Raw genomic sequence first — 57,671 nt, 5'->3', positions numbered from 1 at the left:
AAGGGCGCTGGCGGACGGTCCGTGACCGCGTCCAGGAGACCGCGGTGGCCATGCAGCGGCACATGCGCAGCCGGCTCGACGAGTCGAAGGCCGTGTGCGGCAAGCTCTTGCAGGGCACCAACAACCCGGACGTGGTGAACGCGCTCAAGGTGCTGAAGGACCGCGACCTGCTGGTGAAGACGACCCTGGAGCGAGTCGCCCGGGACTACGAGGAATGGAAGAAGGAACGCCGGGGCCTGAAGCCGGGAGGGAGGTTCCGCCAGGAGAGCGCGGAGAAGCTCCTCCAGGCCTTCTGTGACCAGGACGAATACCAGCTCGCAGACCGCGTGCAGCGCGTCGCCGACGAGGTGGCGTCCGTAATGGGCAACCTGCAACGCCAGTACCTCGACCGGCTCAAGCGGTTGATTGACGACGTGAAGGCCGTCGAGTCCACCCGGAACCCGACGCTCAAGGCGGAGGTGAACCGCCAGAAGCGGAACATGACCGCGACCTACAAGCGCCTTGAGGATGCGGGGAACCTGGGCATCCTGCGTGGCAGGAACAACCCGCTGGTGAACATGTATCTGGAGAACGGGAACAAGAAGCACCTCGCGCTCCAGACCGGCTGCACGGCGATGGAGTATGAGATTCCAGGGGGGCGGATCGACTGCGTGAATGTCTCGGATGGCTCCTGTGAGGTCATCGAGATCAAGCCCAACAGCTCTTCGGGACGCTCCGCGGGTGAGGCGCAGATCGCCAGCCGGAAGTCTGTTCTCGAAGATCTGCACCGGAACAACAGACTCGGGGGACTGATGCAGCGCTGCGTGAAGGATGGCAGCCTGAACATCCGGTACCTGGTGAGGTACTACGAGTACTGCCCCGTGGGGATCGCCAACATCGACGTGCAGAGCGAGGAACTCGACGAGTAACGCGCTGTCCGTCTCCGACCCTGACAGGAGCGAACCTGCGCGAGCCTTCATGCGCTCGCGCAGGGGACCTGCTCCAGACCCTCGTCTCCGCCGCGTCCGGGGACGGTCAGGGCCGGCCGAAGTCCTGCACCCAGTAGGAGTACGTGCTGCCCGGGACGACGTAGTAACCCACGCCCACGTGGGTATACGCGGGGTTCATGATGTTGTTGCAGTCGCGGGGGGTGGCCAGCCATGCGTCCACCACCGTGGCCGCGGTGCTGTTGTAGCCCGTGGCGATGTTCTCCTCCGCGTACGAAAGCGGCGTGTAGCCCAGCTGGGTGATCCGCCGCAAAGGCGTCCAGCCGTTCAGTCCGATGTAGCCGAAGTAGCCCTGCGTGCCCATGTCCCGGGCGTGGCCGCGCGCGGAGCAGCTCAGGCGCGACTCCACGGTGAGGGGCGGAACCGGCGGCTTCGCCACGCCGCCACAGACGGTCCCCGTCGCACGCCGCTGGTTGATGAGTGAAACCACGGTCTGTTCCACCGCGGCGGAGTCCGCAGGCACGCCAATCGCGCAGCTTGCGGGCGTTGCGTTCGACTGGCTCTCGACCGTTCCCAGGTCGTCGGTGGGGAAGACGGTGTTCTCGTTGCTGGGGGTGGTCGTGGGCGCTGCATCACAGCCACCCAGCAGGGCGGTGCCAAGGAGCAGCAGGGAGACAGAACGGAAGGTGGAGCTCATGCGAGGAACCCTTTCAGTGGACATTGAAGTCCAGTTGTTCCGAGATTACATCTTTTGCATACTTGGCTGAAGGTTCTCCGAAAACAGGGGCTGGGATGCTCCCGTACGGACGGGGGCATCCGCGCCCCCCGCCCGCACGTCTGCCTCAACCTACGGCACGGTTACGGTGACGGGATTGCTGCGCCGCACATTGCCCGCGCGGTCCGTGGCGACGGCGACAATCACATGCGTGCCGGACTGGCCCGTGGTGTCCCAGGTCTTCGTGAACGGCGCGGTGGTCGCGTAGGGCGTGAGGTTCACGCCGTCCACTTCGAAGATGACGTAGGCCAGGGCCTGGCTGTCGCTCGCGGACGCCGCCAGCGTGACGACACCACTGACCACCGCGCCGTTGGTGGGCGAGGTGATGTTCGACACGGACGGCTTCACGTTGTCCACGATGAGCGACCGGGTGTTGAGGACGGACGCGTTGCCCGCGGCGTCGGTCGCCTGGAAGCCGATGTTGTAGGCGCGGTTGCCCAGCACCAGCGTGTTCCACGAGATGGAGTAGACGGTGCCGGAGACGTTGGGACTCGACGTCAGCACGGCCCCGTCCTGGTAGACGCGCGCCAGGGACACGGGGGCGCCCCCCTGCAGGGCCACCGTCCACGACACGGTGACGGTGCCGCGCACGTAGTTCTGGGTGGTGGGCGTGTACTGGGGCGCGCCCGTGAGGACCAGCGGGGGATTGTTGTCCACGGTGACGTTCACCGCGCTGGAGGTGCCGCTGTTGCCGGCGGCATCGAAGGCCTGCGCCGTCAGCGAATGCACCCCCGACAACGACGTCGTGCTCCAGGACGCGCTGAACGGCGCCGTGAACGAAGAGCCGATGAGCGAGGCGCCATCGAAGAAGTCCACGCGGGCGACGCCTACGTCGTCGGCGGCGTTCGCCGTGACGGTCACGGTGGAGCGCACGAAGCTGCCGTCGGCCGGCGCGGTGAGCGTCGCGGTGGGCGCCTGGGTGTCGTCGTCCAGCAGGGTGCGCAGGTCGGTGGCGCGCCGAGCGAGCTCCTTCGGCTCGGTCGGCTCGGTGGTGCCGAGGATGGCCCGGCCCGCCCCGGGCGGGAAGCGCTCGGTGATGGCCTGGAGGGCGGAGTTGAACGCCTCGGTGCCAGGCGTCAGGCGGGCCAGCGCATGCCAGCGGCGGGCATGCTCGAGCACGTCTGCGTGCGTCCGCGCGGGCAGCTCATACGCGAGGGTGACGGTGAGGCCTGACGGCTGGCCGCTCGCGTCGAGCACGTCGAAGACGAAGTGACCTTCACCGGCGCTGCCTCGCGACACGTCGCGCAGGTCCAGGCGGTTGGCGATGGACCGCAGGCGCAGGGGCGCCTTCGTCAGGTCCAGCTTTCCATCGGCGCGCGTCGGCCAGTCCCGCGCGACGCCGGCCCCCCACCGCGTGAGCAGGTCCCGCACGAAGTCCTCGGGGGCCACGGGGCCGCTCATCCCCGTCACCAGACGACCGAAGCTCCACGCTCCCTCCGCGGCATTCCCATCCGTGGACTGCGCACCGGACCACGTGGTGCGAACCGCGTCGTTCACCACGCCCGGGTCCTGGATGACCAGCTCCCGCTCCGGGACGATGGCGGAGGTGTGTTCCAGAGAGGACTTCGCTTCATGGGCCTGGGACGGGCTGCTCTCCGGCGTGCCCTGCACCTCACCACAACTGGCGGCGAGTGCGCTCACGCCGATGAGTGCGATGGCGATGCCACGGGTGCCACTCGAAACGATGCTCATTGGGATTTCCCTTGGGGAAGCAGGCGCCCGCGTAGGGGTGGAGCGCCCGTGGCGAAAGACATATCAAGAGTGTCTTTCGAGGGGATCCCTGAACTTCAACTGGAAGTGTTTGCAACTCCAACTTCTCGGGCCCGTCGTGCTTTCAAGGAAAAATGCAGGGCAAGTGAGGGTTCAGGACGCGCGCTGAAGGAGCACGGCCCTGCTGTCCACATTGAGCACCTGCGCTCCTCCCGGGAGGGATGCGAGCGGCGTCTCCCAATGCGCATGACCGCACACCACCAGGGGCCCCTCGCGTTCTGGCAGTGCCAGACGGATGGCCGTGCTTCCTCGCAGCCGCGTGCCGGGTATGTCCGGTCCCTGGTGCAGCACGAGCATGTCCGGGGCCTGGCTCAGCGTGTCCCCCAGCAGTCGCAGGTGCTCAGGCTCTTCGCGTCGCCCCGGCTTGTCCCCACGACCCATGATGCAGCCCACGCCCCCCACGCGCAGGCCCTCCAGGTCGGCGGTTTCGCCATCGAGCAGATGCAGTCCGGGCTGCTGCTGGAAGCGGGCCTGTTCGCGGGGCCCCCCGAACGTGTCGTGGTTTCCCGCCACGCCCACCACCCACCGGAAGTGCTCCCCGAAGGCCCGCCACACGCTGCGCACGTCCCCGGAGGCCCCTCGCACGTTGGCGCTCGCCGCTGAGTACAGGTCGCCCGCGAGGACCACGCCGATGTGCGCGGAAGGTGGCAGGGAGCCCTCCTCGCACAGCAAGGCCAGGGCGTCCGCGAGCACCTCGCCCAGGAGGGCCACGGCCCCGTTCTTGCGGGCGTGCGGCGCGACGCCTTGAAGGTCCGAGGTCACCAGCAGCGCTTCCAGTCCTTCCGGGAGCGCGTCCACCGTCCCGCGCAGCAAGGGCAGGAGTTGTGTCTCCGTCCCGCCGCGCGGTGCTGCATTGAGATAGGGCCACGCGCGCAGGGGCACCGTGTCCAGGGTCAGGATTCGCATGGCGCCGACGGTCGGTGGATGCCCCGGGTTCCTGACAGTCCCTGTGCACGACGACCCCACCCAGGGGCGGTCCGTCGCCTACTTCGCCTTCGCCGGAGCGAAGTCGAACGGCTTGTCCTGGGCAATCAACATCACGCACTCGGACTCCGGCGCGCACTGGTTGCGGTGCACCAACTTGCCGGGCTGGTCCCAGGTGCTGCCGGCTTCGACGGCGCCGACCGGGGCCGCGCCGTCGCTGGTGTTCGTCATCCGGCCCTTCACCAGCACGCCATGGTAGTCGGCGGAGTGGGTGTGCGGCCCCGAGTCGAACCCCGCGGGAAACTTCATCAGGAGCGCGTACGGGCCCTTCTTCATGTCGCCCCAGAGGACGTGCACCGACGGGCCTCCGGGCATCATCTCCGTCCAGGTGAGCTTGTCGTAGGCGGTCTGCTGGAACGCCGCCGCGTCCGTCTTGCTCTTCGCGGTGGCGAGACCGAAGGCGGAGACGACGACGAGCGCGGCGGCGAACTTGGAAAGGGTCTTCACGGTGGGAACTCCTCGGTGGAAGCGACGCCGGGAAGAATGACGACAGGGGGTCTCTGCGAAAATGCCCGTTTCCGCAGGGCTCCTCTGCAAGAATGCAGGGCATGCCCCAGTGGAGCGACCTGCAGCACTTCCTGGCCATCGCGAGGGGCGGGAACCTCTCCGCGGCGGCTCGCCAGTTGAAGGTGGACCCAACCACCGTGGGCCGGCGCCTAGCGGTGCTGGAGCGGGAGCTGGGGGCCCGGCTCTTCGACCGGACGCCCTCGGGGCTCCGCCCGACGGCCGTGGCCCTGCGCATCCTACCGGCCGCGGAGGCGGTGGAGGCGGAGGCGCTGCGGGTGGAGCGGCTCGCCAGCGGAGAGGACCTGCGCCCCTCCGGGCCCGTGACGGTCACCGCGACGGACTCCTTCCTGGTCCACAACGTGCTGCCGTGGCTGGCCGGCTTCCGGGAGCGGCATCCCGAAATCGAGCTGCACCTGCTCTCCGGCTACGAAACGCTGTCGCTCGTCCGGCGCGAAGCCGACGTGGCCATCCGACTGGTGCGTCCCCAGGAGCCCTCCCTGCGGGCCCGGAAGGTGGCGGCCATCAGCATCGTGCCCTTCGCGTCCCAGGCGTACCTTGAGCGCAGGGGACCCGTGCGCTTCGACGCAGGGCTCCAGGGACACGCCGTGGTCGGGTACGCGCAGGACTCCAGGCGCTGGCCTGAATCGAAGTGGCTGGACGTGCACGCGGCCCGGGCCACCGTCGCGGTGCGGCTGACCTCCATCCTGGGCCTGCTCCAGGCCGCGCGAGAGGGATTGGGCGTGACGTTGCTGCCGGCCATCTTCGGCCACCTGTATCCGGAGCTCGTTCCGCTGCGCGACGTCCTGCCGGAGCTGGAGCGGACCGTGTGGCTGGTGTTCCATGAGGACCTGGCCAACAACGCCCGGGTGCGCGCGGTGGTGGACTTCCTGGCGGAGACCATTGGCGCTCAGGCGGGGGCGTTGGCGAAGGCGCCCGCGCGTCCGCGGCGGAAGCGTGCTTCCGGTGCTGCGGCCCGCCGTGTCGGCAAGGCGCGGGAGAGCAGATAGATTGGCGGGATGACCTCTCGCATCCTGCTGCTATTGGCCGTCTGCGTCCCACTGTTTGCCTCGGCCAAGGAGCCGAAGCCGCGCACCTACGACATCATCATCGTCGGCGGTGGAAAGACCGAAGAGGAGGCTCAGGCCGCGTTGGACCGGCTGAAAGCCAAGGTGCTCTGGGTTCGCTTCGCGACTCCGAGCGGGGACTTGCTGACCGTGAGGAAGTCCGACGACTACCCCGGGCTCAACAAGGGGCTGTACATCGCCGTGCTCGGGATGTGTGCCCGGGACGCTGAAGTGGTCCAGGACATGAAGCGCTTCATGAAGGCGCTCAAGGTGCATGCGCCGGGGGCGTATTCCAAGAGCATCAAGGGCCAGTAAGGCGACCCATGTCCTCCGTCAGGTGCCTTCACGCCGCCAGATGACGAGGAGAAGCCGTTCCTGGAGCGCATCGCGAAGGAGCCGAAGTCCGCGGATGCGTACTACGCCTACGCGCTGTTCCTCAAGAATGAGGCCAGTCTGGACGAGGCCAACGCCATCGTCGATCATGCGCTGGAGCTTGACCCCCAACACGAGGAGGCCAAGGCCCTGGGCCATCTGCTGATGGTGCTGCTGACCGATTGAGCTACGGGGTGCCCAGGCGCTTGCCCTGGACGAACTGGAGGCCCAAGAGGTTCCCGCGTTGGTGCATCGGATCCAGCGTGACCTTCTGGATGCGCCACCCCTCCTTGTCCGTCTTCACCACCTCGTGGGTGTAGCGTCCCACCAGCGTCCACTCCTGCGGCACGCCGTCGAGCTTGAAGAAGTGGGACACCTCCGCGTAGGCGTGCACCGTGGCCTGCGTGTCGCTCTTGAACTCGGTGCGCACCGTGTTGGCCGTGGCGTGCTGCGTGCGCGTGAAGCATTCCAGCGACACGTCGCCGAACTTCGCCAGCACCGCGCGCGGCTGTGTGACGGGCGGCACGCCCATGAAGCGCGAGTAGTCCGACGTCACCTCCGGCGTGAAGACCCGCTCCCAGCGCGTCCAGTCGCCTGTGTCCTTGCCGTGGTCGATGGCCTGCCCGTACTCAGCCACCAGCTCCTGGATGGCAATCCAATCCAGCGTGTACTCCAGGTTCTTTTCGCGCATCGGCGTCTGCCTTTCTGACGAAGGGCTGAGAACATACAGGTTTTCACCTATGCTCGGGGGCATGTCCCTGAACCTCATCGGATGGATTGTCCTCGCGCTCATCGCCGGGGGCGTCCTGGCGCTCGCGCAACGTCGCCTTCGCGAGTCCTCCTCCCGCGAACAGCCGCCCCTGGACCCGCCGCCCGTGCCCGCGCCGGCCCGGCTGGCTCCAGAAGTGTTCCAGGCCCGCATCAAGGAGTTGATTGACGCGGGGCAGACCATCAACGCCATCAAGCTGTACCGCGAGCAACACGGTGTTGGCCTGAAGGAGGCCAAGGACTCCGTGGAGGCGCTCATCGCGGGGCGGCATCCCTTTGGACGCGAGCCCTCGGGGCCCGTGGATGCGGATGCGGACATCGAACAGGCGTTGCGCGAGGACAACCTCATCGAGGCCATCAAGCTCTACAGGGATCGCTACGGCGTGAGCCTGAAGGAAGCGAAGGACGCCTGCGACGCGATGCGAAAGCGTCTGCGCGGATGAGCCACCGCGGTTGCCCGGGGCAGGGCGGTGGCGTCCGGTAGCGTTCGAGGCGAAGAAGGCGGAACTCCTCGCACGTTCGTAGGGCACTTCAGGCATTGCACGCGGCGTGGGTGGCTGCCGGTGGCAGGAATTGGATAGCCTTTCAGGCGTCCGAGAGGGGGCCATGCAAGAGTGGATGAAGTCGCCGGGCCGGACGTGGGCGGTGCTTTGCGTCGTGGGGGGCCTGCTTCTGGGAGGCTGTGGCTCTTCAAGACGGCGCCCTGTTTGCCCCCTCCGTGCTGGCCCTGGGCGATGGGAACTTCCTGGTGATGGCGGTGGAGGACCGCGGCTTCGAAGTGGACGTGCTCATCCACCTGCGGCGCTACGACCGAGACCTGTCGCCCGTGGGGGTGGAGCGCACCTTGTCCGTGGGGTCTTCGCCCATGCCCGTGCTCCTTCAGGAGAACGCCACGGCCGAGGGCACCCCGGGTGAACCCATCCTGCTCCTGCGGGATGTCTCGGGAGGGAACAGGAAGTTGTTGCGCGTGCGAGCCCTCTTCGACGGCGGTGCTCCGGAGACCCTGGTGGAGCGGATGACGACGGCCGCGGGCGAGAGCCCGTGGCTCAGCGCCACGATGACCTCGCGCGGACTCAAGGCGACCTGGTTCTCCGCGAAGTACGACTCCAACCTCCCGGGGGACTCCTACCTGTTCGGTCAGGGGCGGCTCTGGGGGCGGAGCCCGACGGGCGTCGTGACGGACTGGACCCCTGGAGCGGGTTTGATGCCCCTGCATCGACAGCAGGAATGGGTGCTGATGCACGAGCTGTCAGGCCAGTGGATGGGCGCCTTCCTGATCACCGCCACCGCCACCCCGCCCACGTACACCCTCAAGTCGCTCCGCTACTGCGCGCCCTGAGTCCCTCCGGGCCTGCTTTGACGCGGAAGCCCACCGCGCCGGAGCAGGCCCTGGAGTCACCCGGCTTGACCCAGACATATCCGTAAGTGATAACGGAGTTGTGGATGACGTGGCGAAACAGGGGACGGGGGCCTTCGGTTCGCGGCTGCGCCGACTGGTGGAGCGGCTGGACCGGGACGTCCACGCCATCTACCGCGCCGCGGGCGAGCGCTTCGAGCCGCGCTGGTACGCGGTCTTCACCGCGCTGCGCGAGCACGGGCCCCTGACGGTGGGGGAGCTGGCGCAGCGGCTGGGCGTCACGCACGCGGCCGTCAGCCAGGTGCGCACCGCCTTGGAGCGCGAAAAGCTGATCGCCGGTGCGCCCGACCCGCAGGACGGCCGACGCCAGCGATTGAAGCTCACCGCGCGCGGAAGGCAGACGGCCCAGCGGTTGGAGCCGTTGTGGGCCGCCATCGCGGCGGCGGCCACCCAGCTCCTGGCGGAAGGCGCGCCGGGCTTGCTGGCGGAGTTGGACGGGCTGGACGCGGCGCTCGACCGGCGCGGTCTGCGGGCCCGGGTAGGCGAAACCCTGCATCTGGATGGACTGGACGGAGAACCCGATGACGCTGAATAGACACGTGACCGTCGCGGTGGTGTCGCTGTTCCTCACGGGAGCGCTGCCCGCCCAGGCACAGCCCTCCGGTTCCAATACACACGCCGAGGCACCGGCCCGGCTCACGCCCGCTGAACGCGACACCGCCCTGGCCGCCATCACGGAGGCGGTCCAGAAGTCCTACGTCTTCCCGGAGAAGCGCGCGGCGGTGCTCGAACGGTTGAGCCAGTCCCGGAAGGAGGGCCGCTACGACGTGGACTCACCGTCGCTGCTGGCCGCGCGCATCACCGACGACCTGAAAAGCTCCAGCGGGGACCTGCACCTGTACCTTCAGCACGCCCCCGCGCGGTACGCCGCCGCGAAGGCCCCGAAGGGGCAGGGCGCGGACGCCGACGCGTACGGGCGCAATCAGGCCCTGCGGGAACACCACGGCCTCACCGAGACGCGGGTGCTGGCGGGCAACGTCCGCTACCTGAAGATCTCCAGCTTCCGCTGGACCCGGGACGAAACCGGCGTGGCCTATGACGACGCCATGCGGTTCCTGAAGGACGGGGACGCGCTCATCCTCGACCTGCGTGGCAACGGCGGCGGTTCACACGCGGCGGTGCAATACCTGGTCAGCCACTTCCTGGAGGAGGGCACATTGCTCATGACCTTCCACCGGGGCTCGGAGCCGCCGGTGCAGTCCCGCGCGCTGGAGCACGTCCCGGCGGGACGGATGAAAGGCAAGCCGCTGTATGTCTTGATTGACGGGGGCGTGGGTTCGGCGGGCGAGGACTTCGTCTACGACGTGCAACAGTTCAAGCTGGGCGAGCTGATTGGCGCCCGGACCTCGGGCGCCGCCAACAACAACTGGTTCACGCCCATCCCCCCGGCCTTCATGCTCAGCGTGCCGGAGGGCCGCCCCGTCCACGCGGTCAGCCAGACCAATTGGGACGGTGTTGGCATTGCTCCCGACGTGGACGTTCCGCCCGTCCAGGCCCTGGAGGTCGCGCACTCGCGGGCCCTGAAGGGATTGATGGCAGCGCCCACTCCCACGCCCGCGCAGCGCGCCGAATACACCTGGGCCCAGGTGGGCATCGAAGCCCGGCTCCACCCGGTGTCCATCGCACCAGCCCGGTTGAAGTCCCTGGCCGGTCGCTTCGGGGAGATGCAGGCCACGTTCCGCGACGGCGCGCTCTGGCTCGTGCGCGACCGGCGTCCGGACGCCCGCCTGACGCCCCTGACGCAAGACGGGCTGTTCGCGGTGGAGGGCAGCGAGCGCCTGCGCGTGCGGCTCACCGGAAAGGCCCTGGAGCTGTCGCGGCTGGGGGAGCCCGCGCCGGTCGTGCTCGCGCGAAGCTGAATCCGTCCACCGGCGGCGCTACCGGTAGTGGACGGCGATCCACTTCCCGTCGAGCTGGTGGATGGCGATGTCCAGGTCGTAGATGCCGCGCAGGACCTCGGTGCGCATCAACTCTTCCGCGTTGCCCTGGAAGGCGACCTTGCCCTCGCGCATCGCGATGATGTGGTCGGAGTAGCAGGAGGCGAAGTTGAGGTCGTGCAGGACCAGGATGACGCTCTTGCCCAGCGCATCCGCCGCGCGTCGCAATTCCTGCATCATGGACACCGCGTGCTTCATGTCCAGGCTGTTGAGCGGCTCATCCAGCAGCACGTAGTGCGTGTCCTGGCACAGCACCATGGCCACGAAGGCGCGCTGGCGCTGGCCGCCGGACAGCTCGTCCAGGAAGCGGTGGGCGATGGGCTCCAGGCCCAGGTGGTGGATGGCTCCTTCCACGAAGGCGCGGTCCTCCACCGTCGGGCGGCCCCGTGAATGCGGATAGCGGCCGAACGTCACCAGGTCGCGCACCGTCAGCCGCGCGGTGAGGTGGTTGTCCTGGCGCAGGATGGCCAGCCTCCGGGCGAGCGCATCCCCGGGCGTCTTCGTCACGTCCAGGTCGTCCACCAGGACCACGCCCGAGGACAGCGGCAGCAGCCGGCTGATCATCGACAGCAGGGTGGACTTGCCGGCGCCGTTGGGCCCGATGATGGACGTGACGCCGCGCTCGGGAATCCGCAGGGAGACGTCATCCACCACCAGGGTGTCTCCGTAGCGGCGGGAGACGTTCCGGGCCTCGATCATCGCAGGGCGCCTCGCATGAGCAGGGCGATGAACATCAGCCCGCCCAGGAACTCGATGATGACACGCAGGTTGGCGCCAAAGGAGAACACCTGCTCCAGCACCAGCTGGCCGCCCAAGAGGCCAATCACCGCGAGGAACACGGCGGCCGGCAGGATGTGGACGTGCCGGTGCGAGCCCACCAGCCCGTACGCCAGGTTGGCCACCAGCAGGCCGAAGAAGGTCACCGGCCCCACGAGCGCCGTGGACACCGACACCAGCACCGCCACCACGACCAGCAGCAGCGACACCGTGCGGCGGTGGTCCAGGCCCAGGTTGATGGCCAGGTCCCGGCCCAGCCCCAGGACATCACAAGCGCGCAGCAGGCCCAGGCCCAGGCCGGAGGCGCCCAGGGTCACCACCGCCGACACCGCGAGCAGGTCCGGATCCGGGTTGTTGAAGCTCGCGAAGAAGCGGTCCTGGAGGAAGGCGAACTCGCTGGGCGCGATGACGCGCTGGAGGAAGGTGGACAGGCTGCGGAACAGCACGCCCAGCACCACGCCCGTGAGCAACAGCAGGTGGATGCTCCGGCGCCCGCTCCAGAACAGCCACCGGTGTAGCACGCCGGAGAAGAGCACCATGACGGCGACCTCCACCGCGAACAGCAGCCGCACGTCCAGCGACGCCACCGTGGTGGAGCCCAGGAAGAAGAGCAGGCACGTCTGGAGCAGCACGTAGAGCGTGTCGAAGCCCATGATGGCCGGCGTCAGCACGCGGTTCTCCGTCACGGTCTGGAACAGCACCGTGGAGACCGCGATGGCGTAGCCCACCAGCATCACCGTCGCGACCTTGCGCCCCCGGAAGGGCAGCACGAAGTCCCACCGGCCGTTGGCGCCCACGGTCATGAAGATGGCGACGCACAACAGGGCCAGGCCTCCCAGCAGGAGCAGCCGCCGCTCGTGGCCCACGGGCTTGAGCGCGCTAGCCCACACGGGCATCCCTCCGCAGCAGCAGGTAGAGGAACAGCAGGCTGCCCACCACGCCCGCCACGGTGCCGACGGGAATCTCATACGGGTAGCGCACCACCCGCCCGGCGATGTCACAGAGCAGCACGAAGCCCGCGCCCAGCACCGCCACCCACGGAATGGAGCGCCGCGCGTTGTCGCCCATCATCAGGCTGACCAGGTTCGGCACGATGAGCCCGATGAACGGAATCATGCCCACGGTGGCCACCACCACGGCGGTCACCATCGCGACGAGGGCCAGCCCCAGCGCGACGATGCGCCGGTGGTTCAGCCCCAGGTTCGTGGTGAACGCCTCGCCCATGCCCGCGACGGTGAAGCGGTCCGCGACGACGTAGGCGACCACTGTCAGCGCGAAGGCGCTCCACAGCAATTCATAGCGCCCGCGCATCACGCTGGAGAAGTCGCCCGTGGTCCAGGCCGCCAGCGATTGCAGCAGGGAGAAGCGGTAGGCGAAGAACGTCGTCACCGCGTCGAAGATGGCCCCCAGCACCAGGCCGACCAGCGGCACGACGAGCGCCGAGCGCAGCGGGAGCTTGCGGAGGATGAGCAGGAACAGCGCCGTGCCCGCCAGCGCGAAGCCCGCGGCCACCAGCGTCTTGGCCAGGATGGGCAGGCCGGGGGCCAGCACCGTGACGGCGAGGATGCCCAGGCTCGCGGACTCCGCGGTGCCCGCCGTGAAGGGCTCCACGAAGCGGTTGCGCGCGAGCATCTGCAGGATGAGGCCCGCCACGCCCAGGGACATGCCCGACAGCATCAGCGCCAGGGTGCGCGGCACGCGGCTGATGACCAGCACCTGCGCGGCGCGGTCATCCCCGCCGGCCGCGAAGAGCGCGTCCCACGACACGTGGCTCACGCCAATCAGCAGGCTGACGACGGCGAGCCCGAGCACCCCGAGTCCGGCCACGACGAGGCGCGGCACGGCGTTCGAGCCCGCCTGCGCGAGGGCCACCGGCTCACGTCGTGCGAAGGGGCCCGAATCAGGGAGCGGGGGGCTGTCGGGGCTGAGCGTAGACATCGGCGATCTGTTCCATCAGGCGCCGCATCGACTGGATGCCTCCGCCGATGAGGTAGGTGTTGGCGGGCTCCAGGTAGACGACCTGTCCCTGCTTCCAGGCCGTCGTCTGGCGCACCAGTTCGTTGTCGAGCAGCCGCTGTGCGCCCCCACCCTCGCCGATGGCCGCGTCCCGGTCGATGACGAACAGCCAGTCCGGGTTCGTTTCCAGGATGAACTCCGACCCCACGGCCTCGCCATGCAGCGACGCCTTGAGCGTCGGGGCCGCCGGCGGGATGCCGAAGCCCTCGTGGAGCACCCCGAAGCGGGAGCCAGGCCCATAGGCGCTCATCCGCCCGCCTGTCGTCAGGATGATGAGGCCCCGACCCCGGGTCGCGGTGGTCTGCTTCAAGGTCGCGATGGAGCGGTCCAGGTCCTCCAGCAGGGCGCGGCCCTTCTCCTCCTTGCTGAACACCGCCGCCAGCCGCTCCGTGTTCGCCTTCACGGTCTCCAGGTAGTGCGCGTCGTCCGTGGGCTGGTCGATGGTGGGCGCGATGTCCTTCAGCTTCGAGTACCGCGCGCTGGAGCGGCCGCCGGTGATGATGAGGTCGGGCCGCGCGGCGTTCAGGGCCTCGTAGTCGGGCTCGAACAGGGTGCCGAACCGGGGGTACTTCTTCGCGTCCGCGAACTTCGCCAGCTGCCCGGGGAAGTACTCACCGGCCACCCCCTGGACCTCCACGCCCAGCGCGTCCAGCGTGTCCAGGGCGGCCAGGTCGAACACCACCACCTGCTTCGGGTGCTCCGCCACCACGGTGCTGCCCTGGCCGTGGGTGAAGGTCCGGCCCGCCGCGGGCGCCGTCGCCGCGGGCACGGCCACTTCCGGGGCGGGCGTGGAAGGGCGCGAGGCCCGCAGGGCGAAGACCGCGAGTCCAAGGACCGCGACGCCACCAGCGGCCGCGAGAAGGGGAGGGAAACGCCGGGGGGAGGTGCTCACGGGGTCGTTCAATCCAGGCTGGCTACTGACATCAAATGATTTTGATAATCAATATCGCGCTTGATATAGCGGATCGGAGCCGGACCGTCAAAGGTGGGACGACCTTGGCCATTGCGCCCTTGCGCCCTACCTGCTCTTTCTGGAATTTGAGGATTTCCAGGAGGAAGCCATGAAGCCCCTTCGCATCGTCATGTTGGTGTCCGCGCTCTCCACCCCGTTCGCCGGATGTGGAGGGGGGCCGGCCCCCGAGCCTGGCCCCGCGCCAGAGGCCGTTTCGACGGCGGCGCTGGCGGACGGCGACAACGCCCGGACGTTGCTGGTGCCGTGGCTGGCGGACCCGGAGGTCCTCAAGGAGAACGACGACCTGTTCTTCCTCACCGGCACAGGCAATGGGGTGGTGCTGCCGCTCTACGAGTCGAACGACCTCACGGCGTTCCGCTTCAAGCGCGACTACAATCCGTCGCAGGCAGACCCCACATACGACTACTGCTTCCTGTGGGCGCCGGACCTCAACAAGTCCAACGGCGCCTACCAGCTCCACTTCTCCGCGCACCGGGTGCCCAACGGCGCGGCGTGCCCTCCGGCCGGCCAGGAGGTGACGACCTTCGTCGCCACGGCGTCCGACCTGAACCTGAACTTCGGCGCGCCCCAGCCGCTCAACGCCAACACGACGTTGCCGCGCACCTCCACCGTCCCGGGCTGCCTGCCGCAGGGCTGCAACCGGAACATCCGCATCGACGCGGCGACGTACAACGACACCTCGGCGCGCTGGTTCTTCTATGTCTGGTTCGACCGGGGCAACAACATCTCCTCGTTCAACACCGCCGCGCCGGGCACCGTCTACAACCACGCGGGGCCGGCCGTGTTCGCGACGCCTGCCCATGAAGAGGGCATCAACGAAGCCCCGGAGGTCTTCAAACGCAATGGCATCTACTACCTGCTCTTCAGCGGCGGTTGGTACAACAGCCAGTATGCCATGTATTACGTGATGGCGGACTCCATCCCCCAGCTCACGCGGGCGCGCGCGGTGCGGCGGCTGTCCCTGCCGCTGCGCAACTCCGCTGGCAGGCTGGTGCAGAGCCACGGCCACAACGTCATCGTCGAACGACGGGGGGAGTACTTCAATGTCTTCCATGTCGGGGCCTTCGACACCGCGGGCAATCTCACCTCGCGCAGCACCTACAAGCAGCGCGTCGGCTTCAAGCCTGACGGTGCGATGACCTCCCTCAACCAGGTGAGCGTCCGCTGGAACAAGCTCAATGGCTACAGCTACTCGCTGGATGTCGTGCTGCGCGATGGGACGGTGGTTGGGCCGTGCAGCTCCGTGGCGCTCCTGGGCCAGTCCAACAAGACCGTCTTCGACGGCGTGTGCCGCAGCGCGGGGGACCGCGTGGTGACGAAGGGGGACATCGCGGCCTTCCGCATCTTCTATGCCTTCAACGGCGCCTGGGGCGCCTTCGTGGAGAAGGCGTATGACGGCATCTCCGACGACGTCTCCCTGGAGCTGCCCGGGGGCTTCACGCCGTTCGTGGACCTGGAGTGGAGCGAGACGCAGACGAACGCCCAGTACTCCATCGACGTGCAGCGGCGGGACACCGGCGCGTGGATTGGCCCCTGCATCGGGGTGGCGGCCGTCAACAAGAGCCTGGCCTGGAGCTACCAGGGACGCTGTGACACGCCGGGCATCAACGTGCCCGCCTCCAACATCCAGGCCTTCCGCATCTGCTCGGCGGTGAATGGGGACTGGGCGCATCCGCGCTGCGGCGCCGCGGCCTATGACGGCCGGAGCCTGCACTCGCGCATCGTCATCCCTTGAGCGGCGCGGTAGGGTGCGCGTTCGATGTCGCTCCCCCTCGTCCACATCTACTGCGACGGCGCCTGTTCGCCGAACCCCGGCCTGGGCGGCTGGGGGGCCATCCTCATCGCCCCGGAGCGGCAGTCCTACCGCAAGGAGCTCCAGGGCTCGGAGGCGGACTCCACCAACAACCGGATGGAGCTGACGGCCGCGCTCGTGGCGCTCAAGGCCCTGAAGATGCCGTGCCGCGTGCAGGTGTTCACCGACTCCAAGTACGTGTGCAACGCCTTCGAGGCGAAGTGGCTGGACAAGTGGCAGGGCAACGGCTGGCGCACGTCGGACAAGAAGGCCGTGTCCAACGCGGACCTCTGGCGCGAACTGCTGGAGGCCGTTCGCGGCCATGAGGTGTCCTGGCACTGGGTGCGGGGCCACTCGGATGACGTGGAGAACAACCGGGCGGATGCGCTGGCCGTCGCGGCCCGGCTCGAACTGGCGGCCCGGCTCGGGCGGTAGCGGGCGCGGGCGGTCCTCCCCCGTGCCGCTGGGGGAGCCCTGGAGGGAGGGCTCCTTGACCCTCCGCGTTTCGCGTCCCCATCTTTCCCAGGCGTGCTCGAACGCGTGCGCCGGGGGGGCGTCATGAACTCGAAGCTGTCACCCGAGCTTCGCCGTCGGACGGGGGCCCCTGTGGACCTCGCGGTCGAGTTCACCGGCCCCCTGGACGACCTGAAGGCAGTCGGGTTCAGGGTGCGCAGCGTCGTCTCCCACCCGACGCAGGGCTACCACATCGCCACGGGCTCATTGCCGCCCGAGCGGCTGGAGGCCCTGGGCGCCATCGAGCACGTGGTGCAGGTGGAGGGGCCCCGCCGGATGCGCCCCCAACTGGACTACAGCGTTCCCGAGGTCCACGCCGACGCGGTCCACACCGGCACCCCGCCGTACCTGGGGCGGGGCGTCATCATCGGCATCATCGACACGGGCTTCGACTGGCGCCATCGCGATTTCGCGACCGCGCCGGACCAGTCCCGCATCCTCGCGTTGTGGGACATGCGGCTCACGGCGGAGGCGACGGAGACCGCGGGGCCCGGTGACGTGGGCGTCGTCTACGAGCAGGACGTCCTCTCCCAGGCGCTCCAGCACGACCAGGGGCAGGTGCGCAGCGTGGACCCGCGGGGCCACGGCACCCATGTCGCGGGCATCGCCGCGGGCAATGGCGTGCCCGCGACCTGCTGTCATCCTTCGAAGACGTACGTCGGCGTGGCACCGGCGGCCGACCTCATCCTCGTACGGTACGAGGTCGCGGAGGATCCCGAGCTGGGCGCGAACGTGCGGCTCATCGAGGCCATGGACTTCATCTTCACCCGCGCCGCGAGCACGGGGCAGGCCGCCGTGGTCAACATCAGCCAGGGGGACAACCTGGGCGCTCACGATGGGACCTCGACCGTGGAGCTGGCCATCGACGCGTTCCTGGCCAACCAAACGGGCCGCGCCGTGGTGGTGTCCGCCGGCAACGAGGCCGGCACACGCCGACACGTGCACAGCAGCGTCTCCAGCAATGAGACCGTGGAGGTCGAGTTCTCCGTCCTGGACGGTCACGACTCCGACGCCGTGCTGGATGTCTGGTACGCGCGAGCCGGCACGCTGAACCTCCAGGTCGTCACCCCGGGCGCCTCCAGCGACCCGGTCGACCACGGCGACGACGACAGCTTCGTGGCCAACCCCACCGACGCGGAGGACCGGCAGGTGGTGGTGGACATCACGGGCACCATCAACGGCGCGCACGGACGCGACAACAACTTCCGCATCACCCTGACCCAGCCCGACACCGGGTCCCTGCCGGGAGGGGAGGGTTGGAAGCTGCGGCTCATCAACCCGAACGCCGGGGCGGTGCTGTTCCATTGCTGGATCGACCGGGGCGTCCATGCCCCTAAATTCCTGCCGGTGAAGAATCCTCCGGACGATAAAATCCGGGCTTCGTTCCTCTCCACCCTCACCGTGCCCGCCACCTCCGCGAGCGCCATCAGCGTGGCCAACCACGCGTCGCGCACGGGCTGGTGTGACTGCTTTCCGTCCACGGGGATCGTCGATTCCTCCAGCAGGGGCCCCGTGGCGCGCGACGCGACCGCCAACCCCAAGCCGGACCTCGCCGCGCCCGGCCTGAAGATCCGCTCGGCGAAGGCCGACGCAGCGAACCAGACGGGGCATTGCTGCTCCTGTTGCCCCGACGCGTGCTGCTGCCTGTACCAGGACATGGATGGCACCAGCATGTCCGCGCCGCACGTCGCGGGGGCCATCGCGCTCATGCTGGAGAAGAACCCCACGCTCACCCGCGCGAAGATCCTCGAATACCTCCAACTGTCCGCCAGGCCGCCGCCGGCCGGGGAGTCCCGCACGACTTGGGGCGCGGGCAAGCTCGACGTGCGGGCCGCCATGGACCGAGTGCCGGCGGGCGGTGGTGGTGGCAGTGGCGTTCGCGCGGTGCCACGGATGGAGGACGCCCCCGCGTCGCGCGAACCCCCGCCCGCGCTGCGCATCCTCCGGGCGCGGTTGATGGCGCTGCCGGAAGGGGAGGCGCTGGCGGCGGCGGTGAGCCGGCACTTCAGCGAGGTGCGCCGGTTGATCAACACGAACCGGCGCGTGGCCACGCTCTGGCATCGCGGCAGCGGGCCCCGGATGTTGCGCTGCCTGCTGGATGGCGCGTTGGACCCGGAGGCGCCCGCCGCGCTCGGGACCGAAGCCCAGCGCGCCTACCTGGAGCGTTGGTGTGGGCTGCTCGCGCGCCACGGTTCACCGAAGCTGCGCGCGAGCCTGACCTGTCACCGGGAGCGGGTGTTCGCGCTGCTGGGCTCGCCCCTGGCCGCTCAGGTCCTCCCTGATTTCAAACACAGTCATCCCCTGACGATGAATGACTGACACTCGGTGGCCCTCCAGGGCTGCCTTGGAGGGCGTCCCGGTGGTAGGGCGCCTTGACCCTCCAGGTTTCGAGTCTTCATAGTTTCCCCTGATTCAGCGTGTCTGCCGATGCGCGTGAGCCGTGCCACGTGTGTGCGGTTGCATGCGCGCCGGGGGCGTCATGAACTCGAAGCTGTCACCCGAGCTGCGCCACCACGTGCGGGTGCATGCCGCGCGTTCGAGGGCCGCGCGGGGGGATGCGCTCGCGAGCGCCCTGGTGGAGCCGTTCGGCGCGGAGCCCGGTCCGGTGGGGCTCGCCATCGCGTTCACGGGCTCCCTGGAGGACCTGAAGGCCGCCGGGTTCCAGGTGCGCAGCGTCCTCTCCCATCCGACGCGGAGCTTCAGCATCGCGACCGGCACGGTGATGCCCGAGCACCTGGAGGCGCTGGCCGCCATCGAGCACGTGGTGGAGCTGGAGGGTGACCTCCGGATGCGCCCCCAGCTCAACTTCAGCGTCCCCGAAATTCGCGCTGACGCGGTCCACGTGGGCCCGGTCCAGTACCGGGGCAAGTGCGTCATCGTCGGGGTCATCGACTCGGGAATTGACTGGCGCCATGCGAGCTTCGTGACGCCCGCCGGCGACACCCGCATCCTCGCCTTGTGGGACATGCGGCTCACCGCGAACGCCACCGAGCAGGCCGGGCCCAATGGAGTGGGGGTCCTCTACGACCAGTCCCATCTCAACAGCGCGCTTCACGGCGACCCGGGGTCGGTGCGCAGCCTGGACGACGAGGCGGGTGACGAGGGTGGACATGGCACCCATGTCACCGGCATCGCCGCGGGCAATGGCATCCCCGCGACCTGTTGCCACACCGGAAAGACCTACGTCGGGGTGGCGCCCGAAGCCGACATCGTCTTCGTGAGGTATCCGCTGTCGCTGGGGGCCGAGTTCGGCGCGAGCAGCGGGATGATCGCGGCCCTGGGCTTCATCTTCGAGTTCGCCAAGGGCGTGAACAAGCCCGCGGTGGCCAACATCAGCCTGGGCGCCAACCTGGGGCCCCACGATGGGACGTCGCTCCTGGAGCAGACCATCGACATGTTGATGGCGGACGCGCCGGGACGCGCCGTGGTGGTGGCCGCCGGCAACGAGACGAAGGAGCGCACGCACGTCCAGGGCAGCGTGCCCGGTCATGGAAACGTGGAGGTGGAGTTCTCCACCCGGGATGGCTTCGAGTCCTTCGCTCAGGTGGATGTCTGGTACGCGCGCGCGGGCACGCTGAACCTGGAGCTCATCGAGGGCTCCACGTCCCTGGGCACCACCCTGCACGGGCAGGACGGCATCTACGTCGCCAACGACCATGACGCGACCCGGTTCTTCCCGGTGGTGGTCGACGGCACCATCAATGGCCTGTACGGGCGCGACAACAACTTCCGCATCCGGATGCAGCGGCCCCGCTCCGGCAACATCCCGACAGAGGACTGGAAGCTCAACCTCATCAACCCCTCCGCTACCGCGGTGACCTTCCACTGCTGGATCGAGAGCGTCACCCATCAGCCGGTGTTCCTGGCGCAAGTGAATCCGCCCGATGGGAAGGTCCGCGCCTCCGCCGACGCGACGCTCACCATTCCCTCCACCGCCGCGACCGCCTTCTGCGTCGCCAACCACGAGTCGCGGACGGACTTCTGGAATTGCTTCCCCTCCACCGGCATCCGCGATTCCTCCAGCCGGGGCCCCGTGGCGCGCAACGCGGCCGCCAACCCCAAGCCAGACCTGGCGGCGCCCGGCTTGCAGATCACCTCCGCGAAGGCGGATGCCGCGAACCTCCCGGGAAACTGCTGCTCCTGCTGCCCTGACGCGTGCTGCTGCCTGTATCAGGACCTGGACGGCACCAGCATGTCGGCGCCCCATGTCACGGGGGCCATCGCGCTCATGCTGGAGCTGAATCCCCGGCTCACGCGCGAGGGCATCTTCAAGCACCTCAAGGCCTCCGCGCGCCCTCCACCCCCCGGAGGAACTCCCGAGACGTGGGGGATGGGCAAGCTGGACGTGCAGGCCGCGATGCAGAGCGTCTGGGCGGAGAGCGGATGGGGAAACGATGCTTGTGCGAGCAGCAGTGGCGGCGGCGGAGGAGGGGGTGGTGGCGGTGGCCTGTCGGGGATGTCGCTGGCGGAGATGCCGCGTGCTTCCGTGCTGCCGCCCTCGCTGCGCATCCTCCGGGCGCGGTTGCTCGCGCTGCCGGAGGGGGAGCTGCTGGCCTCGACGGTGAGCCGGCACTTCAGCGAGGTGCGCCGGTTGATCAACACGAACCGCCGCGTGGCCACGCTCTGGCATCGCGGCAGCGGGCCCCGGATGCTGCGCTGCCTGCTGGACGGCGCGTTGGATCCGCGGGCGCCCGCGGCGCTCGAGGCGCAAGCGCAGCGTGAGTACGTGGAGCGTTGGTGGGGCCTGCTCGCGCGCTACGGCTCGCCGAAGCTGCGCGCGGGCCTGGTCCGGCACCGGGAGCGGGTGTTCAATCTGCTCAGCAGTCCGCTGGCCGCTCAGGTCCACGCCTTCTCACCGGAGGTCGTGCAGTGAGCCAGGACTCCGCTGGAACGCTGGAGCTGCTCGCGACGGAGCTGGCGCGCATCTTCCGTCCCCTGGCGCAGCGCGTGGAGGCGGGGACGGCGGACTCCGTCCTCGAATGGCTGGGCCTTCGCCGGCCGCTGGGGCTGGCCCAGACGGACGCGCTGGGAGCCGCCATCGATTCGCTGGCCTCGGCGGCCACGCAGCTGCCGACGCTGGTGGAGCAGCTCGTCGCCGCCATCGATGCCGAGGATGCCGTCGCGGTGGCGAACACGGGGCGGGCGCTCATCGAGCGCATCGGGCTCCTGGTGGAGGCGGCACGCACCACGGCCGACGCGCTCGACTCGCTCAGTGCGAGTTCGACGGTGCTGACGCCCGCCCAGCGCGCGGAGCTGGCGGGGTTCGCGAGTGCCTTCGCCTCGAAGCTGTTGCAGCGACTCCTCGTCGACTACCTGGAGGACCGCTTCCCCCAGCTCACGATTCCGCTGCTCGCGGCGGGCGCGATGGAGATCGAGCAGGTGGAGTCGGGCGCCCCCGACACGTTGCAGGGGGCCTACACGCGCAAGACGCTGCACTTCGACCGGATGGCGCGGCTCTTCACGGACCCCACGGGCCTCCTGCGCGACGTGCTCAAGTGGGGGGCCCCGGACTTCGACGGGCTGGCGCTCTTCGGTGCCTTGCAGGCGCTGCTGGAGACGCAGTTCAACATCCCCGCGCAGCTCCTCCAGCCGTCCGGGCAGCCGGCCTCGCTGGAGGCCTTCGCCTTCAGCGCGGAGGTGAACCCCACCCTCGTTCCGCCGGGCCTGGACCTGAGCCTGCGGGTGCCGGGGGCGCTGTCGCGCTCCGACGTCATCGACGCGGGGGACTGGCAGGTCTCCATCGATGCGCAGGTGCAGTCCCCGGTGGACTTCACGCTCACCCTGCGGCCGCTGTTCGACGTCTCCGTGGACGACGGCGTGAGCGTGGCGGATGTCCACGCGGCGTTGAGCTTCGCGCGCGCGCCGGGCGCGGACCCCTTCCTCCTGTTGGGCGAAGCGCGTGGCTCCCGTCTGGAGGTGCAGGGGCCGCAAGCGGCCGTGACGCTGGATGCCCATGTCGCTCCCGCCACGGGCCCCGTCACGGTGTCGCCCGGGCTCGCGGTGACCCTGCATGGGGGCCGGCTGCTCATCAGTGGCGAAGGCGGGGATGGCTTCCTGTCGACGTTGCTGGCCGGCCAGAAGTTGGATGCGAACTTCGACGTGGGCATGACGTGGAGCCCCGCGAAGGGTGTGGCCTTCACGGGCAGCGCGGCGTTGGAGATCGCCATCCCCGCGCATGTCTCCCTGGGGCCGCTGGACATCTTCAACCTCTACCTGGTGGCGGGGCTGGAGTCCGACGGCTCCATCCCCGTGGAGCTGTCGGCCGGCTTCAAGGCCGGGTTGGGTCCCCTGACCGCGTCCGTGGACCGGATGGGCCTCCTGGCGACGTTCACGTTCCCGGATGGCGGCGGGAACCTGGGGCCGGCCGACCTGGCGTTCGCCTTCAAGCCACCGGATGGCGTGGGGCTGGTGGTGGACGCGGGGGTGGTGAAGGGCGGCGGTGCGCTCTTCCTCGACGTGGAGGCCGGGCAGTACTCGGGAGCGCTGGAGCTGGTGTTCGCGGATGTCATCGGCGTGCACGCCATCGGGCTCATCACCACGAAGAACCTGGACGGCACCCCCGGGTTCTCGTTGCTCATCCTCCTGACGGCGGACTTCGGCAGCGGCATCCAACTGGGCCTGGGCTTCTCACTGCTGCGGGTCGGCGGCCTGCTCGGGCTCAACCGCACCATGAACCTTACGGCGCTCATGGAGGGCGTGCGGTCCGGCGCCATCGAGAGCGTGATGTTCCCGCAGGACGTGGTGGCCAACGCGCCGCGCATCCTGAGCGACCTCCAGGCGCTGTTCCCCCAGAAGCAGGGGACGTTCCTCGTGGGCCCCATGATGGAGCTGGGCTGGGGCACGCCGACGCTGGTGAGCCTCTCGCTGGGCCTCTTCATCGAAATCCCGGGCGACGTCGCCATCCTCGGGGTGTTGAGCGTCATGCTGCCCACCGTGGACGCTCCGCTCCTGGTGCTCCAGGCGAACTTCGCGGGCGCCATCGAGTTCGACCGCGAGCGGCTCTACTTCTTCGCGTCCCTGTTCGAGTCCCGCATCCTCTTCATCACGCTTGAAGGGGAGATGGGCGTGCTGGTCGCGTACGGGGACGACGGGAACCTCGTCGTGAGCGTGGGCGGCTTCCACCCGCGCTACACCCCGCCGCCGCTGCCCTTCCCGACTCCCCAGCGCGTCGCCATCACGCTCATCAACAGCTCGACCGCGAGGGTCCAGCTCCAGGGCTACTTCGCCGTCACGCCGAACACGTTCCAGTTCGGCGCGCAGGCGGACCTCTTCTTCGGGGTGGACTCGGCCAAGGTGCAGGGCCACATCACCTTCGATTCGCTGTTCCAGCGCGCGCCCTTCTATTGCTCCATCGACATCTCCGCCACGTTCTCGCTGAGCGTGTCGGGGCTGGATCTGCTCAGCGTCCGGCTGACGGGTTCGCTGGAGGGCCCGGCGCCGTGGCGTGCGCATGGCAGCGCGTCCATCTCCCTGCTCTTCTTCGACATCTCGGTGGACGTCGAAGTCACCTGGGGCACCTCCGAGGACACGAGCCTGCCGCCCATCCTGCTGCTCCCGCTCATCCTGGCGGAGCTGGACAAGGCGGACAGCTGGCGCGCGCTGCTGCCCCAGGGAAATTCGCTGCGCGTCTCGCTTCGCCCCCTCCCCCCGGGGCCGGAGCTGGTCCTCCATCCCGTGGGTGTGCTGCGCGTGTCGCAGCGCCTGGCGCCGCTGGCGTTGACGTTGGATCGGGTGGGGGCGCAGCGGCCGGCGGACGTGAACCGCCTGGCCCTGAACGTGGTCACCGGGGGCCTGGAGAAGAAGGCGGACGCGCTGGAGCAGTTCGCCCCCGCGCAGTTCCAGGACATGGGGGACGCGGACAAGCTGTCGAGGCCCGCCTTCGCTCCGGAGCCGGGCGGTGTCGAGCTGTCGGGCGCGGGGCAGGTGCTCAGCTCCAGCCGGATGGTCAAGCGCGTGGTGCGCTACGAGCTCATCATCCTGGACTCGAACTTCAAGCGCTTCGCCCAGAAGTTCTACGTCTTCACCGCGCGGCTGTTCAGCTTCTTCCTGCGCGGCTCCAGCACCGCGCGCTCGCCCCTGTCCCAGGCGGTGAGCAAGCAGCTGCGGCCGTTCCCGGACCTCATCACCGTCCAGGCGGAGACGTACACGGTGGCCTTCCAGTTGGACAACCGCGCGGTGTCCACCGAGTCGGAGCGCTTCCTCAGTGAGGCGAGCGCACGGGACTGGATGACACGCAAGGTGGCGGCGGATCCGGGCCTTGTGGACCAGGTGCACGTCATTCCCTCCTTCGAGAAGGCCGTATGAGCCCACCCCTGGCGACGTACTCGTTCCTGCCCTGGCTGCGCAGCGGACTGGCCAACCAGATAACCAGCGCGGACGAGGACCCGAGCGTCCAGGTGCGGGCCCAGGTGCAGGTGCGGCTGGAGCTGGTGGGGACGCGGCCGGATGGCACGACCGCCACGGCGCCGCTGGAGCGGCAGGTGTCGCTGTTCGGTCCGGGAGACATCCAGGGCATCGAGCCGCGCGCCATCGTGCGCACGGAGCCCCGGGCGTGGATCACCAACTTCGAGCCCAACCACCTGCCGCTGGTGGAGTTCTACGACGAGGACTTTCCCTGGCGGTACACGCCCGCGGCCCCGGACGCGGCGAAGGGCCGGCTGCGTCCGTGGCTGATGCTGGTGGTCCTCACGGAGGCGGAGTTCCGCGACGGCGGGGACCTGGCGGGCAAGCCGTTGCCCTATGTGGAGGTGGACGACCTGTCTGTCTTTCCCCCCGCGGATCAGCTCTGGGCGTGGGCGCACGTCCACGTGAACCGCTCGCTCGCGGCCAGTGACGGCGAGTTCACGTCCAACGACATGGGCGCGGTGCTGCCCCGGCTCCAGGCGGTGCTGGACGAGAACGCGGACCTCGCCTGTTCGCGCATCGTGTGTCCGCGAAAGCTCGCGGGCAACACGGGCTACCACGCGTTCCTCGTGCCGGTGTTCGAGTCGGGGCGCCTCTCCGGCCTGGGCCTGGACCCCGCGCTGAGCCCCCACGCGACGTTCTCCGCCTGGGCGCCCGGCTACCCCAGCGGCACGAAGCAGGCCCCCACGCAGTTCCTCTACTTCTACCGCTGGTACTTCCGCACCGCCGACGAGGGCGACTTCGAGACCCTGGTGCGGCTGCTCAAGCCCCGGCCGGTGGACACCCGCGTCGGGCGGCGGGACCTGGACGTGTCCGACCCCGGCTCGAACGTGCGGGGGCAGGTGGATGCCACGCTCGGCGGCGTGCTCAAGCTGGGCGGCGCGCTGCGCGTGCCCCGGGAGGACTACACGCCGGAGGAGTTGGAGTGGGTGGACCGGTATGAGAACTGGGCCACGCCCTTTCCCCGGCCGCTGCAACAGGATCTCGCCGCGCTGGTGGACCTGGCGGACGACTACGCGGAGGCGGTCGCGGCGGACGCGAACGCGGGCACCGGCCTGGGCACGGGTGTGGAGGACAACCCGGATCCGCTGGTGACGCCGCCGCTGTACGGCATGTGGCACGCGCTGACGAAGCGCCTGCTCACGGAGCGGGATGGAACGCCGGTGACGCCGGTGGACAACTGGGTGCACGGCCTCAACCTGGACCCCCGGCACCGGGTGACGGCGGGCTTCGGGACGCGCGTCATCCAGGAGGGCCAGGAGACGTACATGGAGGCCGCCTGGGAGCAGGTGGGCCAGGTGCTGGAGGCCAACCGGCGCATCCGGATGGGACAGTTCGCGCAGCAGGTGGGGCGCGTCTGGTTCGACCGGCAGCTCACGCCGCTGCTCGGAGAGAGCCATGAGCGCACGCTGCTGCTGCTGGCGCCGCTGACGAAGCGCGTGCTCGCGAGCCCCACCACGGTCAACGCCGTGCTGCGCGAAGGAAGGGTGCAGCCCACGATGGTCTCCGGTGCCTTGCGCCGGGTGGTGCGGCCTCGCGGGCGGCTCGTCCGCTCGCTGCCGTTCGATGCGGGGCGTCCGCTGAGCGGGCTGGTGGAGAGCGTGAACGCGGGGACGGCGAGCGCGGCGCCGCCCCGGGTGTCGCCGCCCGGCGTGACGACGTTGGATCAGGTGGCGTCCTCCGTGAGGCCCCAGGGCGTGCCGGGGTGGCTGCTCCAGTTGTTGCTGCGCTGGCCGTGGTTCGTGTGGGCGCCGCTCGTGCTCGCGCTGCTGCTGGTGCTGCCCGTGCTCGCGCTCTCCCCTGTGCTCGCGCTGGTGCTTGGTGTCCTGCTCGTCGCGGCGGGGCTCGCGGTCCGGGCGGTGTTCGTGCGGTGGGCCCGTGACGCGCGTGTCGCGAGCGCGCTGAGTGAACAGGGGCAGACGCCCGAGTCCGTGGACCGGCTCCCGGGCAGCGCCGACTTCGTGCTGGCCGGGACGGGCACTTCGGCGTCGGCCACGATCGGCGGCGCGGACAACCCGGAGGCCGTGCGGTTCAAGACGGCCCTGCATGACGGGTACGCGCTGTTGCAGGTCAGCGCGGAGGCGGGCGCGGTTCCCGTGCGCATGCGGCAGGCGTTGACGACGCTGGTGGGGGGAATGCTCACGAAGCTGGATCCGGCGCTGACGGTGCCCCGCCGCGTCCTCACCGGCCTGTTCCTGCCGCCGCGCATCCTCTCCGAACAGGTGCAGCCGTTCGTGGAGGCCATGGCGTATCCGGTCATCGACGCGCCCATGTACAAGCCGCTCGCCGCGCTCTCCTCCGAGCTGTTCCTGCCGAACGTCAACTTCATCGCGCAGAACAGCATCACGCTCCTGGAGACGAACCCGGCGTTCATCGAGGCGTACATGGTGGGGCTGAACCACGAGTTCGCGCGGGAGCTGCTGTGGCGCGAGTTCCCGACGGATCAGCGTGGCAGTCCGTTCCGGCAGTTCTGGGACGTGTCGAGCTGCTTCGACCCGACGCAGCCCGACGACGAGGCCCTCAAGGAGAAGCTGCGCGACATCCCTCCGCTGGACCGCTGGGCGCTCGACTCGAAGCTGGGCGACCACGACGCGCGCATGCCTCCGGGGGACACGGACGCGCAGGCCGTGCTCGTCATCCGGGGTGAGCTGCTCAAGCGCTATCCCACGGCGGTCATCTACGCGCACCGCGCGGCGTGGCAACGCAAGCCGGATGGCTCCATCGACCCGAGCCAGGAGCGCCTCCTGGCGGTGCTGACGGACGCGGAGGAGGCGAACCCGCCGCGCACCAAGGTGCGCACGCCGCTCTATGACGCGAAGGTGGATCCGGACATCTACTTCTTCGGGTTCGACCTCACGGTGTCCGAGGCCCGGGGCGGCACGGGCGAGAACCCCCAGGACGACCCGGGTTGGTTCTTCGTCATCAAGGAGCGTCCGGGCGACCCGCGCTTCGGGCTGGATACGGACGCGCCCTCGCAGCTCAACGTCTGGAACGACCTGTCGTGGCAGGACGTCCAGCCGGGCGCGGTGGGCAGCTACATCGACGTGTCCCCCGCGACGCCCACGCTCACGCTGGTGCCGCCCACCGGACCCGAGGCCGACGAGAAGTCGGAGCAGTACGCGGATGACCTCCACGTGTCGTGGAGCAGCGACATGAGCGCGGCCGACGTGGCCTACATCCTCTTCCAGACGCCCGTGCTGGTGGCCGTGCACGCGAGCGAGATGCTCACCCCCGCTTCATGACGCGCGCCCTCCGGTGCGCGCTCGGACGACGACGAGGCAGGACGGACCATGGTCGGATTCGGAGAGTCGAGAGACCGGTTGCGAACCGCGCGCGCGGCGTTGGAGGGAGGCCAGCAGCAGGTCGCCTCCGCGCGCGACCGGGTGGCCCGCCTGGATGCCGTGCTGGCCGCGCTCGTCCGGACCCTGCGCGCGGACGACGTGGAGGGCCAGTCGCGCAAGCGCTCTCTCGAAGTGGAGCGGGCCGTGGCGGCGAAGGCGCTGGAGGAGGCGCGCGCCGGGCTGGCACAGGCAGGCGAGCAGGAGGCCGCCGCCTCCAAGGACTTCGGCGCCTTCACGGATCCACGCAGCGCGGTAGGACAGCTCGATGACGGGGTGCCCATCCTGCTCTTCCCCGTACGGCTGGAGACGCGCTTCAAGCCCGGCTCCTCCCCGAGTGCAGCCGCATCCCCGGAGCTGTGGGTCCGCGTCTATCCCGACGATGCGAACATCGACACCTTCGAGCCCACGCTCACGGATGGAGAGCTGACGAGCGTCCGGCGCTACTGGCCCGCGGTGTGGGCGGCGGGTGGCGTGGAGGCAGCGCTGCGCGCGGCCTGGCGCAACCTTGTGGCGAGCCACGGGTCGGGACGCGCGGAGTGGGTCGTCCAGCAATACCGACCGCTGGGGACGGCGCCCACGAAGGGCTCGGCGGACGATGTCCTCCTGGTCATCGCCACGGAGTCCCCGCTCGCGGGCGTCGAACTCGGCGCGCTCGCCACGTACTGGCGCGCGGTGTGGCTGGCGGAGGGCGACGCGGCGGCGCTCGCCGTGGCACAGGCCCACCTGGAGGCGTCGGTGGGCGGCGCGGCGCGAGCGCAGGCCCTCATCGCGGGCTGGCGTCCCTTCAACCTGGATGCCCTGCCTGGGAGTTCACGTCGCAAGCAGGACGTCGTCTGCACGGTGGTGCAACTGACGCTGCCTCCCGCCGCCTCCGTGCCGACGAAGCCCACGGCCTGGTCGCGCGCGCCGGTGGCCCGGCTGCTTCCGGACCGCTTCGTCTTCATCGGGGAGTCCGCGCAGGAGGCGCCCGTCGTCGTCCTGGGGGCGCCCGTGCCCGCTTCCCTGATGACGGGACCGGACCCGTACGCGGCCCCCGCGGATCAGCTCCGGCAGGAGGCGGGTGAGGTCCAGGTGCCGCCGAGCCTGCGCTGGATGGTGGACTTCCCGAGCGCGGTGGCGGTGGGGATGGGCCTGCGCGTTCCCCTCACGTCCGTCCAGGCGACGCTGGGGTTTGATCGCGTCCTCGTGCTGGGGCTGCGGTCGAGCGCGGATCCCGCCTCGGCGCAGGCCGAATTGGAGACGCTGCTGGAGCACCACCGGCTGGGCACGAGCGGCCTGACGCTGCTCCCGCAGGGCACGGCGACGAACAACACGGATGATGCTCCGTCCGCCCTGTCGCGCGGGGATGACGCGGACGCGAGCTTCGATGCGCTCTTCAAGGGCGGCACGGGCTTCCCGCTCGAATCTGACCCGCTGGAGAAGCGGGATGGCCAGTGGCTCGCGGAGTACCTGGGCGTGTCGCCCTCGACGTTCGCCCGGGCCCGGAACGGAGCAGGGCGGGACCAGGCGGACGCGCGCGCGATGAACGTGGCGCTGTGGCCGGCGACGCTGGGGTACTGGATGCAGACGATGATGCAGCCGGTGTTCCCCCCAGAGGTGGTGGACCCGCTGCGGACCTTCTTCACGCGCTACGTGAGTGGACGGGGCGCGGTGCCCGCGCTGCGCATCGGGCGGCAGCCCTACGGCATCCTGCCCGCGACGGCGTTCTCCCGCATGGCGTGGTGGGGGAAGGCAGGACGGACCGACTGGCAGCGCATCCTCCCGGGCCTCTATCCGGTCCTGCGCAGGATGGCGGGGGACTGGGCGCTGCTCGCGCAGGAGGTGTCGTTCACCGGGCGCCAGGGCGCGGAGCCCTACTCCACGCTGCTGGACATCGTCGGGCTGCACCCGACCTCCGCGGAGCTGTCCACGCGCTACGCGCAGAGCGTCACGCAGTTGCGCAACCACCTGGTGTTCCTCGACGCGAGCTTCCTGTTCCCCACGCTCCAGCAGGCCCCGCTGCGAGGCGGCGCTCCCGAACTGCTCACGCGGCTGGGCTACACGGGACAGGCGCTGCCGCCGCTGCTCCAGAAGGTGTTCAAGGGGCACCAGGAACTGCTCGCGGGGCCCCTCATCGACGACCGTCCGCTGTCCGAAACGGACCGGGTGCGCGCGTACACGCCTGATGGAAGCAACTACCTGGAGTGGCTGGGCGACGCCGCGCGCACGTCGCTGGACGCGCTCTACCAGCAGGACGGCTTCAAGGACGCGACGCCCCCCTCGGCGCTCCTGTACCTGATGCTGCGCCACGCGCTCCAACTGGGCTACCACGATGGCAGCGTGCGCGCGCACCTGGAGGTGGGCCTCCTGGACGCGCCGGGCGCGATGGCGGCGCGCGACGACGCGGCCTTCCTCCACGTGCACCAGGCCCCCGGCATCACCAGCGAGAGCCGGTATGCGCTGCTCTACAAGGTGGCCCCACAGGTGACGGGCAGCAACACGGTGCGGGTCGCGGACTGGCTCACGGCGAAGCTGGGCCAGGTCTCTTCCACCGCGTACCTCGCGGAGCAGCTCGCGGCGCTGGACCGGCTGTCCGACGCGTCCACCGCGCGGCTGGAGCGTGCGTTCATGGAGCACGTGGACCTGTGCGCCTACCGGCTGGACGCCTGGATGCTGGGACTGGTCCACGTGCAGTTGGAGGCGATGCGGAACCTGACCGCCACCAAGGCGGGGCCACGCCAGGGCGTCCACCTGGGCGCGTATGCGTGGCTGGAGGACGTGCGGCCCAAGGTGGGGGCGCTCACGGCGGTGGAGCTGGAGCCGGGACTCGCGGACATCTTCCAGCGCCAGGGCGATTCTCCGCTCATGCGCGACAGCACCAACCACGGCTTCATCCACGCGCCCTCCCTGAACCAGGCCGTCGCGGCGGCGGTGCTGCGCAACGGCGACCTGTCCAACGCGACGCCGACGAACCGGCAGGCCCTGGCGGTGAACCTCACCTCCGAGCGCGTGCGCACGGCGCTGGCGTTGCTGGACGGCGTGCGCCAGGGCCAGGGCCTGGGGGCGCTCCTGGGCTACCAACTGGAGCTGGGGCTGCACGACCGGTACGGGCTGGCGGAGGTGGACGCGTTCATCTTCACGCTGCGCAAGGCTTTCCCGCTGGGCTCGGACCGGATGGCCTCCACGCTCACGGCGCAGGACGTGCCCATCGAAGCGGTGGAGGCGCGCAACGTCGTGGACGGGCTCGCGTTGGTCCGGCACGTCCAGGCCACCGGGAACGCGGGCTATCCCTTCGGATTGCCGCTGCCTTCCGCGAGCCCTGACCAGACCGCCGCCATCGACGCCGAGGTCCAGCGGTTGCTGGACAGCCAGGACGCGGTCGCGGACCTGGGGTTGGCGGAGAGCGTGTACCAGACGGTGCTCGGCAACCCGGAGCGCGCGGCCGCGGCGTGTGACGCGTTCAGCGCCGGTGGATCCCTGCCCGAACCCGACGTGGCGCGTACGCCGCAGCGGGGCGTGGGCCTCACGCACCGCGTGGCCGTGCACCTCGAAAGCGGACTCGACGCCACGACCTCTCCCGTCCCCGGGCTCACGATGACGCCCCGTGCGCAGGCGGAGCCCGCGCTGAACCAGTGGCTGGCGTCACTCCTGCCGGACCTGACGCAGGTGGGCTGCACTGTGGCGTTCCTCGATGCGGGCTCGGGTGCGGAGGCCGTGCGCACGGTGACCCTGCACGACCTGGGGCTCCAGCCGCTCGACTGGGTGTTGACGGTGCGCACCGACGGTTCCCAGGCGATGACGGAGCTGGACGACCGCGTGCTCGCCTTCGCCAGGGACCACTTCGCTTCACGCCCCGCGACGCCCACGGTCATCCGGTACCTGGAGAAGGGGACAGCGGCGTACAGCGTGTTCGAGGTGCTGCCCCAACTGCGGGCCCTGCGCAGGCTGGTGACGCTGTCGCGCCCGCTGCTCGCCACCGACGGGACGCTCGTCAACGTGGCGGCGAAGGACCAGGACGCCACCGCGTCGGTGGAGAGGACCCGCATCTCCCTTCCCCGGACCGCGCTCCAGCAGACGCGCGACGTGCTCGACGCGCTGCGGGCGACCCTGGAGGCCGCGTTGGGGAACCTGCCGGCCAGCCGTCCGGACATCCTCGCGGCGGTGGACGGGTGGGCGGATCAGCTCGTGGCGGGACTCGACCTGGGGGCGCGGTTCGCGCTGCCGCAGTCGGGCTGGGGCTTCGTGCAGGACTTCCGCACGGAGGTGTTCCAGGCGGTGCTGCGCAAGGCCGCGGAGCGCGTGACAGTGTGGAACGGGAAGCTGGCGGAGTTCGACGCGCTGTTGCTCGCGGACGCGGCGCTGCCGCCGGGGACCCCCGACGCGACGCGGCTCCCCCCGCTGCGCGAGGCCTTCTGGCGCGTGTCCGCGGACCTGACGGCGGCCGTGCCCGCCTCGGCCACGGCGCTCCGCGCGGAGCTGGCCACGAGGCGCGCGGCCTTCGTCGCCCGGCGCGACGCGCTGGACGCGCTCCAACAGACATCCCGCACCCGGGTAGCGCCGCTGCTCGCGGACGCGCAGGCGCTGCTGCCGCTCTCCGCGTTCGACGTGACGGCGCTGGACTTCGACACCGAGGTCGACCGCGCGGTCCGCTTCGTCAAGGACGCGGTGCGCGTGTGTCAGGCGGTCGTCAAGCAGGCGGATCAACGGCTGGCGGCGTCGCAGGCGCTGCTGGACACGCATGATGCGTCCGCGGATCCCGTGGTGCGCGTCCAGGCGCTGGTGCGGGCGGGCAACGTGCTCCTGGGCGAGGAGTTCGTCGTGGTGCCGGAGTTCACCCTCACGCAGGCGCAAGGGACCGAACTCGAACAGGCCTCCGCGTACAGCGCCAGCGGGGAGCTCTTCCGCTACCTCACGGACACGGTGCCGGTGGACTTCCCCGTGGACACGTGGCTCCACGGCGTGGCGCGCGTCCGCGAGAAGCTCCACGCCTTCGAACAGGTGACGTTGCTCGCGGGGGCCTTCGACAGGCCGGAGCCGGAGCTGACGGCGTTGCAGGTGCCGGTGCTCGCGGGGGACCGCTGGGCGGCGTTGCAGGTGCCCCCTGACTTCGATCCGGCGCAGGACCGCCTGCTCTACACGGCCCACTTCTCCACGCCCTTCGCGAAGGGCCGCCCGCAGTGCGGCCTGCTCCTGGACGAGTGGACGGAGGTCATCCCCGCGCGCGAGGCGACGACGGGGCTGGCGTTCCACTTCGACCGGCCGAACAACGAGGCGCCGCAGTCCTTCCTCCTGGTCACTCCCCCTGAATTCCGAGGCGCGTGGCAATGGGCGGACCTGGTGGACGCGCTGGATGAGACCCTGGACCTGGCGCGCTCACGCGCGGTGGAGCCGGTGCACCTGGAGGGGACGGCGTACGCGCAGCTGCTGCCCGCGACGGTGATGGCCTCGACGGTCAACCAGCTCACCATCTCCGCCACGCTGGCCCTCAACAACGGTGTCCTCACGCTTTCGAACGGAGGTTGACGGTGGGTGCCCCCTTCATCACGAAAGACCTCGTGGGCGTGCTCGCCCGGCGAGAGCTGCCCACGCTCACCCTGTGGAACCGGCTGGAGGGACGGCCCCGCGCGGAGCGCTTCGACCGCGCCCTCAAGGCCGAGGTGCGCGACGCGCTCTGGCTGCTCACCCGGCAATGGCAGATGGGGGAGTTCCAGGGCGATGACGCGGGCTCTCCCATCCTCGCGAAGCTCCGCGTGGAGACGTCCCCGCTGACGGGCTACCAGTCCGCGGGGGGCGCGGTGGAGTCACTCGACGCGTCGGTCCCCCTGGAAGCCCAGGTGGAGCGGCGCCCCGTGCCGCTCACGCGCGGCGGACGGACGCTGGCCCTGGATGTGCGCCTCCTGCTGGGACGTCACTGGCTCAAGCTCGTGAGCACGCTGCCCGGACTGGACGTGGCCGCGGCGACGGCGCAGTTCCTGGCGCGCTACCCCGTGCGGGCGCCGGACCCCACGGACCCGAGCGATGCGACCACGTGCGCGCACCCGGAGGTGTGGGCGACGTTCGCGGCGGCCGCAGGCAGGCGGATGGATGGGGGCGCGCTGTGGGCGCACCTGACGGCGACCCCTCCGGGAAGGGCCTCGGATGGCATCGCGGCACTCACGGGGCGTGAGGCGGACGCGGACGCGCTGGCGGCGCGCTTCGTCGCCTGGTTCGATGCGCTCGTCACCCAGCCCGGCGCTCCAGAAGAGGACGCCTGGGTCGCGGATCGGCTGGAGTACCAGTTCTCCGTCTCCGCCCCGCTGGCCTCCGGAGAGAAGACGCTGCGGGCGGAGGCGTACTTCCAGGGGAACCTGGACTGGTACAACCTGGACCATGATGGCGAATCCTCGCCGGACGTCGCGTTGCCCACGGGGGAGACGCGCTCGGTGGTGCCCACCCCGCTGTCCTTCCAGGGCATGCCCAACACCCGGTGGTGGGCCTTCGAGGACGGGAAGACGAACTTCGGGGGCATCCAGCCCGACACCACGGACCTGCCCAAGCTGCTCCTGATGGAGTTCGGTCTGGTGTATGCGAATGACTGGTTCATCGTGCCGTGCACGCTGCCGGTGGGGTGCGTGGCGGCGATGCGGGGGCTCGCGGTGACGAACGTCTTTGGCGAGCGCCTCTGGGTGGAGGCGGCGGGACGCGGCGTGGACGACGACTGGCGGCGCTGGGCCATGTTCAATGCCAGCACCCTGGGCCAGGACCGCCGCGCCGCGGACACGAGCCTCCTGCTCCTGCCTTCAGCCTACAAGGTCCAGGAAGGTCCGCCGAGGGAGGAGGTCCTGCTGGTCCGCGACGAGCTGGCGAACGCCGCCTGGGCGGTGGAGAAGACGGTGTGGCTGCCAGATGGGGACGCGAAGCCCGGAGCGGAGGCCGCCACGCAGCTGCGCGCGTTCCTGGAGCGGGACCTGGCCCGGAGACTCGGGGGAACGCCACCCACGCCGCCCCCCATCGCCGAGGGCGTGAAGCTGCGCTACCAGGTGATGAACACGGTGCCGGAGCATTGGATCCCGTTCATGCCGGTGCACGTGCCCGGGGATGTGCGGGAGATCCAACTCCAGCGGGCGGCGATGCCACGGGTCCTCCAGGGAGACCCCCAGAAGCCCCGCAAGGTGGAGCCCCGCACGGCGTTGATGCGCGAAGGCCTGGATGCCCTCCCCGCGAGAGCGTACTTCCTGCACGAGGAGGAGGTTCCGCGCGCGGGCGCCCGGGTGACGCAGGGGTTCCAGCGCACGCGGTGGGTGGACGGACGCGCGTGGGTGTGGCTGGGCATCCGGAAGCAGGCGGGGCGGGGCGAGGCGTCGAGCGGGCTTGGCTTCGACAAGGCCGTAGACGTGCCCCAGGGGCCGTGAACCCACGCGCGTGAGCTCCGCGGTCCTTCACCGCGTGGGTCTTTGGACGACAGGCATTTTCACAGCCTCGCGGTGCAAGGCTTGCACACTCCTGGTATGGTGGCCCTTTCAGTCGCAGGCCTTGCAATGACGGGGGAAGTCCATGCCCAACGCCAAATCACCTGCCTTCACCCTGCGGGTGGGAGCCCTCGATGCCGAATCACTGGCCGTCGAGCGATTGCAGGGTGAGGAGGGCCTGAGCCGCCTCTTCGACTTCAGCGTGGACTTCGCGCCCCTGGCGCCCGAATCCCTGGACACCTCTCCCCTGGTGGGAGCCGAAGCGCTGTTGACGGTGACCCAGCCCGGTGGGACGCCACGTCATGTGCACGGCATGGTGCGCACGGTGGAGTCGCTGGGGCTGCGCGATGGCCGCTGGCGCTACCGCGCTCGCATCGTGCCCGCGCTGTGGCGCCTCACGCAGGTGAAGCGCAGCCGCATCTTCCAGGGCCAGTCCGTGCCGGACATCCTCAAGGCCGTCCTCAACGCCGCCCAGGTGGAGGTGCGCGTCAGCCTTCACGAAAGCCACGCTCCGCGCGAGTACTGCACCCAGTACCGTGAGACGGATTTCGACTTCCTCAGTCGCTTGATGGAGTGGGAGGGCATCTTCTACTTCTTCGAGCACTCCGAAGAGGGGCATGTGCTCGTGCTCGGGGATGCCCCCAGCGTCCATGAGGCGCCGCCCGGTGGCGCGGCGCTGCCCCTGCGTGACGAGGACGGCCGGGTGGAGACGGGCGAATACCTGACGGACCTGCGGCGCGTGCGCAGGCTCCGCCCCGGCGCGGTGCACCTGAAGGACTTCGACTTCGAGAAGCCCTCGCTGGACGTGTCCGGCAAGTCGAAGTCCCCCGAGGGGATGGAGGCGCTGGAGGTGTACGACTACCCCGGCGGCTACGTGGCCGCGGGCACGGGCAAGGCGGCGGCGAAGGTGCGCGTCCAGGAGGCCACCCAGGCGTCGCTGACGCTCGAAGGGGAGGGCATCTGCCCCCGCCTCACCTCCGGTCACCTCTTGCAGGTGGAGGACGACGGCACGCACGAGGGCCGCTACGTCGTGGTGACGGTGCGGCACCATGGCGGTCAGCCGGAGACCCACGGAGGCCGCGAGGCGCTGGGGGGCCTGTACCGCAACCAGTTCCAGGTGATGCCCGCCAACGTGCCCTTCCGTCCGCGCAGGCTCACGCCCCGGCACCGCATTTCTGGCCTCCAGACGGCGCAGGTGGTGGGCCCGGCCGGCGAAGAGATCCACACCGATGAGCACGGCCGCATCAAGGTCCAGTTCCACTGGGACCGCGATGGCCAGCGGGATGAGAAGGCGTCCTGCTGGGTGCGCACCAGCCAGGCGCTGGGCGGCCCCGCGTGGGGGGCGCTCGTCCTGCCTCGCATCGGGCAGGAGGTGGTGGTGCGCTTCCTGGAAGGCGACCCCGACCGGCCGCTGGTCGCGGGCTCCGTCTACAACGGCGCCAACGCGACGCCCTACGCGCTGCCGGACGAGAAGACGAAGAGCACCCACAAGAGCGCCTCCAGCAAGGGCAGCGACGGCTTCAACGAGCTGAGATTCGAGGACGCCAAGGGCCAGGAGGAGGTCTTCCACCACGCGCAGAAGGACCAGGACCTGGTCACGGAGAACGACAAGGACCAGGAGGTCCGGGCCTTCGAGGACCTGCTCGTGAAGAAGGACCGGGCGCGCACGGTGGAGGGCAACCAGTTCCTCTTCGTCACCAAGGACGACGTCGGGGGCGTCGAAGGAAACCAGACGCTCCAGGTGCACAAGAATCGCTCCAGCACCACGCAGGGCAGCCACGACGAGTCGGTGGAAGGCAACCAGGCGGTGACGGTCGGCGGCAAGTCGACGGTCTTCATCACGCAGGCCGCGACGATGGACGTGGGCGCCGCGCGGGCCCAGACCATCGGTGGTGCTTCACTGGTCAACGTGGCGCTCGCGTACAACGAGGCCACGGGAGGACTGCGCTCGCTCCAGATTGGCGGCGCCTCCACTGAATACGTCCTGGGCACGCGGCAGGAGTCCGTGGGCGGGAACAGCTCGCGCAAGGTGGGCGGGGACTTCGTCACCGAGGCGAAGAAGCAGTTGACGGTGACGGTGGGCAAGGACCTGGGCGAAGAGGCCGGGGCCGACTCCCAGGTGAAGGTGGAGGAGGCGACGTCCTGGCTCGCGAAGACGTTCGGACTGAAGGCGGACCGCTTCTCGCTGATGGTGGGCGACCACCTCATCCTCGACATGGAGAAGTCCGGCGCGGTGAAGCTCTTCGCGAACAAGCTCACCGTCGACGGCTCCGAGGTGAAGTTCAAGGGCGCGAAGGTGAAGATGGATGGCTCCGGCTCGCTCAAGGACAAGAAGGCGGAGTTCAAGGACATCGTGAAGCTGGCGGATGAGAAGCCCGCGCCCATGGACCTCCAGCTCAAGGGTCAGGACGGCAAGGCGCTCTCCAACGTGGCCTTCGAAGTGGAGCTGCCGGACGGCACCCTGCAGAAGGGCATGCTCGATGGCAGCGGCAAGGCGAAGTTGAAGGACATCCCGCCCGGTCCGGTTCGCATCACCTTCCCCGACCTGGACGCGGGAATCTCCAAGAGCTGAAGCGGACCCGAGGACCCCATGAAGAACTACACCGTCCAGGATGGCGACACGACCCAGGGCCTCGCCTCGCTGTTTGGCTTCAGTGACTGGAAGAACATCTACGAGCACAAGTCCAACGAATCCCTGAGGGGCAAGCGCGGCCCCAACGAAATCAAGCCCGGGGACAGCGTCATCATCCCGGATGCCTTCATCGAGCTGCCGGGCGGCTCCAGCGCCTCGCTGCAGGCATCGGAGAAGCTGCCGCTGCCGCCCGTCATCATCGACGCGCACATGCACATCATGAGCGGCAACTGCACGCCGTTCCCGGTGGCGTACTACACGCAGCTGGAGCCCCGCGTGGGCGGCATCCTGTCCCCGGCCAGCTCCCGCAAGTTCCTCAACGGCGTGGGCAGCACGCTCATCGTCAGCTTCTTCCAGCCCTTCCTCGGCTGGTCCCCGCGCACCACGCTGAAGATTGGCGAGGACACCGTCGACCAGAACGACAGTGTCTTCTCCGCCTTCCGCAAGTCCGACGCGACGAAGCACCTGCGCGACGTCCAGCCGTCATTCCTGGGCATCTCCATCGTGCTGACCATGGACATGGACCTGTGCCAGTTGGATGGCTACAAGGGCCAGGCTGTCTACACGAAGGTGAAGCTGCCCGGCGCGAAGAAGCCTGTGTATACCTTCAGCACGCGGCTCACGGGGGACGTGAACGAACGGCCCGACCTGAGCGCCGCGCACCCCGCCGAGTGGGGCATCTTCGAGCAGTGGAGCGCGCAGGTCCTGGCCACCAAGACGGCGTGCGCCGAACATCCGCTGCGGCTCATCCCCATGTATCACTATGAGCCCAGGCGCTTCTCCCAGTGGACGGGCAAGGAGGGCTCCTTCCAGGAGGCCTCGCTCGCGCCCAACTGGGACCGGCCCTTCGCGGAGCTGGCCACGAAGTCCCAGGCGGGCATGTTCGCGGGCTTCAAGATGTACACGTCGCAGGCCTACCAGCCCACCGACCCGAACGTGCCGGCCCTGGCGAAGTTCTTCGCGCGGTGCGCCGCCGAAGGCGTGCCCATCATGAACCACTGCACGCCGAGCGGGCACTTCACCCACGACCGCAAGCTGTACATCGAATTGGACAAGGCCGCGGCGGGCGCGCTCAGCCAGGCGGACCAGGACGCCTACGCGGACGCACGCAAGAAGCGCGACGCGTACCTGGATGCGAAGGAGCGCTTCACCACGAAGGAGAAGACCTTCGAGGACTACTGCAAGCAGCACGGCCTGCCGTTGGATCCGTACATGTACCAGCAGTACGGCACGCTCGTGCCGGAGATGGCGGCCATCTCCTCGCTGCCGACCGACCCCGAGTACTGGAAGGCCTACGGCGAATACAACGACGCCCGCGCCGACCTGGATGAGACGGGCGAGCACTTCGAGCAGGCGGCCCGCCTCGTCCGCATGCACGAGGACATGCCGGCGCGGCTGGCCCGGGCCGGGGGCGACTCGCAGAAGATGCTCCAGGACCCGCCCCTGCGCCTGAAGTACTTCAAGGAGAAGCACCTGCACCCGGAGGCGTGGCGTCCCCTGCTGGAGCGCCATTCGAACCTCAAGCTGTGCCTGGCCCACTTCGCCTCGGACCGGTGCCTGTGGTGGAACTACCTGGAGGACGAGAACGGCCCGTGCTTCGACGAGGACGACGTGCCCTACGAGAAGAACTGGGTGACGTCCATCGTGGACCTCTGCAAGCAGTACGACAACTTCCACACGGACCTGTCGTACCTGCCCCTGCTGGAGCCGCTGGTGCAGTCGCCGGAGCGCTCGAAGAAGGAGAAGAAGGCCAACCAGCAGCGGGAGAAGCAGATGCCCTTGCTGTGGGAGGGGCTGGCCAAGGTGTGCAAGCAGAAGCACATGCTGTCGAAGATCATGTTCGGCACCGACTGGTACATGATCCTCGCTTCGAAGAAGAAGTATTCGAAGTGGTACGAGGAGACCATCAAGGGCCTGGCGCTCGTCGAGGAGCGGCTCAAGCTGCCCCGGAAGATCAACCTCTTCTACCAGTTCGCCGTGGTCAACCCGATGCGCTTCTACGGGCTGCCCGCCATCGCGGACAACCTCAAGAAAGGCATTGAGGCCTTCGTGGAGAGCAGCCCGCTGACGGAGGAGGAGAAGGCGGAGCGCTTCGCCAAGACGCAGGAGCGGATGATGCGCAACCATCCCATCCTGAAGAACCTCGCCGCCGTGCTGGAGAAGGTGGAGAGCGCGCCCGGAGACGACAAGGGCCTGCTCTACGAGGATCAGGTCCGCTTCGTGAACGTGGTGCCCACGTCGTGACACGCCTCCTGGAGCCTGAATGCCTCCCGTGCCTCCCACGCTGAGCCAGAGCCTGCCCTTTCCGTCGGAGGCCCGCAGCCAGCCGCTGCCGGTGACATCGGAGCAACTGGCGTTGGTGATGCCCACGTCCCGCGCGGGTGCCGCCGCGGTCATCCTCTTCGATGAAACCCTGCGCCTGCTGGAGTTGGGCGCGGGCTCCGCCCAGACGTCGCGGGTGGACAAGGGCTACCTGCCGCAGGTGTCCGGAGGCAGCCTCCAGGCCATCGCTCCGGCAGTGGTGCCGGATGCATGCGCCTACCTCCAGTCGCGGCTGCTGGTCGTCTACGACTTGGCGAAGCAGCGCCACCAGGTGCACATGGCCGCGGACGACCTGGAGGAGACGCCGGTGGGCGCGCGGTGGCTGTCGGTGGAGCCGCGCCGCGTCGCCGTGCTGGTTCGGGATTTGACGCGCTACCTGGACACCGGCCACGCGGACTTCCGGCTGCGCGTGCTGGACCTGAGCGGGCCCGAGACGGAGACGGTGGGCCAACTGGAGATGGGCACCGACGGCGGCTTCGTCTGGGACGCGGGCGCCGGGTTGCTCGTCTTGCGCAAGGACACCGAGGTGCAGGTGCACGGGCCCGCGCTGGACGGGCCCATGGACCATCCGCTGGCGCGCGCGCTGGGCGCCCTGCTGGCGGGCTCCGGTGGCCTGCGTCTGGAGCGGCTGCGGCTGCATCCCACGCAGCCGGTGGCGGTCTTCACCGTGGCGGGCGTGGCGTCCTCGGACCCCGACAAGGACCGGGACGTGGCCGGCATCTGGCGGGCGACCTGGGACGCGCAGCAGGCGAAGCTGACGCCGCTGGTGAAGCTGTCGCCCCTGGAGCGCGTGAAGCTGGGGGAGTTCTCTCCCGAGGGCGGCTGGCTCACCTACCTCCAGTCGGAGCCGGGCCCCTCGCGCCTGTATGCCCAGCAGGTGCTGGGGACGCCGGGGCCGCCCTTCGCGCTGGGCTCGCTGGAGGATGCCAGGAACCTGCTCTGGACGCGGTCCCCGCTGGCGCTCGCGGCGGTGGTGCCGCGCAAGCAGCTCATCACGCGTTGGGACTTCGGCAAGACCCCCGCGCCGTGACGGCGGGCCCCGCCGGCTTCAGCGGGACAGCGCGAGCAGGATGAACGTCGGCACGGCGGCGACGAGCACGCCTGCTCCGAGCGCGAGCAGCTGCTGGACGAAGAACATGTCCTCCAGCGTCTCCACCAGTGCGCCCTCCAGCCGGTCGATGGCCAGCGTCTCCAGCTCCCGCACCGCGGATGGGACATCCGGCGACGTCACCACCGCGCGCAGGGCGATGAGGCCCAGGACGCGGCGGGACTGCTCCATGAGGAACCGCTCCACCTGCTCGGTGCGGGAGGGCGGACCGGCGTGCTCTCCCGGCACCTCCTTCAACCGCTCCGCCACGGACTGCTCGATGGCGCGGGTGAGCTCTTTTCGGTTGAGGGTTCCAGTACCCCGCAGGCGCTGGGCGGCCTGGAGCGTGGCGGGCTTGATGACGGCGTAGGCGTAGCGCATCAACCCGCGCTCCTGCACCTCCCGGGCGAGCCGGGCGCTGACGCCGTGGACCATCAGCACGTAGCCACCGGAGAGGGCCAGGGCGAGCGGCGTGAGCACGAAGCTCAGCACTTCCAGCCACAGGGGCGTGGGCGCCGCGCCGGACAGGCGGGGCACCAGCACGAAGACGCCGGCCATCACCAGGCCGAAGCTTCCGAAGAGGAAGAAGCCCTTCAGCGCGCCCCAGAAGCCGGAGCCCACCAGTGAAGGCACCACGCTCACGAGCATCCGCAGCCCGGCCCGGGCCATCCCCGCCATGCGTTCGCGCTGGCGGACCGGAGTGGCTTCGTCCTTCACTTCCACGAGGGCGGTGCTCATCGCGCGTGCTCCTGGGCCAGCTCGGCGGCGGCCCACCGGTCCACCTCTTCGGCGGAGGGCGGTGGCAGCGGCACCGCGGCGGACTTCGGATCGCGGCGGCGGCGCCACCAGAGCAGCAGCGCGGCGGCACCGAACAGCACGGCCCCGAAGGCCAGCCGAGGCAGCAGCCCGAAGCGGAGGCCGAAGCGCCCGCCCTCGTCCTTCCAGGCCTTGAAGCTCCCCGCCGCGGCGAGGACCCCGAGCAGGGCGGCGACGCGGAGGACGTCGCCGCTGGACGGCCCCGGCACGAGTCCCAGCAATCCGAGCAGCACGGCCACGGTCCACAGCAGCACGCGGCCCACTCGGAAATCCATCATCTTCACCAGCACGGCCGCCACCGGCTGTGTGCCTTCACCACTCATGTGCTGCCCCCTTGGGCCGAGTCTAGAGGCGGCGCGGGGCTCACTTCCAGGAGTGGCAGCTGAAGGCGAGGGGGGCGAGCGCGCCCTTCACCTTGTAGGAGAAGGAGTGGCCGTCCTTCTCCGCCGAGGCGTACTCCAGGTCGGTCTGGGCCTGGAGCCACTCCATCGTCGCGGGGAGGTCCTTGCAGGGGTCGTCGAACTTCTCGAAGAAGTGCTTCTCGAAAGCATCCAGCTTCGCGCGGGCCTCCCTCACCTCCCGGATCCGGGCGTCTACCTGTTCCTGGGTGAGGACCTCCCGCGTCTCCGGCGCACTCACCCAGTTGCTTCCGTCGGCGAAGCGCACCTCGACGGCGAGCCGCGCGGTGCGTGCCTCCTTCGTGTCCAGCGTGACCTTGAACTCCTGATCATGAGCGTCCGTCGGGAGCGACGCATGGCGCCGGAGCACCTTGCCCGCGGCATCCAGCTCCACGAGGGTGGCCTCGGCGGGCCGGGGGATGAGCTTGTCGATGGACACCCGCGCCGACAGGGGCGTCGTGTCGCCCACGAGGAACTCCCAGGGGGCCGCGAGGTGAACCACCTGCCGGCCGTAGGTGACGGCGCCCGGCAGCGCCTCCTCACAGTGCACCGTCAGCTTCACCGCGACATCCCGCTTCAGCACGGGCTTGCCCTGACAGGACATGCTGACGTTCAGGCCGCGCTCGAAGGGCGGCTGGGGGCTGGCGCAACCCTGGACGACGTCCCGGACGGACCAGAGCGGAAGGTCCACCACGAAGCGCTGGTACGTTTGGATCGCGGAGTCGGGCCGCAGCGTGCGGGCCTGGAAACCGGCCCCACCGCTCAGCTCCACCTTCTCCAGAGGGCTGTGGCAGTTGGCCTTCAGGATGAGCCGCGCATGGGCCTGGAGGGGCGTGAAACCGCCTCCCATCATCCCTTCGAGCCGGCCCTTCACCACATACGCGCTCGCCTCCTGCTCGGCTTCCAGCGTGGGCTTGTTCTTCTCCGCTTCAGCGGCCTGAGCGAGCCGCGCGAAGTAGTGGTTCATCTGATGGAGGGTCAGCCGATCCATCCGCTCCTTGGGGAGGGGAACGACGGGAAACAGGTTGTCGGGGAATGGCTCCTGATTCTGTAGGAGGACCGTCCACGGACCCTTCTTTCGCGGATCCTTCGACGCCACCCCCAACTGGAGGAGCTCTCCCGGCTGGGGCGTCAACGCGTCCAGCAACTCGTCCTCGGTGAGCTGGGGCAGAGGGGTGCGGGAGGTGAAGCGTCGGAACGGCATGTCGATGCGCAGCAGCGTCATCCCGGTCTGGAGCCCCGCCTTGTCGGCGATGCCGCCCTTGACCACCTGGGAGACCGTGACCGTCTCTCCATCGGAGCGGGCGGAGTAGCCCGCGGGCTTCATCGTGACGGTGAACGGCGCCGCGGCAAGCAGCCACGCACCAGTGAAAAAAGACAGCAGCGACGCCAGGAACATCAGGACACCCCAAGAAAGGAAAACGGCCAGCAGGAAGGCAGCCCCTGTCATCCTTGGTCGTTTCGCCGCGCTCTGGAAGAAAAGCACGTGTGGCTTTGGGAATACCGCCAGGCATGACGAATTCCATGCGGTGCCTTCCGCCTCCCAATAGGGACACCTTCTCGAAGGAGCGATGCCCATGAGCCGTGATGCGCAGCGACCCTCTCCGCCCTTGAGCTATCCGCTGGGCAAGCATCACCCTGAAAGGCTGCACACCCCCACCGGAAAGACATTGGAAGCACTGACCTTCCAGGCGGTGCTCGATGGCCGGGTGACCTCCGAGGATCTGCGCATCACCGCGGAGACCCTTCACCTGCAAGCAGGCATCGCGGAGTCGGTGGGGCGCACTCAGCTTGCGGGCAACTTCCGCCGGGCGGGCGAGCTGACCGCCGTCTCCGACGAGCGCATCCTCCAAATCTACAACGCCCTCCGTCCCGGAGCCTCCACCCGCGATGAGCTGCTGGCCATCGCGAAGGAGCTGGAGGAGCAGTACGGGGCGGCGAGCAGCGCGGCGCTCGTCCGCGAGGCCGCCAGTGTCTACGAGCGGCGCGGCATCCTGAGCGACTCGCATTGAACCCACCCATGTAGACACCCACGACACCTCTCCAGGAGGAGACCACCGATGGCGAACGGGCCCAGCCACACCGAGTCAGCACCGGGACGCACGAAGCGGACATCCCTTCGCACACAGCTCCTGGAAGCACGGCCCGTCAACCGCGACGGCTTCGTGGACGAGTGGCCCGAGGTCGGCCTGGTCGCGATGGAGAGCGACGGAGACCCCCGCTCCAGCATCCGGGTGGAGGGCGGCGTCGTCGTGGAGATGGACGGCCGGCTGCGCGCCGAGTTCGACTTCATCGATCAATTCATCGCCGACCACGCCATCGACGTCGCGACGGCGGAGCAGTGCATGGCGGTGCCCGCGGACGAAGTCGCCCGCCGCATCGTGGATGCACGCGTGCCCCGCGCGGAGGTCGTCGCGCTGGCCCGGGGCCTCACGCCCGCCCGGCTCCTGGAGGTGATGAAGACGATGAACGTCGTCGAGATGATGATGGGCATGCAGAAGATGCGTGCCCGCCGCACGACGTCCAACCAGGCGCATGCCACCAGCGGTCGCGACAATCCCTTGCAGATCGCCGCCGACGCGGCGGAGGGCGCGCTGCGCGGCTTCTCCGAACTGGAGACCACGCTGGGCATCGTCCGCTATGCGCCGCTGGCCGCGCTGGGGCTGCTGATTGGCGCCCAGACGGGCCGCCCGGGCGTGCTCACGCAATGCGCGCTGGAGGAGGCCACGGAGCTGGAGCTGGGCATGAAGGGCCTGACGACCTACGCGGAGACCATCTCCGTGTACGGCACGGAGAAGGTGTTCGTGGACGGGGACGACACGCCCTGGTCCAAGGCCTTCCTCGCCTCCGCCTATGCCTCGCGCGGCATCAAGATGCGCTTCACCTCCGGCACGGGTTCGGAGGTGCAGATGGGCAACGCGGAAGGGCGCTCCATGCTGTACCTGGAGATCCGCTGCATCCTCATCGCGAAGGGCGCGGGCGTGCAGGGGCTCCAGAACGGCTCCATCAGTTGCATTGGCGTGCCCGGCGCCGTGCCCTCCGGCATCCGCGCGGTGCTCGCGGAGAACCTGGTGGCCAGCACGCTGGACCTGGAGTGCGCGTCTGGCAACGACCAGAGCTTCTCGCACTCGGACATGCGGCGGACGGCGCGCGGGCTCATGCAACTGCTGCCGGGCACCGACTTCGTCTGCTCCGGCTACTCCAGCGTGCCCAATTCGGACAACATGTTCGCGGGCTCCAACTTCGACGCCACCGACTACGACGACTGGAACGTGCTCCAGCGCGACCTGAAGGTGGACGGCGGCCTGCGGCACGTGCCGGAGGAGGAGATCCTCGCCGTGCGCGAGAAGGCCGCGCGCGCCCTCCAGGCGGTGTTCGAATCCTTCGGCTTCCCGCCCATCACCGACGCGGAGGTGGAGGCTGTCACCTACGCGCACGGCAGCGAGGACCTGCCGCTGCGCAAGGTGGTGGAGGATTTGAAGGCGGCGCAGTCCATGACCGAGCGGGGCATCACCGGCCTGGATGTCGTCAAGGCGCTGGAGGCGCAGGGCTTCCGGGACGTGGCGGAGGCCGTGTTCAACATGCTGCGCCAGCGCGTCACCGGGGACCTGCTGCACACCGCCGCCATCATGGACGCCCATGGCGAGCCCCTGAGCGCGGTGAACGACCCCAATGACTACGCAGGACCGGGGACGGGCTTCCGCCCGACGGGCGCGCGCTGGGAGGAATTGAAGCGGCTGCGCTACACGACCAACGCCAACAACCCGGAGACGACGGGTGGGGGCCAGGGCCCGGCGGTGGGCACCGGCGGCCGCGTCCTCACGCTGGACGAGCGAGGCCCCGCGAAGCAGGGGACCCGGAGCGACGAGGTGGTGGTGGCGGTGTCGCCAGCCTTCGCGCGCTTCTTCACCCGGACCATCGTGGACGTGCCATTGGCGGAGGTGCTCCGGACGGTCCTCGCGGGCATCGAGGAGGAGGGCGTGTCGGCGCGCGTGGTGCGGGTGGTGTCCAGCGCGGACCTGGCCTTCATCGCGCACTCGGGCGCGCGCCTGAGCGGTTCGGGCATCTCCGTGGGATTGCTCGCCCGGGGCACGACGATGATCCACCAGCGCGACCTGCCGCGCCTGTCCAGCCTGGAGCTGTTCCCCCAGGCGCCGCTGCTCGACCTGGAGACCTTCCGCAAGATTGGGCGCAACGCCGCGCGCTACGCGAAGGGGGACGCGCCGGAGCCCGTGCCGGTGCGCAATGACTTCATGGCCCGGCCGCGCTACCAGGCCAAGGCGGCCGTGCTCCAGCTCAAGGAGACGGAGTTCATCGAGGCCCGCCGCGCCCCCATCGAGCTCGCGGTCTCCTTCGGCTGACGCCGATGGGTTCCCGAACGGAAGCGCAAGGCCCGGTCGCGCGGCTGGTCGTGGGCGTCGACATCGGCAACTCGACCACCGAGGCGTGCATCGCGGAGGTGGACGGGCAGGGTGTGCGCTACCTGGGCGGAGGCATCGCGCGCACCAGCGGCATCAAGGGCACGACCCGCAACGTCCAGGGCGTGCTGGAGGCCGTCACCGGCGCGCTGGCCCGCGCCGGGCGTCCCCTGTCGGCGCTGGACACGGTGCTGCTCAACGAGGCCACGCCTGTCATCAGCGGCATGGCCATGGAGACGCTCACCGAGACGGTCATCACCGAGTCCACGATGATTGGCCATGACCCCGCCACGCCCGGTGGACTGGGATTGGGCGTGGGCGTCACCGTGCCGTTCAGCGCGCTGGGTGAGCGGACGGACCCCGCCCCGGTCATCGTCGTGATTCCCGGGGACGTGGACTACGAGGACGCCGCGAAGGTGCTCGAAGCCGCCCGCGCGCGTGGGGTCGTCGTGCGCGGCGCGATGGTGCAGCGGGACGATGCGCGCCTCATCGGCAACCGGCTGGGGCAGCCCATCCCCATCGTGGATGAGATTGCCCTCATCGACCGGGTGCCCCTGGGCATGCAGGCGGCGGTGGAGGTCGCGCCGCCGGGACACACCATCCGTGAGCTGTCCAATCCCTATGGCCTCGCCACCCTCTTCGGCTTGAGCGCGGAGGAGACGCGGCTCGCGGCGCCCATCTCCCGCGCGCTGGTGGGCAGCCGCTCCGCGGTGGTCATCCGCACGCCCGCGGGTGACATCACGGACCGGCGCATCCCGGCGGGCTCGTTGGAGCTCATCGGCGAGCGCACGCGGCAGACGATTGATGTCACGGAGGGCGCGGAAGCCATCATGCGCCTGCTGCGGCGGGTGCAGCCGCTCCAGGACGCGGTGGGAGCGCCGGGGACGAACGTGGGCGGCATGCTGGCGCGCGTGCGCGACACCATGGCGGAGCTGACCGGGGACTCGCCGGAGACGGTCCACATCCGGGACGTGCTCGCGGTGGACACCTTCGTGCCCCGGGAGGTCCGGGGCGGGATCGCGGGGGAGTTCGCGCTGGAGAGCGCGGTGGCCCTGGCCGCGATGGTGCGCACCCGCCACGGCGCGATGGCGCGGCTGGCGGAGGTGCTCACGCGGGAGCTGGGCTGTGACGTGCGGGTGGGCGGCGTGGAGGCGGACATGGCCTTGAAGGGCGCGCTGACCACGCCCGGCACGGAGCGTCCTGTGGCGGTGCTGGACCTGGGCGGCGGCTCCACCGACGCGGCGTTGATCAACGCCCAGGGCGAGGTGCGCACCACGCACGTCTCCGGCGCCGGGGACCTGGTGACGCGGCTCATCGCCTCCGAGCTGGGATTGGAGGACGAGGAGACGGCGGAGAACGTCAAACGCTACCCGCTGGCCAAGGTGGAGAGCCTCTTCCAGTTGCGGCTGGAGAACGGACAGGTGTCGTTCTTCGACGCGCCCCTTCCCGCGGAGACCTTCGCGCGCGTCGTGGCCCTGAAGGAGCACGGCGTGCTGGCGCCCGTGCCGTGCCGCCATCCGTTGGAGAAGATTCGACAGCTCCGCCGGGACGCGAAGCGGCGCGTGTTCGTGGTGAACGCGCTCCGGGCCCTGGAGCAGGTCGCGCCGGGGGGCAACCTGCGGCGGTTGGACTTCGTGGTGCTGCTGGGCGGCTCCTCGCTGGACTTCGAGATCCCGGAGCTCATCGCGGATGCGACCGCCGAGTACGGCATCGTCTGCGGGACGGGCAACATCCGGGGCACCGAGGGGCCGCGCAACGCCGTGGCGACGGGGCTCGTCGCCGCCCACGCGGAGCAGTCCCGTGAGGGATGAGCGGCGGGACAGGACACCCGAGAGGCCCACGGTCCGCGTGGTGCACCGTCGGGACGCGCTGGCGGCCCTGCGCGAGGTCTGCGCGGGCCTGGAGGAGGAGGGCGTGCCCTTCGAGTGCGAACCGACGGACGCACCGCTCCTCGCCGCCGCGCATGAGGCGGCGGTGCGCTCCCGTCTGTTGGTGGGCGTCGCGGTGGCGGGCACCGAGGCCTGCGTCCACTTCAGCCAGCTTCCCGTGGACGCGCCCGTCCTGCACGTCACCGACGCCAGCGCTCCCATGTTGCGGTTGGTGGGCCAGGACGCCGCGCGGCTCGTCAAGGTCATGCCGTTGGGCACGCCGTTGTCGCGGCGTGCCGCATCCCCGAAGTCCCTGAAGGAGAACGCACCATGAGCAGGAAGCTGACGCTGGCGGCCGCGGAGAAGATGCTCGACGCGGCCAAGCGGGAGGCCCAGAAGCTTGGCCAGCCCATGAACATCGCCGTGGTGGATGCGGGCGGGCATCTGGTGGCCTTCGCGCGGATGGACGGCTCCATCTTCGCGAGCGTCGACATCTCCCAGCGCAAGGCCTACACGGCCATCTCGCTGAAGCTCCAGACCCGCCTGCTGGGTCCGTTGACCCAACCGGGAGCACCGCTCTTCGGCATCGAGCGCAACAGCGGAGGGCTGGTGTCCTTCGCGGGCGGCATCCCGCTCACGGACGAGCAGGGCGAATTCGTGGGAGCCATTGGCGTGAGCGCGGGCTCCGTCGAACAGGACCAGCAGGTCGCCGAAGCGGGCGCCGCCGCGTTCTCCGGCTGAGGGTCCCGGGCCCGGGGTTGGTTGGTCGGTCGGTCATCCCAGGGCCTGTCCGGCTTCGGCCCCACGCGAGGCTGTTCCGGAGGGCTGGCGCGCGAACCAGAAGAAGCCCGCTGCCAGCACGACGTGCACCGCCGAGTTGGGGATGATGCCCGACAGCCGGGAGATGACGCCCTCGTGCCACGCGACGATTTCGATGGGGAACAGGCCCACGTGCACGAGGCCGTTGCCCACGAGCAGTGCCCGCATCGTCGGTGAGTCGGGATGGCTCCGGACGAGGAAGGCCATCACCGCGAGGCACAGCAACAGCACGCCTACCTCGCGCACCCAGATGCGCGTCGCGGGTCCAGCCGCGACGCCCTTGCCTTCGAGCAGCAGGTCCGGCAGCAGCGTCGCGAAGAGTCCCACTCCCAGGGCGATGCAGCCCGTCACCGTGAACCACGTTGTTCGTGTCATGACGCCCACGGTGCGCGACGTGGGTGGCCCCGCTCAATGACCTCCCCAGGTCATCGCGCCCGCGAGGCCGTCCGCTATGCTCGTGCGATGACCGGCCAGCTCTTCCCCGCGCTGTTGCGGTATTGGCGCCAGCGACGTGGCCTCTCGCAGCTGGAGCTTTCGCTGGAGACGGATGTCTCTGCGCGGCACATCAGCTACCTGGAGTCGAACCGTGCGCGCCCTGGCGAGGAGATGGTGCTGCGCCTGCTGTCGGTGCTCGGCGCGCCGCTGCGGGCCCAGAACCAGGCGCTGGTGGCCGCCGGATACGAACCCCGCTTCGCCGAGCCCGCGCTCGCGGCCCTCGCCCCGGAAATCGACGCAGCCATCGCGCAGATGATGCGCCAGCATGAGCCCTTTCCGCTCGTCGCCCTCTCGCTCGACGGCACCCTTGTTCGGAGCAACGAAGCCGCGACCCGCGTGTTCAGCGCCTTCCTCGCCGAACCCAAGGCCATGCCGGCGACCCCCGACATGTTCTCGCTGCTGTTCGACCCGCGCCTGCTGCGCCCCTTCGTCGTGGACTGGGAGACGCTGGCGCGGGGCATGACCTTCCGGCTGCACCGGGAGCGACTGCTGACCGGTGACGCCCGTCTCAAAGACACGCTGGAGCGGGTGCTGGCCTACCCGGGCGTGCCGAAGGCCTGGCGGCAGCCGGACTTCTCCCAGGACCCCCAGCCCCTGGTGCGCGTGGAGCTTGCACGGGACGGGCTGCGGGTCGCGTTCCTGGTGACCGTCACCGTGTTCTCCGCGCCGCAGCAGGTCACGCTCGACGAGCTGCGCATCGAAAGCTGCTTCCCGCTCGATGACCGGACGCGTGACGTCTGTCTTCAACTCGCCAGACGGTGAGGGTGTGCGACTTTGAGGGACTTCCTGGCAATGGCGGGTGCAGACTGCGCTTGTCATAATCCATCCCCCCTCCAAGAGAGACACATCATGAGGCATTGCCTGGGAATCTTCGCTGCGCTGGTCATCACGGGGCTGGTGGCCTGTGGTGGTGCGGAGTCTGGCGAGGCGCAGGAGGAAATCGGGCAGCAGTCGAGCGCCCTCTCCTGTTCGGCGACCTGTCCCTCGGGGGCGATCACCTGTCAGGGCTCCAGTTGCTCCGCGGTCGACGGTTCCCACGTGCAGTGTGACGGCGTGACCCAGCTCTGCCCGCCCCTGATCTGCTCGCGTGCCACGGCGTGCGAGAGCCTCAATGGCAGGGCGTGCTCGCCTTCGGGCTCCTCGCGCGGCTGTTGCCTGAGCGGGCAGCCCACGGGCGGCTGCTACTGCACCGTCAACGGCACGTGGACGTGCATGATGTCGCCAGAGGATCCGTAGGCGGCTCCGGTCCCCGTCACTTCCGCGTGTCGGGGACCCCCTGGCTCGGTCTACGTGTGCGACCTGATCCCCGCCGGCCTGGGCAAGGTCCACTGGGCCCATGGGTTTCACGCGGCAACGCATGACTCGCACCGTCCAGAAGGCCTGCCCTCCGGACGGCGTGGGGCGGCTTCAGCTCCCTGTCAGTCGTTCACGTTGCTGCTGTAGAGGTTGCCGCCGCCCGTGCGGACATCGCCGCTGGCGGTGGTGCCCGTCGCCTGGCTGGTGGCGTACACGACGTAGCCTGGGGAGTCGTCCAGATCGACGACGTTGCCGGAGAAGGCGTTGTTCTCCCCCGTCGCGTAGCCGGTGCCATGGGTGCGGACCTGGAAGGCATCCAGGACCTTGGGATTGCCCTGGCGGTAGCCCCGGTTGTTGCGCACCACGGTGTTGACGCCCTTGACGTCCACGAAGCTGTCGGCGCTGTTCTCGCCGGAGATGCCCGCGCCCTGGAAGGTGCAGCCCTCCACCAGCGTGCCGTCCGCGCCCTCCTTGATGTCGATGTGTTCCGCCGTGATGCCTCCGGCGAACTCCGTGGTCCGGATGACGTTGCCCACGACGACGTGCTCGTACGGGTTGCTGACGTCGGAGCCGACGTAGGCCCCTTCGCCGTACTTCGCCTGGTACAGGCCGGTGTCGTGGATGCGGGAGGCCTGGATCGTGTTGTAGGAGCTGCCATCCCGGAAGTGGACGGCCTCGTCACCGACGGAGTGGACCTCCACGCCGTGCAGCAGGTTGTGATTGCCATTGTCGATGATGACGCCCTTCTGCGCCTGGGTGACGCGAAGGTCGCGGACCTGCCAGTGGTCGCCCGTCAGGTGAAATCCATAGGAGCCATCCTTGACCGAGGTTCCCGTGAGGGTGGCCGGGTTGGCGGGATCACAACTCTTCAGGATGATGGGGTTGGCGGATGTACCACTCTGGCCCGAATAGAACAGGCCCTGGCCGCCGGGGTCGCCACTGGTGGACCGGTTGCCGGTGTACGTGCCCGGCGCGAGGAGCAGGACGGCGCCGGGCGCGGCACTCTTCAGGGCCGCCTGGATGGCGGCGGTCGAGGCCAGGGCGTTCGCGCACGTCGTCCCGCCTCCGCCCAGGGTCGTCGCGGTGACGGTGACGCTGCTCGCGGACGTGTTGCCCGCCGCGTCCTGCGCCCTGACGGAGTAGCTGTAGGTCGTCGACGCAGAGAGGCCGGTGTCGCTCGTGGACGTGCCACTGACGTTCTTCAGGAACGCGTTGTTCCGGTAGAGCGCATAGCCGGTCACGCCCACGTTGTCGGAGGCGGCGCTCCAGCCCAGGTTGACCTGACTGCTGGAGGTCGCGGTGGCCGTCAGGTTCGCGGGCACCGTGGGCGGCTGCGTGTCTCCCGTGCCGCCACCGCTGGGGGTGACGTCCAACTGGGGCACGTTCGCGCTGCCCTCGCTGCTGACCAGCGTGGTGTATTTGCCCACGGTCTCCTGCAACACGAAGGACACCGTGCCGTCCCCGGCCGCCTGAGCGTTCACGTAGGCGGTGACATCGATTTCGTAATCCGCGTCGGCCGTGGTGAGCGCCACGGAGCCCACCAGGGTGCCCACGGCGGGTTTGTTGCTCCAGGTGAGGGAGGACTCCGTCCAGCCATCCGTGGTCTGGAAGGCCTGGAGCGTCGTGCCCGAGGACGCGCTCCCGTGGACGCGCAGCCGGGCGCTGATGACGCCCGCAATGCCAGTCAGGTTGAACTTCAGGAAGGCATACCGGCTCGCGCCCGCGTCATTCTTGATGAACAGCGAGGTGGCCGAGCCGTAGTTGGAGGTGACGTTGGATTCATGGACGTAGGCGTCCTCCGTCGCCGTCAACGTCGTGAGCGCCTGCCGCTGTGCGACATGGGGGGCGGTCTCGTCTTCCCGCTCCACGCCGCAGCCCGCCACCGCCAGGGCCAGCCCCGTGAGCAACCACCGCCGGGCGATGGGCCCGTGCGTCATTCCCTGGGTGTCCGTCTTCATGTGTTTCATCCCCTTTATTTTGAGTAAAATCAGCTTAAGCTGAAAACGCCCCATGTTCGTGCGGCCCTCCTCTGTGGAGGGCGACGCGCCTGCATGGAAAAAATGGGGGACGACACATGCGACTCGACATCTTTTCGGAGATGCAACACCCGAAGGAGCGCTGGACCGGTCCGGACCACGAGCACCGGTTGATCCAGGAGACGCTGGAGCAGGCGCGGTTGGCGGACGAGATGGGCTACGGCGTCTGGTGGCAGGTGGAGCACCACGCCGCCGTGGAGTTCAGCTACAGCTCGGCGCCGGAGATCATGCTCACGGCCATCGCCGCGGGCACGAAGAACATCCACGTGGGGCACTCATCGGCGCTGGCACCGACGCGCTTCAACCACCCCATCCGCATCGCGGAACGCTCGGCCTTCATCGACCACCTGAGCGGCGGGCGCTTCCAACTGGGGCTCGCGCGCAGCACCATCCCGGAGTGGCGCACCTTCAACATCGAACCCGACTCCACGCGCGGGCAGATGCAGCAGTCCTTCGAGCTGCTTCCGAAGCTGTGGACACAGGACAAGGTCTCCTGGAACAGCGCCGACATCCAACTCAACAACGTCACCGTCATCCCGAAGCCGTACCGCAAGCCGCACCCGCCCCTGTGGCAGGCGTGCTCCAGCCCCGCCTCGTTCGAACAGGCCGGACGCAACGGCGTGGGGGCGCTGGGGGTGACGCTCTGGGCCTCGCCGGAGGAGGTCGCGGAGATGATCCACATCTACCGCGAGGCGCAGCGCACCCGCTGTGAGCCGGTGGGCGAGTTCGTCAACAACCAGGTCGCCTTCTTCACCTTCGTCCACTGCGCGGACAGCGAGCGCGAGGCGATGGAGAACGGCGCCGCGAAGGCCGCGGCCTGGTACACGGCCGGCTCCTTCACCTTCTTCGAGGCGAAGGACGCCTTCGTCAAGACCGCCGCGGAGCTGGAGGCGCTGGCGAAGGACCCCGCGGGTGGCGGGCTGACGGGCCAGTACCTGCGCAACAAGAACCCGAACGCGCCGCAGTCCCAGGCGCAGCGCATCCTGGGCCGCATCATGTCCGGTGAGAACGTGCCGGACGAGCAGGTCTGGGAGGTCCTGAGCGGGCAGGACTCGCTCATCGTCGGGACCCAGGACCAGGTGCGCACGCGGCTGAAGCGTTACGAGGCGCTGGGCATCGACGCGCTGATGTCCTTCCACCAGGTGGGCGCCCTGGCACACGACGCGGTGATGAAGAGCATCCGCCTCACGGGGGCGCTCATCCCGGAGTTCAAGACGCCCGCGCCGCCGTAGGAGGGGACACGGGGGCCGGGCAGCCGGCCCCTCCCCGGGAGCAGGCAAGGGAGGGGTGTTTCACCAACACCCACGCCCCGCGCGGCTTCACTGTCGTGCCCAGGAGGTGCAAGCTGTTCCATGTGTCGCGGCGCTCCCAGATGTTCCTGCTGCTCGTGGTGTCGGTGCTGCTGCACGCGGCGCTGTTCGCCGCGCTGTCGCGCATCCCGCCGCCGGCCCGGCGCCCGGCGGTAGCGGGGCCCATCGAATGGGAGGTCGTGCCTCCAGAGGAGCGACCGGTGCCTCCTCCCCCCGCCCAGCCCCTTGCTCCCACGCGCGAGAAGCCGCCCCGCCGGGTGGAGCGACCGCGGCCCGTTGCGCCGTCGACGCCCAATGAGGCGCCGCCCCAGCGCGCGGAGCGGCCCTCCTCGCCAGCAGAGGCGCCTGCCCCTTCCGCGCAGCGACCGTCACCCCCCCAAGAGGCGCCTGCCCGGCACGCGGAGCGACCCTCGGGGCCTTCGGAGCCGGAAGCCTCCGCGGCACCCCCTCCGCTGGCCCGGGATGTTCCCCGCGCCTCCCCGTCGCCCGACCTCGAACCGCCGGGTCTGCTCGGGGGGGGGCTGCTGAAGGGACCTCCTTCGACGGGGCGGACCCTTCGCAACTCAGGGGAAGCCCCGGACCGGGAGGCGTTGGTGGCACGGGAGGCGGAGGAGGTTGGCAAGCGCGTGGACGGCTGGGCCCAGGATGCGGCAGCGACGGCGCGGGCCTCCGGAGGCGTGGTGCATCCGTACTTCGCGAAGCTCCAGAAGGGCTTCGCGAAGCAGTTGGTGGATCCGCCCGCTCCGGACCTGAAGGTGCTCGCCTCGCGGATGAAGCGCGAGCAACTCGACGCCATCCAGCGGTTCGGCAAGACGGGCACGCCCCTGGTCGCCGAGCCCCGCGACCTCCGCCTCGAAACGCGCAACCGCATGCAGGCCGCCGTGGAGGCCGGACGCGCGGCGAACATGTACATGGTGGACGTCACCGCGCCGGTGCTCGCGCTCGCCGCCGTCGTGGAGGTCCGGCAGGCGCGCGACGGCAAGCTCCTGGACCTCAAGGTGCTCGAAGGTTCGGGCGACCCGAAGTTCGACGTCTGGGCCGTGGCCCAGTTGAAGGAGGCGCTCGCCGTGGCCGACCCGCCCCAGGAGGGGACCCGGGGCGCGGGCATCCACGACGACGGGATGGCCAGCCGGTGGCGGTTGGAGGAGTACCTGGGCAACCCCCGCGTGCAGATCCACCTGATTGGCATCTACTGACCCCGGTGCCGGCACCCGCGTCCCGCGCCGGAAGCCCCAGGCGCCCTACGGCAGTCCGTGTCGCGTGGAGGAACCGGGCGTCACCTTGATGGCGTAGGTGGCGGTGGACGCCTCCTGTTCAGCCGCCTGCGTGCCACACGTGCAACTGTTGTTTTTGGGTCATGGATGAAGGTTCACACCTTACGTGAAGGCTCACACCCCGCGATGCGGGAGCAATGCCCAGGACCAACGCCGCGAGAAGCAGGCGCTGGCGAAGTGGCTTCAATTCCACAGCCCGGTCTGGGGGGTGACGATGATCTTCCATTGAAACGGGATTGCTTGCGATCCTGGATTTGAATGGATTCAAAGCCAGGACTTCCTGGAAGGGGGCTTCTGATGCATCGGATGATGAATCAGGTGTGGGGCTCGCTGGGCGTGGCGCTGCTGGGGCTGCTCGGCTGCAGCGGTCCGTTGGAAGGGGAGTCGCTGGAGGGGTGGAGCACGAAGGAGGCGGGTGTCGCCGCGCTGGTGCCGAAGAAGGTGATGCCACTGGGCGACTCCATCACCCAGGGGGCGGCAGGGCACGCCAGCTACCGGTGCCAGCTCTGGCGGAAGCTGAACTCGAGGGGCTCCAGGGCGGACTTTGTAGGCACCCTGACGACGGGCTACCTGGGGGCGAACACCTGCACCTCGGTCTTGTTTGATCGCGACCATGACGGCCACTGGAGCTGGCGGACGGATCAGGTGCTCGCGAACATCTCCGCCTGGGCCGCGAGCACGCGTCCCGACCTGGTGCTCATCCACCTGGGCACCAACGACACGTACCATCAGCAGACAGAGGACAGCACCGTGTCGGAGCTGGAGCAGATCATCGACCGGCTGCGCGTGGTGAACCCACGGGTGAAGGTGTTCCTGGCCCAGATCATCCCCACCTCGAGCGCCCTGGCGTCGCTGAAACTCCAGTCCCTCAACCAGCGCATGCCCTGGCTGGCCGAGGCCAAGAGCACGGAGGACTCGCCTGTCTACGTGGTGGACCAGTGGACCGGCTTCACCCCTTCAACGGACACGTATGACGGGGTCCATCCGAATCTCATCGGTGAGGAGAAGATGGCGGAGCGCTGGTACCAGGCCATCCGCGATCACCTTTGACATCACCAGGATGGAGCTTCCACCCGCAGGTGGAGTGCGTCTGCCCGGGCTTGAGCGCGAAGGGCGCGTTGCAGTCGGGGCAGCGGGG

42 protein-coding genes (1 of these 42 running past the window's edge) are annotated in these 57,671 nt (G+C 69.5%); 28 read left to right on the top strand and 14 right to left on the bottom strand.

From position 1 onward, the window contains the following. On the top strand, positions 1-908 hold the 3' portion of the coding sequence (locus OV208_RS00215; RefSeq protein WP_267571760.1) for a hypothetical protein. Its footprint begins 1,213 nt before the window's first position; only the last 908 of its 2,121 coding nucleotides appear in the window; its start codon lies beyond the left edge, outside the window; it ends in the stop codon at positions 906-908. Positions 909-1,014: 106 nt separating this feature from the next. Here OV208_RS00215 and OV208_RS00210 read toward each other — a convergent pair whose 3' ends face one another. The 4 genes from OV208_RS00210 to OV208_RS00195 all read right to left on the bottom strand — a co-directional run bounded on the left by OV208_RS00210 (position 1,015) and on the right by OV208_RS00195 (position 4,902). Beyond that, positions 1,015-1,623 carry a CAP domain-containing protein gene (locus tag OV208_RS00210; RefSeq protein WP_267571759.1) on the bottom strand — a complete coding sequence of 203 codons (609 nt, stop codon included), beginning with the start codon at positions 1,621-1,623 and terminating at the stop codon, positions 1,015-1,017. A gap of 150 nt (positions 1,624-1,773) precedes the next feature. Next, positions 1,774-3,393, bottom strand: a complete 1,620-nt coding sequence (locus tag OV208_RS00205; RefSeq protein WP_267571758.1) for an Ig-like domain-containing protein — start codon at positions 3,391-3,393, stop codon at positions 1,774-1,776. 171 nt (positions 3,394-3,564) lie between these two features. Next, the gene (locus tag OV208_RS00200; RefSeq protein ID WP_267571757.1) at positions 3,565-4,377 is read right to left on the bottom strand and encodes a metallophosphoesterase family protein; all 813 of its coding nucleotides are present in this window, start codon (positions 4,375-4,377) and stop codon (positions 3,565-3,567) included. A gap of 78 nt (positions 4,378-4,455) precedes the next feature. After that, positions 4,456-4,902: a DUF4437 domain-containing protein gene (locus OV208_RS00195; protein WP_267571756.1), complete on the bottom strand. Its 447-nt coding sequence runs from the start codon at positions 4,900-4,902 to the stop codon at positions 4,456-4,458. Between the two features lie 101 nt (positions 4,903-5,003). Between OV208_RS00195 and OV208_RS00190 the strand changes: the two genes are divergently transcribed. Both OV208_RS00190 and OV208_RS00185 read left to right on the top strand, forming a co-directional pair. Then, positions 5,004-5,969 (top strand): LysR family transcriptional regulator, encoded by a 966-nt coding sequence (locus OV208_RS00190; RefSeq protein WP_267571755.1) that lies wholly within the window; start codon positions 5,004-5,006, stop codon positions 5,967-5,969. Between the two features lie 9 nt (positions 5,970-5,978). After that, on the top strand, positions 5,979-6,341 hold the full coding sequence (locus OV208_RS00185; RefSeq protein WP_267571754.1) for a hypothetical protein: 363 nt from the start codon (positions 5,979-5,981) through the stop codon (positions 6,339-6,341). Between the two features lie 244 nt (positions 6,342-6,585). On the opposite strand, the gene OV208_RS00180 is transcribed toward OV208_RS00185, so the two are convergent. Further along, positions 6,586-7,089: a nuclear transport factor 2 family protein gene (locus OV208_RS00180; RefSeq protein WP_267571753.1), complete on the bottom strand. Its 504-nt coding sequence runs from the start codon at positions 7,087-7,089 to the stop codon at positions 6,586-6,588. Positions 7,090-7,150: 61 nt separating this feature from the next. Between OV208_RS00180 and OV208_RS00175 the strand changes: the two genes are divergently transcribed. The 4 genes from OV208_RS00175 to OV208_RS00160 all read left to right on the top strand — a co-directional run bounded on the left by OV208_RS00175 (position 7,151) and on the right by OV208_RS00160 (position 10,442). After that, positions 7,151-7,609 carry a hypothetical protein gene (locus OV208_RS00175; protein WP_267571752.1) on the top strand — a complete coding sequence of 153 codons (459 nt, stop codon included), beginning with the start codon at positions 7,151-7,153 and terminating at the stop codon, positions 7,607-7,609. A gap of 239 nt (positions 7,610-7,848) precedes the next feature. Next, positions 7,849-8,505 (top strand): hypothetical protein, encoded by a 657-nt coding sequence (locus OV208_RS00170; RefSeq protein ID WP_267571751.1) that lies wholly within the window; start codon positions 7,849-7,851, stop codon positions 8,503-8,505. A gap of 109 nt (positions 8,506-8,614) precedes the next feature. Then, positions 8,615-9,118, top strand: a complete 504-nt coding sequence (locus OV208_RS00165) for a MarR family winged helix-turn-helix transcriptional regulator (protein WP_267571750.1) — start codon at positions 8,615-8,617, stop codon at positions 9,116-9,118. After that, positions 9,105-10,442, top strand: a complete 1,338-nt coding sequence (locus OV208_RS00160) for a S41 family peptidase (RefSeq protein ID WP_267571749.1) — start codon at positions 9,105-9,107, stop codon at positions 10,440-10,442. Before OV208_RS00165 ends, OV208_RS00160 begins: the two co-directional genes overlap by 14 nt. Before the next feature lie 18 nt (positions 10,443-10,460). Here OV208_RS00160 and OV208_RS00155 read toward each other — a convergent pair whose 3' ends face one another. The 4 genes from OV208_RS00155 to OV208_RS00140 are packed head-to-tail and all read right to left on the bottom strand — an operon-like array spanning position 10,461 to position 14,205. Continuing rightward, positions 10,461-11,219 (bottom strand): ABC transporter ATP-binding protein, encoded by a 759-nt coding sequence (locus OV208_RS00155; protein ID WP_267571748.1) that lies wholly within the window; start codon positions 11,217-11,219, stop codon positions 10,461-10,463. Continuing rightward, positions 11,216-12,193 carry an iron chelate uptake ABC transporter family permease subunit gene (locus tag OV208_RS00150; RefSeq protein ID WP_267571747.1) on the bottom strand — a complete coding sequence of 326 codons (978 nt, stop codon included), beginning with the start codon at positions 12,191-12,193 and terminating at the stop codon, positions 11,216-11,218. Before OV208_RS00150 ends, OV208_RS00155 begins: the two co-directional genes overlap by 4 nt. Continuing rightward, complete coding sequence (locus OV208_RS00145; protein WP_267571746.1) at positions 12,177-13,235, bottom strand: ABC transporter permease; 1,059 nt, start codon at positions 13,233-13,235, stop codon at positions 12,177-12,179. The genes OV208_RS00150 and OV208_RS00145 overlap by 17 nt, the downstream gene beginning before the upstream one ends. Next, positions 13,198-14,205 carry a siderophore ABC transporter substrate-binding protein gene (locus OV208_RS00140; RefSeq protein ID WP_267571745.1) on the bottom strand — a complete coding sequence of 336 codons (1,008 nt, stop codon included), beginning with the start codon at positions 14,203-14,205 and terminating at the stop codon, positions 13,198-13,200. The genes OV208_RS00145 and OV208_RS00140 overlap by 38 nt, the downstream gene beginning before the upstream one ends. Positions 14,206-14,374: 169 nt before the next feature. On the opposite strand from OV208_RS00140, the gene OV208_RS00135 reads away from it, so the two are divergent. The 11 genes from OV208_RS00135 to OV208_RS00085 all read left to right on the top strand — a co-directional run bounded on the left by OV208_RS00135 (position 14,375) and on the right by OV208_RS00085 (position 41,746). Continuing rightward, positions 14,375-16,021, top strand: a complete 1,647-nt coding sequence (locus OV208_RS00135; RefSeq protein ID WP_267571744.1) for a glycoside hydrolase family 43 protein — start codon at positions 14,375-14,377, stop codon at positions 16,019-16,021. Positions 16,022-16,045: 24 nt separating this feature from the next. Further along, on the top strand, positions 16,046-16,513 hold the full coding sequence (rnhA, locus tag OV208_RS00130) for a ribonuclease HI (RefSeq protein ID WP_267571743.1): 468 nt from the start codon (positions 16,046-16,048) through the stop codon (positions 16,511-16,513). Positions 16,514-16,636: 123 nt separating this feature from the next. After that, positions 16,637-18,910 carry a S8 family serine peptidase gene (locus OV208_RS00125; protein WP_267571742.1) on the top strand — a complete coding sequence of 758 codons (2,274 nt, stop codon included), beginning with the start codon at positions 16,637-16,639 and terminating at the stop codon, positions 18,908-18,910. A gap of 160 nt (positions 18,911-19,070) precedes the next feature. Then, positions 19,071-21,464 carry a S8 family serine peptidase gene (locus tag OV208_RS00120; protein ID WP_267571741.1) on the top strand — a complete coding sequence of 798 codons (2,394 nt, stop codon included), beginning with the start codon at positions 19,071-19,073 and terminating at the stop codon, positions 21,462-21,464. After that, complete coding sequence (locus OV208_RS00115; protein ID WP_267571740.1) at positions 21,461-24,895, top strand: DUF6603 domain-containing protein; 3,435 nt, start codon at positions 21,461-21,463, stop codon at positions 24,893-24,895. The genes OV208_RS00120 and OV208_RS00115 overlap by 4 nt, the downstream gene beginning before the upstream one ends. Continuing rightward, positions 24,892-28,236: a hypothetical protein gene (locus OV208_RS00110; protein WP_267571739.1), complete on the top strand. Its 3,345-nt coding sequence runs from the start codon at positions 24,892-24,894 to the stop codon at positions 28,234-28,236. The genes OV208_RS00115 and OV208_RS00110 overlap by 4 nt, the downstream gene beginning before the upstream one ends. Before the next feature lie 48 nt (positions 28,237-28,284). Continuing rightward, on the top strand, positions 28,285-33,837 hold the full coding sequence (locus OV208_RS00105; protein WP_267571738.1) for a hypothetical protein: 5,553 nt from the start codon (positions 28,285-28,287) through the stop codon (positions 33,835-33,837). 2 nt (positions 33,838-33,839) lie between these two features. Next, positions 33,840-35,705, top strand: coding sequence for a hypothetical protein (locus tag OV208_RS00100; RefSeq protein WP_267571737.1), 1,866 nt, complete (start codon positions 33,840-33,842; stop codon positions 35,703-35,705). 142 nt (positions 35,706-35,847) lie between these two features. After that, on the top strand, positions 35,848-38,334 hold the full coding sequence (locus OV208_RS00095; protein ID WP_267571736.1) for a type VI secretion system Vgr family protein: 2,487 nt from the start codon (positions 35,848-35,850) through the stop codon (positions 38,332-38,334). 18 nt (positions 38,335-38,352) lie between these two features. Further along, positions 38,353-40,638 carry a hypothetical protein gene (locus OV208_RS00090; RefSeq protein ID WP_267571735.1) on the top strand — a complete coding sequence of 762 codons (2,286 nt, stop codon included), beginning with the start codon at positions 38,353-38,355 and terminating at the stop codon, positions 40,636-40,638. 19 nt (positions 40,639-40,657) lie between these two features. After that, a complete protein-coding gene (locus tag OV208_RS00085) occupies positions 40,658-41,746 on the top strand; it encodes a hypothetical protein (protein ID WP_267571734.1) in 1,089 nt (362 codons plus the stop codon). 18 nt (positions 41,747-41,764) lie between these two features. Here the strand turns inward: OV208_RS00085 and OV208_RS00080 are convergent, their stop codons facing one another. The 3 genes from OV208_RS00080 to OV208_RS00070 are packed head-to-tail and all read right to left on the bottom strand — an operon-like array spanning position 41,765 to position 44,416. Next, entirely contained in the window at positions 41,765-42,541 is a 777-nt protein-coding gene (locus OV208_RS00080) for a hypothetical protein (RefSeq protein WP_267571733.1), read from the bottom strand. Next, positions 42,538-42,942 (bottom strand): hypothetical protein, encoded by a 405-nt coding sequence (locus OV208_RS00075; RefSeq protein ID WP_267571732.1) that lies wholly within the window; start codon positions 42,940-42,942, stop codon positions 42,538-42,540. Before OV208_RS00075 ends, OV208_RS00080 begins: the two co-directional genes overlap by 4 nt. Positions 42,943-42,982: 40 nt before the next feature. Then, a complete protein-coding gene (locus OV208_RS00070; RefSeq protein WP_267571731.1) occupies positions 42,983-44,416 on the bottom strand; it encodes a PDZ domain-containing protein in 1,434 nt (477 codons plus the stop codon). Positions 44,417-44,594: 178 nt separating this feature from the next. Between OV208_RS00070 and OV208_RS00065 the strand changes: the two genes are divergently transcribed. From OV208_RS00065 to OV208_RS00040, 5 genes are read left to right on the top strand one after another with little or no spacing between them, the layout of a single operon-like run. After that, positions 44,595-45,029 carry a diol dehydratase small subunit gene (locus OV208_RS00065; protein WP_267571730.1) on the top strand — a complete coding sequence of 145 codons (435 nt, stop codon included), beginning with the start codon at positions 44,595-44,597 and terminating at the stop codon, positions 45,027-45,029. 48 nt (positions 45,030-45,077) lie between these two features. Continuing rightward, positions 45,078-47,378: a propanediol/glycerol family dehydratase large subunit gene (locus OV208_RS00060; protein ID WP_324291326.1), complete on the top strand. Its 2,301-nt coding sequence runs from the start codon at positions 45,078-45,080 to the stop codon at positions 47,376-47,378. A 5-nt stretch (positions 47,379-47,383) separates the two neighbouring features. Then, positions 47,384-49,246, top strand: coding sequence for a diol dehydratase reactivase subunit alpha (locus OV208_RS00050; protein ID WP_267571729.1), 1,863 nt, complete (start codon positions 47,384-47,386; stop codon positions 49,244-49,246). Continuing rightward, positions 49,236-49,637: a glycerol dehydratase reactivase beta/small subunit family protein gene (locus OV208_RS00045; protein ID WP_267571728.1), complete on the top strand. Its 402-nt coding sequence runs from the start codon at positions 49,236-49,238 to the stop codon at positions 49,635-49,637. The genes OV208_RS00050 and OV208_RS00045 overlap by 11 nt, the downstream gene beginning before the upstream one ends. After that, the gene (locus OV208_RS00040) at positions 49,634-50,044 is read left to right on the top strand and encodes a GlcG/HbpS family heme-binding protein (protein WP_267571727.1); all 411 of its coding nucleotides are present in this window, start codon (positions 49,634-49,636) and stop codon (positions 50,042-50,044) included. The genes OV208_RS00045 and OV208_RS00040 overlap by 4 nt, the downstream gene beginning before the upstream one ends. Positions 50,045-50,077: 33 nt before the next feature. On the opposite strand, the gene OV208_RS00035 is transcribed toward OV208_RS00040, so the two are convergent. Beyond that, a complete protein-coding gene (locus OV208_RS00035; protein WP_267571726.1) occupies positions 50,078-50,497 on the bottom strand; it encodes a hypothetical protein in 420 nt (139 codons plus the stop codon). Between the two features lie 36 nt (positions 50,498-50,533). On the opposite strand from OV208_RS00035, the gene OV208_RS00030 reads away from it, so the two are divergent. Beyond that, the gene (locus OV208_RS00030; RefSeq protein ID WP_267571725.1) at positions 50,534-51,379 is read left to right on the top strand and encodes a helix-turn-helix domain-containing protein; all 846 of its coding nucleotides are present in this window, start codon (positions 50,534-50,536) and stop codon (positions 51,377-51,379) included. Positions 51,380-51,466: 87 nt separating this feature from the next. Beyond that, a complete protein-coding gene (locus OV208_RS00025; protein ID WP_267571724.1) occupies positions 51,467-51,853 on the top strand; it encodes a hypothetical protein in 387 nt (128 codons plus the stop codon). Between the two features lie 182 nt (positions 51,854-52,035). Here OV208_RS00025 and OV208_RS00020 read toward each other — a convergent pair whose 3' ends face one another. Continuing rightward, on the bottom strand, positions 52,036-53,871 hold the full coding sequence (locus OV208_RS00020; RefSeq protein ID WP_267571723.1) for a DUF7594 domain-containing protein: 1,836 nt from the start codon (positions 53,869-53,871) through the stop codon (positions 52,036-52,038). 116 nt (positions 53,872-53,987) lie between these two features. Here OV208_RS00020 and OV208_RS00015 point away from each other — a divergent pair, with 116 nt between their 5' ends. From OV208_RS00015 to OV208_RS00005, 3 genes are all read left to right on the top strand, one after another. After that, positions 53,988-55,181 carry an LLM class flavin-dependent oxidoreductase gene (locus OV208_RS00015; protein WP_267571722.1) on the top strand — a complete coding sequence of 398 codons (1,194 nt, stop codon included), beginning with the start codon at positions 53,988-53,990 and terminating at the stop codon, positions 55,179-55,181. Positions 55,182-55,303: 122 nt separating this feature from the next. Then, positions 55,304-56,455: a ferrichrome ABC transporter substrate-binding protein gene (locus tag OV208_RS00010; RefSeq protein ID WP_267571721.1), complete on the top strand. Its 1,152-nt coding sequence runs from the start codon at positions 55,304-55,306 to the stop codon at positions 56,453-56,455. 375 nt (positions 56,456-56,830) lie between these two features. Then, complete coding sequence (locus tag OV208_RS00005) at positions 56,831-57,583, top strand: SGNH/GDSL hydrolase family protein (RefSeq protein WP_267571720.1); 753 nt, start codon at positions 56,831-56,833, stop codon at positions 57,581-57,583. Positions 57,584-57,671: the final 88 nt, after the last annotated feature.

The organism is Corallococcus sp. bb12-1, assembly GCF_026626765.1.
Taxonomy (GTDB): domain Bacteria; phylum Myxococcota; class Myxococcia; order Myxococcales; family Myxococcaceae; genus Corallococcus; species Corallococcus terminator.
Note: the sequence above shows the minus strand (reverse complement) of the source record. Positions and strands in the feature narration are given on the sequence as shown.

Coding starts and splice junctions, on each gene's coding strand:
- OV208_RS00210 (WP_267571759.1), bottom strand. CDS start 1,623: ATGAGCTCCACCTTCCGTTCTGTCTCCCTGCTGCTCCTTGGCACCGCC.
- OV208_RS00205 (WP_267571758.1), bottom strand. CDS start 3,393: ATGAGCATCGTTTCGAGTGGCACCCGTGGCATCGCCATCGCACTCATC.
- OV208_RS00200 (WP_267571757.1), bottom strand. CDS start 4,377: ATGCGAATCCTGACCCTGGACACGGTGCCCCTGCGCGCGTGGCCCTAT.
- OV208_RS00190 (WP_267571755.1), top strand. CDS start 5,004: ATGCCCCAGTGGAGCGACCTGCAGCACTTCCTGGCCATCGCGAGGGGC.
- OV208_RS00185 (WP_267571754.1), top strand. CDS start 5,979: ATGACCTCTCGCATCCTGCTGCTATTGGCCGTCTGCGTCCCACTGTTT.
- OV208_RS00180 (WP_267571753.1), bottom strand. CDS start 7,089: ATGCGCGAAAAGAACCTGGAGTACACGCTGGATTGGATTGCCATCCAG.
- OV208_RS00175 (WP_267571752.1), top strand. CDS start 7,151: ATGTCCCTGAACCTCATCGGATGGATTGTCCTCGCGCTCATCGCCGGG.
- OV208_RS00160 (WP_267571749.1), top strand. CDS start 9,105: ATGACGCTGAATAGACACGTGACCGTCGCGGTGGTGTCGCTGTTCCTC.
- OV208_RS00155 (WP_267571748.1), bottom strand. CDS start 11,219: ATGATCGAGGCCCGGAACGTCTCCCGCCGCTACGGAGACACCCTGGTG.
- OV208_RS00150 (WP_267571747.1), bottom strand. CDS start 12,193: ATGCCCGTGTGGGCTAGCGCGCTCAAGCCCGTGGGCCACGAGCGGCGG.
- OV208_RS00145 (WP_267571746.1), bottom strand. CDS start 13,235: ATGTCTACGCTCAGCCCCGACAGCCCCCCGCTCCCTGATTCGGGCCCC.
- OV208_RS00135 (WP_267571744.1), top strand. CDS start 14,375: ATGAAGCCCCTTCGCATCGTCATGTTGGTGTCCGCGCTCTCCACCCCG.
- rnhA (WP_267571743.1), top strand. CDS start 16,046: ATGTCGCTCCCCCTCGTCCACATCTACTGCGACGGCGCCTGTTCGCCG.
- OV208_RS00125 (WP_267571742.1), top strand. CDS start 16,637: ATGAACTCGAAGCTGTCACCCGAGCTTCGCCGTCGGACGGGGGCCCCT.
- OV208_RS00120 (WP_267571741.1), top strand. CDS start 19,071: ATGAACTCGAAGCTGTCACCCGAGCTGCGCCACCACGTGCGGGTGCAT.
- OV208_RS00110 (WP_267571739.1), top strand. CDS start 24,892: ATGAGCCCACCCCTGGCGACGTACTCGTTCCTGCCCTGGCTGCGCAGC.
- OV208_RS00105 (WP_267571738.1), top strand. CDS start 28,285: ATGGTCGGATTCGGAGAGTCGAGAGACCGGTTGCGAACCGCGCGCGCG.
- OV208_RS00095 (WP_267571736.1), top strand. CDS start 35,848: ATGCCCAACGCCAAATCACCTGCCTTCACCCTGCGGGTGGGAGCCCTC.
- OV208_RS00090 (WP_267571735.1), top strand. CDS start 38,353: ATGAAGAACTACACCGTCCAGGATGGCGACACGACCCAGGGCCTCGCC.
- OV208_RS00085 (WP_267571734.1), top strand. CDS start 40,658: ATGCCTCCCGTGCCTCCCACGCTGAGCCAGAGCCTGCCCTTTCCGTCG.
- OV208_RS00080 (WP_267571733.1), bottom strand. CDS start 42,541: ATGAGCACCGCCCTCGTGGAAGTGAAGGACGAAGCCACTCCGGTCCGC.
- OV208_RS00075 (WP_267571732.1), bottom strand. CDS start 42,942: ATGAGTGGTGAAGGCACACAGCCGGTGGCGGCCGTGCTGGTGAAGATG.
- OV208_RS00070 (WP_267571731.1), bottom strand. CDS start 44,416: ATGTTCCTGGCGTCGCTGCTGTCTTTTTTCACTGGTGCGTGGCTGCTT.
- OV208_RS00065 (WP_267571730.1), top strand. CDS start 44,595: ATGAGCCGTGATGCGCAGCGACCCTCTCCGCCCTTGAGCTATCCGCTG.
- OV208_RS00060 (WP_324291326.1), top strand. CDS start 45,078: ATGGCGAACGGGCCCAGCCACACCGAGTCAGCACCGGGACGCACGAAG.
- OV208_RS00050 (WP_267571729.1), top strand. CDS start 47,384: ATGGGTTCCCGAACGGAAGCGCAAGGCCCGGTCGCGCGGCTGGTCGTG.
- OV208_RS00040 (WP_267571727.1), top strand. CDS start 49,634: ATGAGCAGGAAGCTGACGCTGGCGGCCGCGGAGAAGATGCTCGACGCG.
- OV208_RS00035 (WP_267571726.1), bottom strand. CDS start 50,497: ATGACACGAACAACGTGGTTCACGGTGACGGGCTGCATCGCCCTGGGA.
- OV208_RS00030 (WP_267571725.1), top strand. CDS start 50,534: ATGACCTCCCCAGGTCATCGCGCCCGCGAGGCCGTCCGCTATGCTCGT.
- OV208_RS00025 (WP_267571724.1), top strand. CDS start 51,467: ATGAGGCATTGCCTGGGAATCTTCGCTGCGCTGGTCATCACGGGGCTG.
- OV208_RS00020 (WP_267571723.1), bottom strand. CDS start 53,871: ATGAAGACGGACACCCAGGGAATGACGCACGGGCCCATCGCCCGGCGG.
- OV208_RS00015 (WP_267571722.1), top strand. CDS start 53,988: ATGCGACTCGACATCTTTTCGGAGATGCAACACCCGAAGGAGCGCTGG.
- OV208_RS00005 (WP_267571720.1), top strand. CDS start 56,831: ATGCATCGGATGATGAATCAGGTGTGGGGCTCGCTGGGCGTGGCGCTG.